General features: G+C 43.6%; 62 protein-coding genes (2 of these 62 cut by a window edge). 12 read left to right on the top strand and 50 right to left on the bottom strand.

Annotated elements, in window-relative coordinates:
• The 9 genes from ES017_RS10600 to ES017_RS10560 form a co-directional block, all read right to left on the bottom strand.
• Nucleotides 1-85 carry the beginning of an antibiotic biosynthesis monooxygenase family protein gene (locus ES017_RS10600; RefSeq protein ID WP_042534963.1) on the bottom strand. Its footprint begins 236 nt before the window's first position, so only the first 85 of its 321 coding nucleotides appear in the window; the start codon lies at nucleotides 83-85; its stop codon lies off the left edge, out of view.
• Between the two features lie 110 nt (nucleotides 86-195).
• The gene (locus ES017_RS10595) at nucleotides 196-813 is read right to left on the bottom strand and encodes a thymidine kinase (protein WP_042534961.1); all 618 of its coding nucleotides are present in this window, start codon (nucleotides 811-813) and stop codon (nucleotides 196-198) included.
• Between the two features lie 84 nt (nucleotides 814-897).
• A complete protein-coding gene (rpmE, locus tag ES017_RS10590; RefSeq protein ID WP_003397039.1) occupies nucleotides 898-1098 on the bottom strand; it encodes a 50S ribosomal protein L31 in 201 nt (66 codons plus the stop codon).
• Between the two features lie 110 nt (nucleotides 1099-1208).
• Entirely contained in the window at nucleotides 1209-2495 is a 1287-nt protein-coding gene (gene rho / locus ES017_RS10585; RefSeq protein WP_021094332.1) for a transcription termination factor Rho, read from the bottom strand.
• Between the two features lie 169 nt (nucleotides 2496-2664).
• Nucleotides 2665-3627: a class II fructose-bisphosphatase gene (glpX, locus tag ES017_RS10580; RefSeq protein ID WP_009360978.1), complete on the bottom strand. Its 963-nt coding sequence runs from the start codon at nucleotides 3625-3627 to the stop codon at nucleotides 2665-2667.
• Nucleotides 3628-3653: 26 nt separating this feature from the next.
• Nucleotides 3654-4940 (bottom strand): UDP-N-acetylglucosamine 1-carboxyvinyltransferase, encoded by a 1287-nt coding sequence (locus ES017_RS10575; protein WP_009360979.1) that lies wholly within the window; start codon nucleotides 4938-4940, stop codon nucleotides 3654-3656.
• Between the two features lie 57 nt (nucleotides 4941-4997).
• Nucleotides 4998-5645: a fructose-6-phosphate aldolase gene (gene fsa / locus ES017_RS10570; protein ID WP_009360980.1), complete on the bottom strand. Its 648-nt coding sequence runs from the start codon at nucleotides 5643-5645 to the stop codon at nucleotides 4998-5000.
• A gap of 83 nt (nucleotides 5646-5728) precedes the next feature.
• A complete protein-coding gene (locus ES017_RS10565) occupies nucleotides 5729-6589 on the bottom strand; it encodes a class II fructose-bisphosphate aldolase (RefSeq protein WP_021094333.1) in 861 nt (286 codons plus the stop codon).
• 204 nt (nucleotides 6590-6793) lie between these two features.
• On the bottom strand, nucleotides 6794-7153 hold the full coding sequence (locus ES017_RS10560; protein ID WP_009360982.1) for a response regulator: 360 nt from the start codon (nucleotides 7151-7153) through the stop codon (nucleotides 6794-6796).
• Nucleotides 7154-7324: 171 nt separating this feature from the next.
• Here ES017_RS10560 and ES017_RS10555 point away from each other — a divergent pair, with 171 nt between their 5' ends.
• Nucleotides 7325-7843: a DUF2529 domain-containing protein gene (locus ES017_RS10555; RefSeq protein ID WP_009360983.1), complete on the top strand. Its 519-nt coding sequence runs from the start codon at nucleotides 7325-7327 to the stop codon at nucleotides 7841-7843.
• A 27-nt stretch (nucleotides 7844-7870) separates the two neighbouring features.
• Here ES017_RS10555 and ES017_RS10550 read toward each other — a convergent pair whose 3' ends face one another.
• From ES017_RS10550 to ES017_RS10510, 9 genes are all read right to left on the bottom strand, one after another.
• Nucleotides 7871-9466, bottom strand: a complete 1596-nt coding sequence (locus ES017_RS10550; protein ID WP_019418644.1) for a CTP synthase — start codon at nucleotides 9464-9466, stop codon at nucleotides 7871-7873.
• A gap of 156 nt (nucleotides 9467-9622) precedes the next feature.
• Nucleotides 9623-10171, bottom strand: a complete 549-nt coding sequence (gene rpoE, locus ES017_RS10545; protein ID WP_171335054.1) for a DNA-directed RNA polymerase subunit delta — start codon at nucleotides 10169-10171, stop codon at nucleotides 9623-9625.
• Nucleotides 10172-10293: 122 nt separating this feature from the next.
• Nucleotides 10294-13548 (bottom strand): fused isobutyryl-CoA mutase/GTPase IcmF, encoded by a 3255-nt coding sequence (gene icmF, locus ES017_RS10540; RefSeq protein WP_171335053.1) that lies wholly within the window; start codon nucleotides 13546-13548, stop codon nucleotides 10294-10296.
• Nucleotides 13549-13568: 20 nt separating this feature from the next.
• Nucleotides 13569-14192: a TetR/AcrR family transcriptional regulator gene (locus ES017_RS10535; RefSeq protein WP_009360987.1), complete on the bottom strand. Its 624-nt coding sequence runs from the start codon at nucleotides 14190-14192 to the stop codon at nucleotides 13569-13571.
• A 10-nt stretch (nucleotides 14193-14202) separates the two neighbouring features.
• A complete protein-coding gene (locus tag ES017_RS10530; RefSeq protein WP_019418647.1) occupies nucleotides 14203-15342 on the bottom strand; it encodes an acyl-CoA dehydrogenase in 1140 nt (379 codons plus the stop codon).
• Nucleotides 15339-16490 (bottom strand): acyl-CoA dehydrogenase, encoded by a 1152-nt coding sequence (locus tag ES017_RS10525; RefSeq protein ID WP_171335052.1) that lies wholly within the window; start codon nucleotides 16488-16490, stop codon nucleotides 15339-15341. The genes ES017_RS10530 and ES017_RS10525 overlap by 4 nt, the downstream gene beginning before the upstream one ends.
• 13 nt (nucleotides 16491-16503) lie before the next feature.
• Nucleotides 16504-17349: a 3-hydroxybutyryl-CoA dehydrogenase gene (locus ES017_RS10520; protein ID WP_483296346.1), complete on the bottom strand. Its 846-nt coding sequence runs from the start codon at nucleotides 17347-17349 to the stop codon at nucleotides 16504-16506.
• 14 nt (nucleotides 17350-17363) lie between these two features.
• Nucleotides 17364-18545, bottom strand: coding sequence for an acetyl-CoA C-acetyltransferase (locus tag ES017_RS10515; protein ID WP_171335050.1), 1182 nt, complete (start codon nucleotides 18543-18545; stop codon nucleotides 17364-17366).
• A 166-nt stretch (nucleotides 18546-18711) separates the two neighbouring features.
• Complete coding sequence (locus tag ES017_RS10510; RefSeq protein ID WP_171335068.1) at nucleotides 18712-20850, bottom strand: (Fe-S)-binding protein; 2139 nt, start codon at nucleotides 20848-20850, stop codon at nucleotides 18712-18714.
• 87 nt (nucleotides 20851-20937) lie between these two features.
• On the opposite strand from ES017_RS10510, the gene cls reads away from it, so the two are divergent.
• On the top strand, nucleotides 20938-22116 hold the full coding sequence (gene cls, locus ES017_RS10505) for a cardiolipin synthase (protein WP_021094342.1): 1179 nt from the start codon (nucleotides 20938-20940) through the stop codon (nucleotides 22114-22116).
• Between the two features lie 32 nt (nucleotides 22117-22148).
• On the opposite strand, the gene argS is transcribed toward cls, so the two are convergent.
• The 5 genes from argS to speE form a co-directional block, all read right to left on the bottom strand.
• Nucleotides 22149-23819, bottom strand: coding sequence for an arginine--tRNA ligase (gene argS / locus ES017_RS10500; protein ID WP_021094343.1), 1671 nt, complete (start codon nucleotides 23817-23819; stop codon nucleotides 22149-22151).
• Nucleotides 23816-24253 (bottom strand): YwiB family protein, encoded by a 438-nt coding sequence (locus ES017_RS10495; protein ID WP_042894363.1) that lies wholly within the window; start codon nucleotides 24251-24253, stop codon nucleotides 23816-23818. The genes argS and ES017_RS10495 overlap by 4 nt, the downstream gene beginning before the upstream one ends.
• Before the next feature lie 89 nt (nucleotides 24254-24342).
• Entirely contained in the window at nucleotides 24343-24711 is a 369-nt protein-coding gene (locus ES017_RS10490; protein WP_009360996.1) for a hypothetical protein, read from the bottom strand.
• A gap of 113 nt (nucleotides 24712-24824) precedes the next feature.
• Entirely contained in the window at nucleotides 24825-25697 is an 873-nt protein-coding gene (speB, locus tag ES017_RS10485; RefSeq protein ID WP_019416437.1) for an agmatinase, read from the bottom strand.
• 12 nt (nucleotides 25698-25709) lie between these two features.
• On the bottom strand, nucleotides 25710-26537 hold the full coding sequence (gene speE, locus ES017_RS10480; protein ID WP_026011432.1) for a polyamine aminopropyltransferase: 828 nt from the start codon (nucleotides 26535-26537) through the stop codon (nucleotides 25710-25712).
• A 175-nt stretch (nucleotides 26538-26712) separates the two neighbouring features.
• Between speE and ES017_RS10475 the strand changes: the two genes are divergently transcribed.
• Nucleotides 26713-28764: a transglycosylase domain-containing protein gene (locus tag ES017_RS10475; RefSeq protein ID WP_171335049.1), complete on the top strand. Its 2052-nt coding sequence runs from the start codon at nucleotides 26713-26715 to the stop codon at nucleotides 28762-28764.
• A 138-nt stretch (nucleotides 28765-28902) separates the two neighbouring features.
• On the opposite strand, the gene ES017_RS10470 is transcribed toward ES017_RS10475, so the two are convergent.
• Together ES017_RS10470 and ES017_RS10465 are read right to left on the bottom strand one after the other, a co-directional pair.
• Nucleotides 28903-29409, bottom strand: coding sequence for a YwhD family protein (locus ES017_RS10470; protein ID WP_171335048.1), 507 nt, complete (start codon nucleotides 29407-29409; stop codon nucleotides 28903-28905).
• 17 nt (nucleotides 29410-29426) lie between these two features.
• Complete coding sequence (locus ES017_RS10465) at nucleotides 29427-30095, bottom strand: site-2 protease family protein (RefSeq protein WP_026011434.1); 669 nt, start codon at nucleotides 30093-30095, stop codon at nucleotides 29427-29429.
• A gap of 130 nt (nucleotides 30096-30225) precedes the next feature.
• Between ES017_RS10465 and ES017_RS10460 the strand changes: the two genes are divergently transcribed.
• Entirely contained in the window at nucleotides 30226-30414 is a 189-nt protein-coding gene (locus ES017_RS10460) for a 2-hydroxymuconate tautomerase (RefSeq protein WP_003397075.1), read from the top strand.
• Between the two features lie 10 nt (nucleotides 30415-30424).
• Here ES017_RS10460 and ES017_RS10455 read toward each other — a convergent pair whose 3' ends face one another.
• From ES017_RS10455 to ES017_RS10445, 3 genes are all read right to left on the bottom strand, one after another.
• Nucleotides 30425-30937, bottom strand: a complete 513-nt coding sequence (locus ES017_RS10455; RefSeq protein ID WP_009361001.1) for a YwgA family protein — start codon at nucleotides 30935-30937, stop codon at nucleotides 30425-30427.
• Nucleotides 30938-30949: 12 nt separating this feature from the next.
• Nucleotides 30950-32272 carry an HD domain-containing protein gene (locus ES017_RS10450; RefSeq protein ID WP_039938443.1) on the bottom strand — a complete coding sequence of 441 codons (1323 nt, stop codon included), beginning with the start codon at nucleotides 32270-32272 and terminating at the stop codon, nucleotides 30950-30952.
• Between the two features lie 124 nt (nucleotides 32273-32396).
• Nucleotides 32397-32621 (bottom strand): YuzB family protein, encoded by a 225-nt coding sequence (locus ES017_RS10445; protein WP_003397078.1) that lies wholly within the window; start codon nucleotides 32619-32621, stop codon nucleotides 32397-32399.
• A 145-nt stretch (nucleotides 32622-32766) separates the two neighbouring features.
• Between ES017_RS10445 and ES017_RS10440 the strand changes: the two genes are divergently transcribed.
• Nucleotides 32767-33438, top strand: coding sequence for an RsfA family transcriptional regulator (locus tag ES017_RS10440; protein WP_042534939.1), 672 nt, complete (start codon nucleotides 32767-32769; stop codon nucleotides 33436-33438).
• Between the two features lie 26 nt (nucleotides 33439-33464).
• Here the strand turns inward: ES017_RS10440 and lipL are convergent, their stop codons facing one another.
• Nucleotides 33465-34292: an octanoyl-[GcvH]:protein N-octanoyltransferase gene (gene lipL, locus ES017_RS10435; protein ID WP_368737191.1), complete on the bottom strand. Its 828-nt coding sequence runs from the start codon at nucleotides 34290-34292 to the stop codon at nucleotides 33465-33467.
• Entirely contained in the window at nucleotides 34289-35272 is a 984-nt protein-coding gene (gene pta, locus ES017_RS10430) for a phosphate acetyltransferase (RefSeq protein WP_171335046.1), read from the bottom strand. Before pta ends, lipL begins: the two co-directional genes overlap by 4 nt.
• A 195-nt stretch (nucleotides 35273-35467) precedes the next feature.
• Between pta and ES017_RS10425 the strand changes: the two genes are divergently transcribed.
• The 4 genes from ES017_RS10425 to gerQ all read left to right on the top strand — a co-directional run bounded on the left by ES017_RS10425 (nucleotide 35468) and on the right by gerQ (nucleotide 37848).
• Complete coding sequence (locus ES017_RS10425) at nucleotides 35468-36031, top strand: YqaA family protein (protein ID WP_042894349.1); 564 nt, start codon at nucleotides 35468-35470, stop codon at nucleotides 36029-36031.
• Between the two features lie 67 nt (nucleotides 36032-36098).
• Nucleotides 36099-36845 carry a hydrogen peroxide-dependent heme synthase gene (gene hemQ / locus ES017_RS10420; RefSeq protein WP_009361007.1) on the top strand — a complete coding sequence of 249 codons (747 nt, stop codon included), beginning with the start codon at nucleotides 36099-36101 and terminating at the stop codon, nucleotides 36843-36845.
• A 122-nt stretch (nucleotides 36846-36967) separates the two neighbouring features.
• Nucleotides 36968-37390 (top strand): cell wall hydrolase, encoded by a 423-nt coding sequence (locus tag ES017_RS10415; protein WP_021094357.1) that lies wholly within the window; start codon nucleotides 36968-36970, stop codon nucleotides 37388-37390.
• Between the two features lie 14 nt (nucleotides 37391-37404).
• The gene (gene gerQ, locus ES017_RS10410; protein ID WP_021094358.1) at nucleotides 37405-37848 is read left to right on the top strand and encodes a spore coat protein GerQ; all 444 of its coding nucleotides are present in this window, start codon (nucleotides 37405-37407) and stop codon (nucleotides 37846-37848) included.
• A 26-nt stretch (nucleotides 37849-37874) separates the two neighbouring features.
• Here gerQ and ES017_RS10405 read toward each other — a convergent pair whose 3' ends face one another.
• On the bottom strand, nucleotides 37875-38237 hold the full coding sequence (locus ES017_RS10405) for a DUF423 domain-containing protein (RefSeq protein WP_021094359.1): 363 nt from the start codon (nucleotides 38235-38237) through the stop codon (nucleotides 37875-37877).
• A 13-nt stretch (nucleotides 38238-38250) separates the two neighbouring features.
• Nucleotides 38251-38487 (bottom strand): YwdI family protein, encoded by a 237-nt coding sequence (locus ES017_RS10400; protein ID WP_021094360.1) that lies wholly within the window; start codon nucleotides 38485-38487, stop codon nucleotides 38251-38253.
• 98 nt (nucleotides 38488-38585) lie between these two features.
• Here ES017_RS10400 and ES017_RS10395 point away from each other — a divergent pair, with 98 nt between their 5' ends.
• The gene (locus ES017_RS10395) at nucleotides 38586-40202 is read left to right on the top strand and encodes a glycoside hydrolase family 13 protein (protein WP_171335045.1); all 1617 of its coding nucleotides are present in this window, start codon (nucleotides 38586-38588) and stop codon (nucleotides 40200-40202) included.
• Between the two features lie 17 nt (nucleotides 40203-40219).
• Here the strand turns inward: ES017_RS10395 and ES017_RS10390 are convergent, their stop codons facing one another.
• From ES017_RS10390 to ES017_RS10325, 15 genes are all read right to left on the bottom strand, one after another.
• On the bottom strand, nucleotides 40220-41215 hold the full coding sequence (locus ES017_RS10390) for a potassium channel family protein (protein WP_171335044.1): 996 nt from the start codon (nucleotides 41213-41215) through the stop codon (nucleotides 40220-40222).
• A complete protein-coding gene (locus ES017_RS15995) occupies nucleotides 41212-41418 on the bottom strand; it encodes a uracil-DNA glycosylase (protein WP_253263388.1) in 207 nt (68 codons plus the stop codon). Before ES017_RS15995 ends, ES017_RS10390 begins: the two co-directional genes overlap by 4 nt.
• Entirely contained in the window at nucleotides 41393-42067 is a 675-nt protein-coding gene (locus ES017_RS10385) for a uracil-DNA glycosylase (protein ID WP_171335067.1), read from the bottom strand. Before ES017_RS10385 ends, ES017_RS15995 begins: the two co-directional genes overlap by 26 nt.
• A gap of 58 nt (nucleotides 42068-42125) precedes the next feature.
• Nucleotides 42126-43508, bottom strand: coding sequence for a glycine--tRNA ligase (locus tag ES017_RS10380; protein WP_171335043.1), 1383 nt, complete (start codon nucleotides 43506-43508; stop codon nucleotides 42126-42128).
• Between the two features lie 353 nt (nucleotides 43509-43861).
• Nucleotides 43862-45391, bottom strand: coding sequence for an alkyl hydroperoxide reductase subunit F (gene ahpF / locus ES017_RS10375; RefSeq protein WP_171335042.1), 1530 nt, complete (start codon nucleotides 45389-45391; stop codon nucleotides 43862-43864).
• Nucleotides 45392-45405: 14 nt separating this feature from the next.
• Nucleotides 45406-45969 carry an alkyl hydroperoxide reductase subunit C gene (gene ahpC, locus ES017_RS10370; protein WP_009361017.1) on the bottom strand — a complete coding sequence of 188 codons (564 nt, stop codon included), beginning with the start codon at nucleotides 45967-45969 and terminating at the stop codon, nucleotides 45406-45408.
• A gap of 236 nt (nucleotides 45970-46205) precedes the next feature.
• Nucleotides 46206-46439: a hypothetical protein gene (locus ES017_RS10365; RefSeq protein ID WP_171335041.1), complete on the bottom strand. Its 234-nt coding sequence runs from the start codon at nucleotides 46437-46439 to the stop codon at nucleotides 46206-46208.
• A gap of 12 nt (nucleotides 46440-46451) precedes the next feature.
• A complete protein-coding gene (locus tag ES017_RS10360) occupies nucleotides 46452-47267 on the bottom strand; it encodes a glycosyltransferase family 2 protein (protein ID WP_171335040.1) in 816 nt (271 codons plus the stop codon).
• A 62-nt stretch (nucleotides 47268-47329) separates the two neighbouring features.
• Nucleotides 47330-48526, bottom strand: coding sequence for an MFS transporter (locus ES017_RS10355; protein ID WP_021094367.1), 1197 nt, complete (start codon nucleotides 48524-48526; stop codon nucleotides 47330-47332).
• A gap of 97 nt (nucleotides 48527-48623) precedes the next feature.
• Nucleotides 48624-49019: a cytidine deaminase gene (locus ES017_RS10350; RefSeq protein ID WP_019416459.1), complete on the bottom strand. Its 396-nt coding sequence runs from the start codon at nucleotides 49017-49019 to the stop codon at nucleotides 48624-48626.
• A gap of 25 nt (nucleotides 49020-49044) precedes the next feature.
• Entirely contained in the window at nucleotides 49045-49215 is a 171-nt protein-coding gene (locus tag ES017_RS10345; RefSeq protein ID WP_003397112.1) for a XapX domain-containing protein, read from the bottom strand.
• A gap of 15 nt (nucleotides 49216-49230) precedes the next feature.
• A complete protein-coding gene (gene deoC / locus ES017_RS10340; RefSeq protein ID WP_021094368.1) occupies nucleotides 49231-49899 on the bottom strand; it encodes a deoxyribose-phosphate aldolase in 669 nt (222 codons plus the stop codon).
• A gap of 17 nt (nucleotides 49900-49916) precedes the next feature.
• Entirely contained in the window at nucleotides 49917-51131 is a 1215-nt protein-coding gene (locus ES017_RS10335) for a NupC/NupG family nucleoside CNT transporter (protein ID WP_021094369.1), read from the bottom strand.
• Between the two features lie 174 nt (nucleotides 51132-51305).
• Nucleotides 51306-52247, bottom strand: a complete 942-nt coding sequence (locus tag ES017_RS10330) for a DNA-binding transcriptional repressor DeoR (RefSeq protein ID WP_021094370.1) — start codon at nucleotides 52245-52247, stop codon at nucleotides 51306-51308.
• Nucleotides 52248-52375: 128 nt separating this feature from the next.
• Nucleotides 52376-53341, bottom strand: a complete 966-nt coding sequence (locus ES017_RS10325; RefSeq protein WP_035063046.1) for an aminoimidazole riboside kinase — start codon at nucleotides 53339-53341, stop codon at nucleotides 52376-52378.
• 105 nt (nucleotides 53342-53446) lie between these two features.
• On the opposite strand from ES017_RS10325, the gene ES017_RS10320 reads away from it, so the two are divergent.
• Together ES017_RS10320 and ald are read left to right on the top strand one after the other, a co-directional pair.
• Complete coding sequence (locus ES017_RS10320; protein WP_171335039.1) at nucleotides 53447-54670, top strand: PucR family transcriptional regulator; 1224 nt, start codon at nucleotides 53447-53449, stop codon at nucleotides 54668-54670.
• 120 nt (nucleotides 54671-54790) lie between these two features.
• Nucleotides 54791-55921: an alanine dehydrogenase gene (gene ald / locus ES017_RS10315; protein ID WP_075039625.1), complete on the top strand. Its 1131-nt coding sequence runs from the start codon at nucleotides 54791-54793 to the stop codon at nucleotides 55919-55921.
• 37 nt (nucleotides 55922-55958) lie between these two features.
• Here ald and ES017_RS10310 read toward each other — a convergent pair whose 3' ends face one another.
• The 3 genes from ES017_RS10310 to ES017_RS10300 form a co-directional block, all read right to left on the bottom strand.
• Complete coding sequence (locus ES017_RS10310) at nucleotides 55959-56681, bottom strand: amino acid ABC transporter ATP-binding protein (RefSeq protein ID WP_042534910.1); 723 nt, start codon at nucleotides 56679-56681, stop codon at nucleotides 55959-55961.
• Nucleotides 56678-57331 (bottom strand): amino acid ABC transporter permease, encoded by a 654-nt coding sequence (locus ES017_RS10305; protein WP_042534908.1) that lies wholly within the window; start codon nucleotides 57329-57331, stop codon nucleotides 56678-56680. The genes ES017_RS10310 and ES017_RS10305 overlap by 4 nt, the downstream gene beginning before the upstream one ends.
• A 66-nt stretch (nucleotides 57332-57397) precedes the next feature.
• On the bottom strand, nucleotides 57398-57671 hold the end of the coding sequence (locus ES017_RS10300) for a basic amino acid ABC transporter substrate-binding protein (RefSeq protein ID WP_042534906.1). 527 nt of this gene lie beyond the right edge of the window; only the last 274 of its 801 coding nucleotides appear in the window; the start codon falls outside the window, past its right edge; it ends in the stop codon at nucleotides 57398-57400.

Genomic DNA, 57671 nt, shown 5'->3' with positions numbered 1-57671 from the left:
CTATTAAACCTTTGCCTGCAAATCGCTCGACAATCTTCTCACCATGTCCTTCTGCTACAATAATCGTCTTCATTTGAACAAACATTTCCTATTCCTCCTCTGTTTTGAATATATGTTATTATAAATGAAAATAATATTCATTTTCAACAAATAACTTTTTCTAGTTCATACAAATAAAAAGAGCCCTCGTTTTTTTCATGAGAGCTCTTTCATTTGTAATTGTTGTATTTTCGCCGGATGATCAGGCACTTCATGATGATGGCGGCATCGTGGTTCGTACGATTCGCTTGCTCCGATTAAAATGACGGGATCGTGGTAAGATGCTGGACGCCCATTAATGAGCCGCTGTGTGCGCGATGCAGGGGAACCGCAAACGGTGCAAACCGCCTGTAGCTTTGTCACCGATTCAGCAATCGCCATCAGCGTTGGAACAGGGCCGAACGGTTCGCCGCGAAAATCTTGATCTAAACCTGCTACGATGACGCGATATCCTTCATCGGCGAGCCGTTGAACAACATCAACGACATGTTCGTCAAAAAATTGCACTTCATCAATCGCGACAACGTCTGTATGCGTTGTCAAGTGCTTTCGAATGTCTGATGCACATGACACAGGAATAGCAATAACAGATGTTCCATTATGAGAAACGACTGCTTCTTCGCTATATCGATTATCGATCGCTGGCTTAAACACTTTCACTTCTTGTTTCGCAAACTGCGCGCGTCGTACGCGGCGGATCAGTTCTTCCGATTTTCCGGAAAACATGCTTCCGCAAATGACTTCTAGCCAGCCGGATTGCTTCATAACATACATCAGGGCGACCCCTTTCTTTCAAACTTTCACGAAAAAAACAGGCAAGTGAAAAAAGTTCGCTTGCCTGTTTTCATGACATACGGATTACTTAAGGCCGTATTTTTTGTTAAATTTATCAACACGTCCTGCAGCAGAAGCGAATTTTTGACGTCCTGTGTAGAATGGGTGGCACGCTGAGCAAATTTCTACGCGCACTTCGTCTTTCACAGAACCGCTCTCAAACTCGTTTCCACACGCGCATTTAACCATCACTTTTTTATAGTTTGGATGGATTCCTGCTTTCATCTTATTTCATCTCCTTCCGCCCTGAATCTTTTCGAAACAGAGTTTATATGCAATGAAAAACACACATGATAAAATTATAACAATCGTATCACTGTTTTGCAACTATCCATTTATAACCGTTTTAAATTTCCGGCTGTTTTCCACTCTTCATCTAACATCGCAAAAAATTCTTCGTTCGTTTTCGTTTGCTTTAATCGATGAATAAATCGCTCAATAAAGTCTGGGGTATCTGACATCGTTTTACGAATGGCCCACAATTTTTCTAAATGTTCTTTTGGAATTAATAACTCTTCTTTTCGCGTGCCAGAACGACGAATGTCGATAGCAGGGAAAATTCGTTTTTCCGCTAATGAACGATCGAGATGAAGCTCCATATTTCCTGTTCCTTTAAATTCTTCATAAATGACATCGTCCATGCGCGAACCTGTATCGACAAGAGCGGTAGCTAAAATCGTTAAGCTGCCCCCTTCTTCGATGTTTCGCGCCGCTCCAAAAAACCGTTTCGGACGGTGGAATGCGGCCGGGTCAATTCCTCCCGATAACGTACGTCCGCTTGGCGGAATGACTAAGTTGTATGCGCGCGCTAAACGTGTAATACTATCCATTAAAATGACGACATCACGCTTATGTTCAACGAGACGCATCGCACGTTCGAGCACAAGCTCTGCCACTTTAATATGGTTTTCCGGCACTTCATCAAACGTCGAGCTGACGACATCTGCCGATACAGAACGTTCAATATCCGTCACTTCTTCTGGGCGCTCATCAATAAGCAAAACGATAAGTTCAACATCTGGATGGTTCGTTGTAATGCTGTTGGCAATTTCTTTTAACAACATCGTTTTTCCCGCTTTCGGAGGCGCAACAATTAAACCGCGCTGACCGAATCCGATCGGAGCAATCAAATCAATGAGGCGAGTAGATAGCTTGTCCGGTGTTGTTTCTAGTTTCATTTGTCGGTTCGGATAAAGCGGTGTCAGCACCGGGAAGTGAACGCGTTCTTTCGCAATTTCTGGGTCTTCACCGTTTACTGCCTCGACGTGCAGTAAGCCGAAATACCGTTCATTTTCTTTTGGCGGGCGCACTTTTCCTGATACTTTATCACCGTTGCGCAAATCAAAGCGGCGAATTTGCGATGCGGAAATATAAATATCTTCCGAACTAGGGGAATAGTTAATTGGACGTAAAAAACCGAATCCTTCTGATTGAATAATTTCAAGCACGCCTTCCATGAAAAAGAGGCCGTCTTGTTCAGCGCGCGCTTTTAAAATGGCAAAAATCAATTCTTTCTTTGTCAGTTTACTGTAATACGAAACTTTGTATTGGCGAGCTAATTCATATAGCTCTTTAATCGTCATATTTTCTAGCGTTGCAATCGTTAAATCTCCTAACTCCATACTTACACCACTCTTTTATTTAATTTTCATGAATTGCTCTTTTGGATGGAAACAGCGAAGATGAAAAGATGATTACGAGAAGAAACGTAACATGATTATTTTACCCTTTTTTTATGTTGTCAATCAATAGAAAAAGAGCGAGAGCGCGAAAAGTTCGCGCATCTCGCGATTATTTGATGACGAGGTTCGGCTTTTTCCTTAAGCTATGGCGACCTTCAATGAAACGAACGGTACCTGATTTCGCGCGCATGACAACGGAATGCGTCTCGCCGTATGTCCCTTTAAATTGCACACCGCGCAACAATTCTCCGTCCGTTACACCCGTTGCGGCAAAAATGGCGTCGTCCCCTTTTACGAGATCTTCCATACGCAATACACGGTTTACATCTAACCCCATTTTTTTGCATCGCTCGAGTTCCGCATCGTTTTGCGGCAATAGCTTCCCTTGTATTTCCCCGCCGAGACATTTGAGCGCCACAGCGGCTAACACCCCTTCTGGAGCGCCTCCTGACCCAAATAAAATGTCTACCCCTGTATGGTCAAACGCTGTATTAATCGCTGCGGCAACATCGCCGTCATTAATGAGCTTAATGCGCGCTCCTGCTTCACGCAACTCCGCAATGATGCGCTCATGGCGCGGACGATTTAAAATGATCGCCACAACGTCTTCAATATCTTTATTTTTCGCTTTGGCAACAGCTTTTAAATTATCGATAATTGGAGCGTTAATGTCGATCATGCCGACCGCTTCTGGCCCAACCGCAATTTTGTCCATGTACATATCTGGCGCATGAAGCAAATTGCCGTGATCCGCCACAGCGACGACCGCTAACGCGTTCCATCCACCAGAAGCGACAATGTTCGTTCCTTCAAGCGGATCAACCGCCACATCAACGCGCGGACCGTACCCGTTGCCGAGCTTTTCCCCAATATATAGCATCGGTGCTTCGTCCATTTCCCCTTCACCGATGACGACCGTTCCTTTCATCGGAATCGTATCAAATACGTCGCGCATCGCAGACGTGGCCGCTTCGTCTGCTTCGTCTTTTTTCCCGCGCCCCATCCAGCGGGCTGCAGCTAATGCAGCCGCTTCTGTGACGCGGACAAGCTCCATTGATAAACTTCTTTCCATCGTTTCTCCCTCTCCCCTTTGGTGCATTATGTGTTCTTCAGTTGCTCGATTTCTTGTTCTGTCATTTGTTCGCGCCAAACGGTAGCGCCAAGGTTGACAAGTTTGTCAACTAAGTTGCTGTAGCCGCGATCAATATGTTCTAATCCTGTAATTTCTGTAACCCCTTCGGCCATTAATCCAGCGACGACAAGCGCGGCACCTGCACGCAAATCGGTTGCACGCACTTTCGCCCCTTGTAGTCGTGATGGACCCGTAATAATGGCTGAACGTCCTTCGACTTTCACATTGGCGTTCATGCGCCGCAATTCATCAATATGTTTAAATCGGGCGCTATAAATCGTATCTGTCACAATGCTCGTCCCAGACGCTTTCGTTAATAGTGAAGTGAATGGCTGTTGTAAATCGGTCGGAAAGCCGGGGTAAACGAGCGTTTTAATATCGACGGCACGAAGATGGTCTTTCGTCGCAATAAAAATTTGGTCATCACTCGTTTCAACAACGACACCCATTTCTCGCATTTTTGCAATGACTGCTTCTAAATGCTGCGGAATGACGTTGTCAATAATCATTTCTTTCCCCATGGCTGCACCGATAATCATATACGTTCCCGCTTCAATGCGATCCGGAATAATGGAATGGCGGCAACCGTGCAACTGTTCTACACCGTCAATGCGAATGACATCCGTTCCTGCCCCTTTAATACGCGCGCCCATGTTCGTCAACAACGTCGCAACGTCAATAATTTCCGGCTCTTTTGCCGCGTTTTCAATAATTGTTCTCCCTTTTGCTAGGACGGCAGCTAACATAATGTTGATCGTCGCCCCAACGCTGACAACGTCCAAATAAATGCGCGCTCCACGAAGCTCTTCCGCCCGTAAATAAATCGCTCCTTGCTCGTTAGTCACTTTCGCTCCAAGCGCCTCAAACCCTTTAATATGCTGATCGATCGGCCGCGGCCCTAAATGGCAGCCGCCCGGAAGACCGATGACCGCTTTTTTAAAACGTCCGAGCATCGCGCCCATCAAGTAATATGACGCGCGCAATTTTTTCACTTTTCCGTTCGGCAAAGGCATGGAAACGATATGCGACGGGTCAATGACGACTTCGTTTTCGTCAAAATGAAATGTACCGCCAATTTCTTCAATTAATTGTCCTAACACATGAACGTCTGAAATGTTCGGCAACCCTTCAATGACTACAGGTGAGTTTGCTAAAATAGCGGCTGGAATGAGCGCGACGGCGCTATTTTTCGCTCCACTAATGCGCACGGAGCCTTGAAGGAGGTCACCGCCAACAATTTTTAACTTTTCCATATGTGTCTCCCTTCTCGCAAAGCAAGTCCTAGAACGCGACGGAAAACTGCTAAATCATTATTTTTGGTTTGCTTTATTCCAGTCTGCTAAAAACTTTTCGATGCCTTGATCTGTAAGCGGATGTTTAAATAGTTGCATAAGCACATTGTAAGGCACTGTCGCAATGTGTGCACCTTTTAATGCTGCCTCTGTCACATGTTGTGGGTGACGAATAGATGCGGCGATAATTTCTGTATCAATGTCGTGAATGGCAAAAATGTTCGCAATCGTTTCAATTAACTCTAAGCCGTTATGGCCGATATCATCTAAACGACCTAAAAACGGCGATACGTATGTCGCACCAGCACGCGCCGCTAGCAATGCCTGATTCGCGCTAAAAATAAGTGTGACGTTTGTTTTAATTCCTTTTTCACTAAATACTTTTACCGCCTTTAACCCTTCTGGCGTCATCGGCACTTTAATTGTAATGTTTGGTGCGATTTTTGCTAATTCTTCCCCTTCTGCAATCATTCCTTCTGCATCGGTTGCGATTACCTCCGCACTAACGGAACCGGAAACGAGAGAAGTAATTTCACGAAGACGATCGTGGAACGATACGTTTTCTTTTGCGACGAGGCTTGGGTTTGTTGTTACCCCCGCTAAAATGCCTAGTTCATGGGCGTGGCGAATTTCATCAATATTTGCCGTGTCAATAAAAAATTTCATAATTTTCAACCTCCTAAACGCTTTCAAAAATGGAATGAAACAAAACCGCCCGCTTCAGCAAGGCTGAAACGGTGCGGCTTGTATTACAACGCTTTGCCGGAAGAACCGAATTCGCGCATTTTGCCGATGACTGTTTCTTTAATCGCATCGCGACCAGGGCCGAGGAATTTGCGCGGATCGTACACTTTTTCATCTTTCGCTAACACTTCGCGCACAACTTTTGTAAACGCCATTTGGTTTTCTGTATTGACGTTAATTTTAGATGTACCAAGCGAGATGGCACGTTGAATTTGTTCTGTTGGGATGCCTGTTCCGCCGTGTAAAACGAGCGGTACACCTGTACGATCGCGAATTTCTTCCATCTCTTTAAATCCTAATTTTGGCTCTCCTTTGTATGGACCGTGTACAGAACCGAGCGCTGGCGCTAAACAGTCAATGCCTGTGCGCTTGACAAGCTCTTCGCACTCATCTGGATTTGCATAAATAATTCCTTCCGCAACAACGTCATCTTCTTGTCCGCCGACTGTTCCTAACTCCGCTTCAACAGATACACCACGCGCATGAGCATACTCAACAACTTTTGTTGTAATTTCAACGTTCTCTTCAAACGGATGATGGGATGCATCGATCATGACTGATGTAAATCCAGCGTCAATCGCTGCTTTACATTTTTCAAAGCTTGAACCGTGGTCAAGGTGAATTGCGACAGGAACAGTAATGTTCATGTCTTCCATTAATCCTTTCACCATGTTCACAATCGTTTTGAAGCCGCCCATGTAGCGAGCTGCTCCTTCAGACACGCCAAGGATCACAGGAGATTTTTCTTCTTCCGCTGCTGCTAAAATGGCTTGTGTCCATTCTAAGTTGTTAATATTGAATTGACCGACTGCATACTTGCCTGCCAATGCTTGTTTAAGCATTTCCGTCATCGAAACTAAAGGCATCGCTAAATCCTCCTTAAATGTAGCCATTATTCACTATCCGAAAGCGCCTTTCACATGTACAATGACCAAAATACGACAAATTTATACAAGACGATATCGAATAGTATGTACATTATAAGAATAACAAACTTTGTTTCCATACATCAACATTATTCACCGAAACGAACGAAACTTTGTGAAAAAAGTTCAAAAAGCTGTCAACGGTTAACCAATATATTTTTTCACTGCATCACGCATATCGTCTATATCAAAAGGTTTCGCAAAATGGGTCAGCGCACCGAGCTTTTTCGTTTCATGAATCATATCGAGTTCGCCGTAAGCCGTCATCACGATGACTTTTACATGCTCATTCATTTCTTTCATCTTCTTTAAAATTTCTACCCCGTCCATGCCTGGAATTTTCATATCTAACAACACTAAATCCGGGGAGTGCTTCGCAAACAAATCGAGCGCTTGAACACCGTTTGCTGCTTGATACGTTTCATATCCTTCTTTTTGAAACACCTCGTTTAATAAAATGCGAATGCCGAATTGGTCGTCCACAATCAAAATCTTCCCCGCCATGATAAACACCTCTATTTTCTCTTTTTCATATGTAACATTCCTATTTTTATTATCGTATCATTATTTCAAAATTTTTACCATTTATCCTGCTTTATGTTCTAATTTTGATCATTTTTTTATTTTTTAATATAATGAGCAAAAAGCGAAAGTCGCATAAAAAGGAGATGGATTATGTTAAAAATATTATCGACGCAGCTTGCAGGTGTGTTTCAGCGAATAAGTGCGCAAGAAGAAGAGCAGTTTGAAGATGCTGCCCGTTTATTTGCCCAAGCGATCATTAGCGACGGCACCATTTTTGTTTACGGCATGGACGAAATGGAAGCTGTCGTCGCTGAAGCGCTGCACGGAGCTGAAAAATTGCCGAACGTTAAACCTCTAAACATGAACGAAGTAACGACCGCTGACCGCGTGCTCATCGTTTCGCGCTTTTGCACAGATGAAGAAGCGATTCGCATCGCAAAACAGCTTCACGAACAAAACATATGGACGATCGGTATGTCATCTATCGCAGAGAGTTCGAAACCGTCGCTCGTTGATTACGTCGATGTACATATTGATTTATGTTTGAAACAGCCGCTCGTCCCAACAGAAGATGGCTCACGGATCGGCTTCCCTTCCGCTGTCGTTGCTTTGTTCGCTTATCATAGTTTAGTGCTGATGACAAAAGAAATTGTTGCCGAATATGAATAAGAGGATGCCCATAGCGGACATCCTCTATTATTTTTCTAGCGATGCGCGAATAAATTCGCGGAACAGTGGCTGTGGACGCGTCGGACGAGATGTAAACTCCGGATGAAACTGCGCCGCAACAAACCACGGATGATCTTTCAATTCGATAATTTCTACAAGACGGCCATCTGGGCTTGTCCCTGAAAAAACAAAACCGTTTTCTTCCATCACCGTACGATATTCATTGTTAAATTCATAACGATGGCGATGGCGCTCATAAATGACTTCATCTTGATATGCTTCGTATGCTTTCGTTCCTTCAACGAGCTTGCACGGATATAAACCGAGACGAAGCGTTCCGCCTAAATCTTCGATATCTTTTTGCTCTGGCAATAAGTCGATAATCGGATGTGGCGTGTTTGGATCGATTTCTGCCGAATGGGCATCTTTTAACCCGACGACATGACGAGCAAACTCCACAGATGCTAATTGCATACCTAGACAAATGCCGAGGAATGGGATGCGTTGCTCACGCGCATAGCGAATAGCCTCAATTTTTCCTTCGATTCCACGATCGCCAAATCCGCCCGGAACGAGAATACCGTTTACTCCTTGAAGCAGCTGCGCCACATTGTCGCGATCGACATGCTCAGAGTTAATCCAACGAATGTCTATATCTGCATCAAACGCATATCCTGCATGACGTAATGCTTCCACGACAGAAATGTACGCATCTTGAAGCTCAACGTATTTTCCGACGAGCGCAATCGTTGTTTTATTTGATAAATTGCGCACTTTTTCAACGAGTGCGATCCATTCTGTCATATCCGCTTCGTTGCAGTTTAGTTTTAAATGCTCACAAACAATTTGGTCTAACTTTTGTTCTTGAAGCATGAGCGGTACAGCGTATAACGTATCGGCATCGCGCGCTTCAATGACCGCTTTCGGATCAATGTCACAGAACAAAGCAATTTTATCTTTCATATCTTGAGACATTGGCATTTCTGTGCGCACGACGATGACGTTTGGCTGAATGCCTAAGCTGCGCAATTCTTTGACGCTATGTTGCGTCGGTTTCGTCTTCATTTCACCTGCTGCTTTAATGTACGGCACGAGCGTACAATGAATATACATCACGTTGTCGCGACCGACGTCGCTTTTGATTTGACGAATAGCTTCCAAAAACGGAAGAGATTCAATGTCGCCAACTGTTCCACCGATTTCAGTAATGACGACATCGGCATTCGTTTCACGTCCTGCTCTGAATACGCGTTCTTTAATTTCGTTTGTAATGTGCGGAATAACTTGTACCGTTCCGCCTAAATAGTCGCCACGGCGTTCCTTTTTCAATACGGTCGAATAAATTTTTCCTGTTGTCACGTTGCTATATTTGTTTAAGTTAATATCAATAAAGCGCTCATAATGACCTAAATCTAAGTCTGTTTCCGCTCCGTCATCTGTGACAAACACTTCTCCGTGTTGATACGGACTCATCGTGCCTGGGTCAACGTTAATGTACGGATCAAATTTTTGAATCGTTACTTTCAAGCCACGATTTTTTAATAATCGACCGAGTGAAGCAGCCGTAATTCCTTTCCCAAGCGATGAAACGACGCCACCTGTTACAAAAATATATTTCGTCATTAAACCTTCCCCCTCAACTCATTTGGAATAGTTACAGTGTGTGCGAATTCGGGGAAAAATAAAAACGCTCCGCTTACAAATATGTAAGGGAGCGAACGTATCTCTATGAAAAGAGCCCAAACAGAATTCTACATATATCGATGTAAAAAGTCAAGGTTATAATTCCTCATCTTCTTCTAACTCTAATTCTTCATCGACGACGTCTAGCTCTTCATCAAGCGGGGCATCATCTAAATTGAGTTCTTCATCTAATAAATCATCGATTACTTCTTCATCTTCATCTAATACAAAATCATCGTCTAACAGCTCTTCATCGTCTAATAATTCTTCATCTAAATCGTCATATACTAATTCGTCTTCATCGATCATGTCATCAAAGTCATCAAAGTCATCCGCCACTTTTTTCTTCTTCTTCACGCGCTCGACAGGTACCGCTTCATCTTCTGTTTGATCGTATGGATACCATGCGCGCAAGCCCCAAGCTGTTTCCCCGATACAAATAAACCGTCCATCGACGTTTAAATCTGTATAAAACTGCGCCAATCGCGCGCTCACTTCGCTTTCAGATAATCCTTTAATCGCGACTAGCTGTTCGACCATCTCTTGAAAAGACACCGTTTGCTTTTTCTCACACAATAGCAAATACGCAAGTTCGACGAAAGACATCTCTCGCAATTGTTCTTGAGAGTATTGCTCCAAACTCACTTTCCGCACTCCCTTTCTCCAACGTATGAAAACAACAAAAATCCATACCATTCATTATAAACAAATTCATTTACTTTATGCTAGAGCGTTGCCCAAAAAAAATGTCGGGACATCCCCCGACATTACATATTGCGGCGATATTGTCCACCGACTTCATACAACGCCTTTGTAATTTGTCCTAAGCTAGCGACTTTGACTGTCTCCATCAGCTCAGCAAAAATGTTTCCGCCGCTTACCGCGACATGTTTTAACCGCGCAAGCGCTTCTTCCACTTCGTCTTTATGTTCTTCATGGAATTTGCGTAAGTTTTCGAGTTGAAGTTGTTTTTCTTCATATGATGCGCGCGCGAGCTGTAAGCTTTCGATTTCTTCTTCGACTGCTGCATTCGGGTTTAAATATGTGTTTACGCCAATGATCGGCATTTCCCCGCTATGTTTTTTCATTTCGTAATACATCGATTCATCTTGAATTTTGCCGCGCTGATATTGCATTTCCATCGCGCCAAGCACACCGCCACGCTCATCGAGACGCTCAAACTCTTTCAACACCGCTTCTTCAACTAAATCTGTTAATTCTTCGATAATGAATGAACCTTGTAGCGGGTTTTCGTTTTTCGTTAACCCATGTTCTTTTGTAATGATGAGCTGAATCGCCATCGCACGACGAACAGACTCCTCAGTCGGCGTGGTGATCGCCTCGTCGTAAGCGTTCGTATGAAGCGAGTTGCAGTTATCATGAAGCGCCATGAGCGCCTGTAATGTTGTACGAATGTCATTAAAATCAATTTCTTGGGCGTGAAGGGAACGTCCTGATGTTTGTACGTGATATTTCAACTTTTGGCTTCGTTCGTTCGCCCCATATTTCTCCCGCATCGCAACCGCCCAAATGCGCCGTGCTACCCGACCGATCACTGTATATTCTGGATCAAGACCGTTGCTGAAGAAAAACGATAAGTTTGGTGCAAAGTCATCAATATGCATGCCTCGGCTTAAATAGTATTCGACGTACGTAAAGCCGTTCGCCAGCGTAAATGCCAATTGTGTAATCGGGTTCGCTCCAGCTTCCGCAATATGATAGCCTGAGATGGAAACAGAATAATAGTTACGGACACGGTTGTCGATAAAATATTGTTGAATATCCCCCATCATACGTAAAGCAAATTCGGTTGAAAAAATGCACGTATTTTGCCCTTGGTCTTCTTTTAAAATATCCGCTTGGACCGTTCCACGCACCGTCTGCAACGTCTGTGCTTTCACTTGTTCGTATTCTTCTTGCGTCAGTTTTCGACCAAGCTCTGCTTCTTTCTTTTCGACTTGTTGATCGATCGCTGTATTCATAAACATCGCTAAAATGATCGGCGCAGGTCCATTAATCGTCATCGATACGGACGTGAGGGGATCGCACAAATCAAAACCTTTGTACAACTTTTTCATATCATCTAACGTACAAACACTTACACCGCTCTCGCCAATTTTTCCGAAAATGTCTGGACGTTCATTCGGATCTTCTCCATATAACGTCACGGAGTCGAATGCCGTACTTAAACGTTTCGCTGGGTCGTCTTTGCATAAGTAATGGAAGCGGCGATTCGTCCGCTCCGGCGTACCTTCTCCTGCAAATTGTCGCTTCGGATCTTCCTCTTGCCGTTTAAACGGGAAAACACCAGCCGTAAATGGAAATGCCCCCGGAACGTTTTCTTTATAAAGCCAGTGTAAAATTTCCCCATAATCTTTAAACTTCGGCAACGCTACTTTCGGAATGCTTAAACCTGCTAAACTTTTCGTCTTTAACGGTGTGACAATTTCTTTCTCGCGCACTTTTGTGACAAACTGTTCTGCGCTATATTTCTTTTTCACATCTTCCCATGAAGCTAATAACTTTCTTGACTCTGGTGTTAATTTTTCTTCATATGTTCGCTTAGCCTCTTGTAAAGCTGCCATGGCTTGTTCATCATGGCGTTCGTTCATCGTTTCAATGGCACCTTCAAGCTGAAATACGCGGCGAGCGATGTCACATTGCTCATTGACGCGTTGATGATATTGTCGAATCGTATCAGCAATTTCGCGCAAATAATGGCGCCGTTCGTTCGGAATGATCACATTTTGTTTTTCGACATGATCTACTTTTTGCAACGTCGTCGTCCAATTTGTTCCCATTCGTTCGTTAATTAAATCGATTAATGCGACAAAGAGCGTATTTGTTCCTGGGTCGTTAAATTGGCTTGCGATCGTGCCGAATACAGGCATTTCGCTCACATCGCGATCAAACAATTGATGGCTTCGTTGATATTGTTTTTGCACTTGGCGTTTCGCATCTTCTGAACCTTTGCGTTCAAATTTATTAATGACGATCAAATCGGCATAGTCGATCATATCGATTTTCTCAAGCTGCGATGGGGCGCCGAACTCGCTCGTCATCACATACATCGCAATATCACAAATATCTTTAATCGCTGCATCGCCTTGACCGATGCCGCTCGTTTCTACGATCACTAAATCAAAACCTGCCGCTTTGACGACTTCAATGGCATCTTGAATCGCAAGCGACAATTCTGAACGCGAACTGCGCGTCGCTAAACTGCGCATGTAGACGCGCGGCGAAGAAATGGCATTCATGCGAATACGGTCACCAAGCAATGCTCCGCCCGTTTTTTGTTTTGTCGGATCCACCGATAAAATCGCCACTTTTTTCTCAGGAATTTCATTTAAAAAGCGACGGACGAGCTCATCTGTGAGCGAGCTTTTGCCGGCTCCACCTGTTCCGGTAATCCCGATGACGGGAATGCGCTTGGCCATCGCTTTGACCCGTTGTAAAACCGCTTCTGCTGTCGCAGCTACTTCGCTATGGGCATTCACACGGTTTTCACACACAGTAATTAATCGCGCCACCGCTTGAACGTCTCCGTTTGCCAATCGTTCGACTTCATCTGTTATTTCTCTGACCGTTGGGAAATCGCATTCTTCCATCATGATGTTAATCATTCCTTGCAACCCGTAACGCCGCCCGTCTTCTGGTGAAAAAATACGAGCAATACCATACGCGTGCAATTCTTTTATTTCCCTTGGAATAATTACGCCGCCACCGCCACCGTAAATGCGAATATGCGAAGCGCCTCGCTGTTGCAATAAATCATACATATATTTAAAAAATTCCATATGTCCGCCTTGATACGAAGATACAGCGATCCCTTGTACGTCTTCTTGAATCGCAGCGTTCACAATTTCTTCTACTGAGCGATTATGGCCTAGATGAATGACCTCCGCTCCACTCGCTTGTAAAATGCGGCGCATAATGTTAATGGCCGCATCGTGTCCATCAAACAAACTCGATGCCGTCACAAAGCGAACGTGATGTTTTGGACGATAAATGTGCGCCATCTTTCTCCCATCCCCTTTCGCTACCGCTTCATAATGCCTTCAAGCAATAGCTTTGTTTGCCATTCAATATATTCATCGAGCGTATACATTTTTTTCAACGCCCAACGACGGAACCCCCACATTTGACCGAGAACGAAAATGTTATGTGCAAATAATTGAATTTCTTGTTCTGTAAGGGAAAATACCCCGTTATCGACACAGCGTCGCAAAATATGTTCAAACATCGCCACCATTTGCAATTCTTTATTTAACACGTACGGGAGCGATTCTTTGCCGAGCGACTTCGCTTCTTGATACATGACGAGCACTTCGTCTTGCAGCTCGTCAACAACGCGAAAATAGTAATCAATCGCTAATTTTAACCCGTCTAAATCCCCTTTTGTCGTATCGATTGCTTGCTCCATGCGATCGCGTACTTCATCGTAAATACGGTCGCATACTAAATAAAGAACGTCTTCCTTTTTGCGAATGTATTCGTATAACGTTCCGATGCTAAAGCCAGAAGCGCGGGCAATTTCGCGCGTCGTCGTTTGATGAAACCCTTTTTGTTTAAATAGCGAAATCGCCCCTTTAATCATTTGATTGCGCCTTTTTTTCACAAGCCGTTCGTCTTTCACAGACGCGGGCACTTCACGCTTCTTCATTACATCACTCCTATTTCGTTAACATTCTTGAAATAACGATGCGCTGAATTTCTTGCGTGCCTTCATAAATTTGCGTAATTTTTGCATCGCGCATAAAGCGTTCTACTGGATAATCTTTCGTATAGCCGTAACCACCGAAAATTTGTACCGCTTCAACGGTGACTTTCATCGCTGTATCCCCTGCAAACAATTTTGCCATCGCGGATTCTTTTCCGTACGGTAAGCCGTTTGATTCGAGCCATGCTGCTTGATATGTTAATAAACGTGCCGCTTCGATGGCCGTTGCCATATCCGCTAGTTTAAAAGCAATGCCTTGTTGTTCAGCAATTGGCTTGCCGAATTGAACGCGCCCTTTTGCATATTCAACCGCTGCATCTAACGCCCCTTGCGCGATGCCAACTGCCTGCGCCGCAATGCCATTTCGTCCGCCATCGAGCGTCATCATCGCAATTTTAAATCCGTCCCCTTCTTCCCCAAGTAAATTTTCTTTCGGAATGCGGCAATCTTCAAAAATAAGCTCCGTTGTCGGTGATGAACGAATGCCGAGCTTTTTCTCCTTTTTCCCGATCGAAAACCCAGGCGTTCCTTTTTCAACAATAAATGCGCTAATGCCGCGATGCTTTTTCTCTGGATCAGTGACCGCAAACACGACATAAATGTCCGCTTCTCCGCCGTTTGTAATCCATACTTTTGAGCCGTTTAGTACGTAATGGTCGCCATCGCGAACAGCACGCGTTTTCATTGCTGAAACGTCAGAACCTGCCCCTGGTTCAGACAAACCGTATGCTCCAAGCTTTTCACCTGTCGCTAATGCCCGTAAATACGTTTGTTTTTGTTGTTCTGTCCCAAATTTATAAATCGGCCAGCTCGCTAAAGAAATATGAGCGGATAGGGTTACTCCTGTCGAGGCACACACTTTGGAAAGCTCCTCAACAGCGATCACATATGCTAAATAGTCGCTGCCGATGCCACCGTATTGTTCTGGCCACGGAATACCCGTTAAACCGAGCTCCGCCATTTTGTTGAAAATGCTGCGATCAAATCGTTCTTCTTCATCGCGTTCCGCCGCTGTCGGTGCCACTTCATTTTTCGCGAAGTCGCGCACCATTTTTCGTATCATTTCATGTTCTTCACTTATTTGAAAATTCATTTTCCCATCCCCTTTAACAAATGTTTACTAATAACGAGCCGTTGAATTTCGCTCGTCCCTTCGTAAATTTCACATACTTTCGCATCGCGGAATAACCGTTCAACCGGATAGTCTTCTGTGTAGCCGTTCCCTCCGAAAATTTGTACCGCTTCGATGGCGTTTTCCATCGCTGTTTTCGATGCGAAAAGCTTCGCCATCGATGCTTCTTTTCCACATGGCATGCCGTTTGTGCGTAAAAACGCCGCATGGTAAACGAGCAGCTTTGCCGCTTCGACGTTCGTTGCCATATCGGCTAGTTTAAAGGCGATTCCTTGTTGTTCTGCAATCGGCTTACCGAATTGGATGCGCTCTTTTGCATAATTCGTCGCATGCTCAAGCGCGGCTTCCGCAATGCCAAGCGATTGTGCTGCAATTCCGATGCGCCCACTATCTAAATTAGCCATCGCAATTTTAAAGCCATCGCCTTCTTGACCGAGCAAGTTTTCAGCTGGCACGCGCATATCTTCAAACGACAGTTGTACTGTGCGCGATCCGTGAAGCCCCATTTTTTTCTCGTCTTTTCCGATAACAAGCCCAGGCGTCTGTTTTTCAACAATAAATGCGCTAACTCCTTTGCTTCCCTTTTCTTCTAGATTTGTGCGGGCAAACACGATGTACGTATCAGCTTCTCCACCGTTTGTAATAAATACTTTTGAGCCGTTTAATACGTAATGATCGCCATCGCGCACGGCTGTCGTTTTTAAGCTTGCCGCATCTGATCCCGAGCCCGGCTCTGTTAAGCAAAACGCCCCTAAATATTCTCCTCGCGCGAGTTTTGGCACGTACTTTTGCTTCTGTTCTTCCGTTCCAAAATATAAAATCGGATTTGTGCCGACCGACGTATGGACAGATAAAATGACCCCTACGACAGCGCTCACTTTTGAAATTTCATGAATGGCGATAATGTATGACGTAAAATCCATCCCTGCACCGCCATATTGTTCAGGAACGGTAATGCCCATTAACCCAAGCTCAGCCATTTTTTCGAGGATGGGGCGCGGAAACTCCCCCCGCTCCATCCGCTCGACAAACGGTGCAATTTCATTCGCCGCAAACTCGCGCACCATTTGACGCATCATTTGTTGTTCTTCTGTAAAATGGAAATTCATGGTGTCAACCCCTTTATTCGTACGTGTAAAATCCTCGCCCTGTTTTTCGTCCGAGCCAACCCGCTTTCACATATTTGCGTAAAAGCGGACACGGACGGTATTTATCGTCACCAAGTCCATCATGAAGCACTTCCATAATGTATAAACACGTATCTAACCCGATAAAATCCGCTAAAGTGAGCGGTCCCATCGGATGATTCATTCCGAGTTTCATCACTTCGTCGATTGCTTCTTTCGTCGCAACGCCTTCGTATAAACAATAAATCGCTTCGTTAATCATCGGCATTAATACTCGATTGGAAACAAACCCCGGGAAGTCGTTCACTTCAACAGGTACTTTTCCTAACGTTTTTGTCATTTGTTCAATCGCTTCATACACTTCATCACTTGTTGCGAGACCGCGAATAATTTCAACAAGCTTCATGATCGGTACCGGATTCATAAAATGCATGCCAATGACTTTTTCTGGTCGTTTCGTTGCTGCGGCAATTTCTGTAATCGGTAGTGAAGACGTATTTGTTGCTAAAATGGCATGCGGAGAGGTGATTTCGTCTAGTTGTGCGAATAGTGCCGTTTTCACATCCATATTTTCAACAACAGCTTCAATGACGACATCGACATCGCTGCCATCGCGCAAATTTGTCGAGGTGCGAATGCGGCTGATCGCTTCATCGCGTTGTTGTGCGCTTAATGTTCCTTTTTCAACGAATTTATTCATGCTTTTTGTAATATTGTTCAGCCCCCATTGTACGCGTTCCTCATTGACGTCGTTTAAAATGACGTCATATCCTGCCGTTGCGCACACTTGGGCAATCCCTGATCCCATTTGGCCTGCGCCTACAACCATCACTTTTTTCATCGTCCCATCCCCCATTAATGAACTTCAATCATGACTGCATCGCCTTGACCACCACCGCTACAAATGGCTGCAATGCCAAGACCGCCACCGCGACGCTTTAATTCGTAAATGAGCGTAATGGTAATGCGCGCTCCGCTTGCCCCGATCGGATGTCCGAGCGCAATGGCTCCACCGTTGACGTTCACTTTTTCTTCCGGCAAGTCGGCAATTTTCATGCTTGCTAAAGCGACCGCGGCAAACGCTTCGTTAATTTCAAATAAGTCGATATCATGTACTGTTTTTCCTGTTTTACGTAACAATTCATTGATGACGATACCCGGTGTTTTCGGAAAATCTTTCGCTTCAACCGCAACGGCTGTATGCGCGACAATCGTCGCAAGTGGGGTAAAACCTTCTTTTTGCGCCCTCTCTTCGCTCATTAATACGAGCGCGGCTGCCCCATCATTTACACCTGGCGCATTTCCTGCTGTAATCGTGCCCGTTGGATCAAACACGGGTGCAAGTTTCGCTAGTTTTTCAAGCGATGTATCTTTACGTGGTGATTCATCGACCGCTACTGTAATCGGCTCTCCTTTTCGTTGCGGAATCGTAACAGGGACAATTTCTTCTGCAAACTTGCCCTCCGCGATCGCCGCAATCGCTAATTGATGGCTTCGATACGCCCAGCGGTCTTGTTCTTCACGCGTAATGCCTAATTCTTTTGCCGTTTCGCTTCCGTAAATGCCCATATGCACGCCTGTAAAGCTGCATGTTAATCCGTCATACACCATTAAATCTTTCACTGTCGAATCGCCCATGCGCAACCCCCAACGCGCTTTTGGCAACATATATGGGGCATTGCTCATCGATTCCATTCCCCCAGCGACAATGACATCCGCATCACCGGCGCGAATGATTTGGTCGCCAAGCGTGACGCTGCGCATACCAGAGGCGCATACTTTATTGATTGTTTCTGTTTTCGTCTCCCATGGAATGCCTGCTTCTCTAGCCGCTTGCCGCGATGGAAGTTGCCCTTGTCCACCTTGCAATACGGTGCCAAATACGACTTCATCGACATGTTCTGCATTCACATGTGCGCGCACTAACGCTTCTTTGATCGCAATGCCTCCAAGTTGTGCTGCGCTCAATGCGCTTAAACTTCCTCCAAATTTCCCAAATGGCGTACGTACCCCGCTAACAATGACCGTTTTCCCCATGTTTCTCCCCCTTTTCGTCATAAGAAAGCCCTTTCAAAAATATTGAGCGAACGCTCGTTCAACAATGGACGGGCAAAGAAGGCGCACGAGAATCGTACACCTTCCTATTGCTTTCATTATACTGAAAATATCTTAAAAATAAAACTATTTATTTTTTTTAGAATTTTTAATGAACAGAGCCAAATACCGCTTTTTCCAACAGCTCCGCCACATCGTACGTGCCGACTTTTTCTTCTACTTCTTTCGCTTTCGTTCCATCTGATAACATCGTTAAACAGTACGGACAGCCAGAGCTGATGACTGTCGGATTCACTTCTAGCGCCTGTTCTGTGCGCGCTACGTTAATGCGCGTGCCCGTCGTTTCTTCCATCCACATTAATCCGCCGCCAGCCCCGCAACACATGCCTGTCTCACGATGACGTGCCATCTCCACGAGCTTCACACCCGGAATCGCTTTCAAAATTTGACGCGGTGCATCGTATACGTCGTTATATCTACCTAAATAACATGAATCGTGGAACGTCACGACTTCGTTGACTTCATATTTCGGAACGAGGCGACCTTCTTCCACAAGCTTTGCTAGTAATTCTGTATGGTGATATACTTCTGCTTCAAATCCGAAATCTGGATATTCATTTTTAAATGTGTTGTACGCATGTGGATCGATCGTCACAATTTTTTTCACGCCTGCTTTTTCAAATTCAGCAATGTTTGCGGTTGCCAGTTCTTGGAATAAAAATTCGTTTCCTAGACGACGCGGCGTATCGCCAGAGTTTTTCTCCTTGTTTCCTAAAATCGCAAATTTTACCCCCGCCTCATTTAATAGACGCGCAAAAGCTAACGCAATTTTTTGGCTTCGATTATCAAACGACCCCATCGAACCGACCCAGAATAAATATTCGAATTCTTCGCCTGCTTTTTGCATTTCTTTCACTGTCGGAATGCGTACATCTTCACGCAACTCGCGCCAGTTTTCTTTCTCTTTTCGGTTCAATCCCCACGGATTGCCTTGACGTTCGATATTTGTCATCGCCCGTTGTGCATCAGCATTTAATTTTCCTTCTGTTAATACGAGATAACGACGTAAGTCAATAATTTTATCAACATGTTCGTTCATGACCGGACATTGGTCTTCACAGTTGCGACACGTCGTACATGCCCAAATTTCTTCTTCTGTAATGACATCGCCAATTAAGTTCGGCATTTCGATCGTTGCGGCTTGTTCTTGCATCCCTTGCGCCATCAAAGCGAGCTGGTTTCCTTTTGTATTCGCAAACGCAAACGTCGGCACCCAAGGCGCCTTCGATGTAATGGCTGCGCCTTTTTCTGTTAAATGGTCGCGCAATTTTAAAATAAGATCCATTGGGGATAGCATTTTCCCTGTCCCTGTTGCTGGACACATGTTTGTACAGCGTCCACACTCTACACAGGCATATAAATCGATGAGTTGTGTTTGCTTAAAGTCTTCGATTTTCCCAACACCAAACGATTCTTGTGTTTCATCTTCAAAATTGATTTTCTCAAGCTTCGGTCTCGTTAATCGGCTAAAAAAGACGTTCACTGGTCCAGCGATTAAATGCGCATGTTTGGATTGCGGCACGTACACTAAAAACGTTAATAAAATAAGCAAATGCACCCACCAAGCGACAAAAAACAATACAGCAGCTCCTGTTTCTCCTACCCAACTAAACGCAAGTGCAATCGCAGAAGCGACAGGTTCGCTCCATGATGTTCCTTCGTTATGCCAAATGCGTCCCATACCGTTACCGAACAACACGGAAAGCATGAGTCCACCGATAAAAATAAGGACAAGCCCTGCTTTAAAATCGCGTTTTAAACGAACAAGCTTTTCGATGTAACGGCGATAAAACGCCCATAAAACAGCCACTAAAATAAGTAATGTTACAATTTCTTGAAAAAACGTAAACGCTGGATATAGCGGTCCGAGCGGCAAGTGCGCCCCTGGGACAAGCCCTTTAATGATGAAATCAATGGCGCCAAACTGTACGAGAATAAAGCCGTAAAAGAACATGACGTGGATAATGCCGCTTTTTTTGTCTTTTAACAGCTTTTTTTGCCCAAAGACGTTCACCCATATGTTTTGCAAACGCTCTTTTACTTTTCCGTCAAACTCCACTTTTTTCCCTAGTTTAATATAGGCGATGCGTGTTTTGACGAGATACACGAATAAATGAACGGCGTACGCTGTCACAAGTAAAAAAGCGATCCAGTTCAACCAAAGCACGATACCCTTCCCCCTTTGTTGTAAAAATAAAATAAATTTTCTGAACAAACTTACTTTCATTATATAATGAATGAGCATTCAGTCAATATTTTTTCTTATTTTTTATTTTCTTTTTGGGGACACTACAACAACGAAAGGAGTGAAGGCATGCGCTGGCTCGTGATTGTCATCATTTTATTGTTTCTTCTTTTGCTTGATTATAAATGGGGAGACAAAGTTGCAAAGAATGCTGCACGAAAAAAAATCGGCGTCGAGCGACAAAGCGATATGACGCTATTTACGACGGGTGAAACGCTGTTCGATGATTACTTTGCAGAGTTAGAACGAGCAAAACATCATATCCACATTTTATTTTATATCGTGCGCGATGATGAAATAGGAAAACGCTTTTTTTCTTTACTTGAACAAAAAGTAAATGAAGGGGTAGAAGTGCGTGTGCTCGTCGATTGGGTCGGAAGCTTCGGGCTACCGTCTTCCCTCCGACAAAAAAGCGGGCAATTCGCCTTTGCGAACCGTCCGACATTGCCGTTTTTTTTCTATAAGCTAAACGAGCGAAATCATCGCAAAATTACGGTCATTGACGGAAAAATCGGCTATTTAGGCGGATTTAACATCGGAAAAGAATATATCGGTCAAGATCCAAAGTTTGGCCATTGGCGCGACTATCATTTAAAAATAACGGGGGAAGGGGTGGCTGATTTACAACGGCAGTTCGCGGAAGATTGGAAAGAAGCGACAGGACAAACGTTTGGAGATGATGAACGATATTTCCCACCTCTCCAAAAAGGAACGGTGAAACATCGATTTGTTCCGACAGATGGGGCGTATTTGGAAGAGGAGTTTATTCAACTCATCAAACACGCAAAACGAGAAATCATCATCGGTACTCCGTATTTTATCCCAAGTAAAAAAATCATGGACGCTCTTTTTGAAGCGATAAAACGCGGCGTTCAACTGACGATTATCGCACCGATCCAAGCGGATCATCCGTTTGTAAAAGAAGCTTCATTCCCTTATTTTCGTCAGCTTCTTCATGCAGGCGCTCATATTTATCAGTTTTATAACGGGTTTTACCACACAAAAGTGATCGTCATTGATGATGACATATGTGATATCGGCACCGCAAATTTCGATCGCCGCAGCTTGTTTATTAATTACGAAATGAATTGTTATATATATGACAAACCGTTTATTCAACATGTAAAACAAACGATCGCTCGCGATATCGACACATCTACATTGTTGACAGCGGAATATTTTCGTAAGCAATCATGGCTTCATCGCTTCAAAGAAGCCGTTGCAACGATGTTGTCTCCATTACTATAAGAAGCCCTTCCCCGCCGAGAAGGGCTTTCGTATTACATTTTTTCTGGCGCATGTACTCCAACGAGCGCTAAAGCATTTTTTAACGTTACTTGCACCGCTTTCATGAGCGCTAGGCGGGCACGGCTTTTTTCAACGTTCGCTGCATCAAGTACTTTTTCCGCATTGTAAAAACTATGAAGTGCCGATGCGAGATCAAAAATGTAGTTCGTCATGCGATGCGGTGAACGTTTCACAGCTGCCTCTGCCACAGCGGAAGGAAACTCCCCTAGCTGTTTCAATAAGTCAATTTCTTTTTCTGCTAATTCGTATGTGAAAGATAGTTCACCATTATAAGATAGTCCTTGTTCTTCCCCTTGACGAAGCATGCTGCATACGCGTGCATGGGCATATTGCGCATAATATACAGGGTTTTCGTTCGATTGCGACACCGCTAGGTCCATGTCGAAATCTAAATGCGTATCCGATGAGCGCATCGCGAAGAAATAGCGTGTTGCGTCTAATCCGACTTCTTCCATTAAGTCGCGCAACGTCACCGCCTTTCCTGTTCGCTTGCTCATGCGCACTTTTTCGCCGTTTTGATATAAGCTAACGAGCTGAATAATTTCAACTTCTAATACATCCGGATCGTATCCGAGCGCAGCGATCGCCGCCTTCATGCGCGGAATGTAACCGTGATGATCCGCTCCCCAAATATTAATAATTTTTTCAAAGCCGCGCTCAAGCTTATCTTGATGGTATGCGATATCTGGTAATAAATATGTGTACGTTCCATCTTGCTTAATGAGCACGCGGTCTTTGTCGTCGCCGAATGTCGTCGAGCGGAACCATGTCGCGCCATCTTGTTCGTAAATATGACCTTTTTCACGTAACGTTTCAAGCGCTTTATCGATTTTTCCGTTATGATAAAGCGACGTCTCCGAATACCAAACGTCAAATGTGACGCGGAAGTCCGCTAAATCTTTTTTAATTTTATCCATTTCAAACGCTAATCCGTATTCCCGGAACTGTTGAAGCCGTTCTTGTTCATCGAGCGCGACAAATTTGTCGCCATGTTCTTCCGCTAGCTTTTTCCCTAATTCAATAATATCTTCACCGAAATATCCATCTTCCGGCATGTCTTTCTCGATTCCGAGCGCTTGAAAATAGCGTGCTTCTACCGATTTCGCTAAGTTGGCAATTTGATTGCCGGCATCGTTAATGTAATATTCACGCGTGACATCAAAGCCTGCTTTTTTCAAAATGTTGCATAATGAATCGCCAACCGCTGCTCCACGGGCATGTCCTAAATGTAAACTACCTGTCGGGTTTGCTGAAACAAACTCGACTTGCACTTTTTGACCTTGACCGACATTTGTTTCACCGTATGCGTCCCCTGCTTGTAAAATCGCAGGAACGAGCTCTGTTAAATAACGATTGTCCATGTAAAAATTAATAAATCCTGGTCCAGCAATATCTACTTTTTTAACGAATACCGCTTCACCGTTAAAATGACGAACGATGTCTTCCGCAATCATACGTGGCGCCTTTTTCGCCACGCGCGCTAATTGCATCGCGACATTTGTTGAATAGTCGCCGTGCGCTTTATCTTTCGGCGTCTCTAAAATGACGTTTGGAACGTCCGCTTCTGTCGCGACCCCTGAACGAATAACCGCTTCTTTTATTTCTTCTTTTAACTTTTTTTTCATTTGTTCAACAATATTCATTTCTTTGCCTCCTTAAACGAAATCGTCACCGCATGACGACCAACATGTTTCCCTGATAAGTGAAGTATGTAAGAAAAAAACAACTGCCCTTTTTTCGTTTTCTCGTTATACTGATACAATACTTGTTCTGTTTTTGTTTTCATTTCCCAGCGCGCCACTGGACTTTCGTACGTGCCGATCGTTTCCGACTGTTTACGAAACGTATGGCGCATCGAAATGGCCCCAGAGCGAAGCACGACAACTTCATCATTGGCGATTTTTACGACGTTTTTAATCGTTTCTCCTTCATGCGTCTCTTCAAACGTCACATACGTCGCATCTCCTTTTAAGTAGTATAAACCATTTGCCTCGATGACAACAATTTCTTTTCGCGCGCCATCACGAATTTCCGTCACTTGCTTTAGTTGTATCGGTATTCCGTTCACCTTCCCCACACCCTCGCTGTTGTTGTGCTGTAGTTAAGTATAGAAAAAGAGGGGAATACATGCAATAGGCGGCCTCTTTTTAGAGACCGCCTAACATATTATGCCTGCTTTAAGTTTTTTACTACATTCCATGCAAACGTTAGCACTGCCAACGTCACAAGAGTGCCTCCGAGCGCTGTAAGCGGAATGAACGCTTCGTTTCCAGAAACGACAAACGCTAAGCCGATCATCATCGCCGGTAAGCCGATGTTATGAAGCCAAAAGTGTGCTTTCGCTGTTTTTGTTTCCGCAATATGAGGGAATAAATGATATAAAATGCCAGCAAGCGTCAACGCCGTCCAACCGAGCAAGTTAATATGGACGTGGACAGGTGTAAATGTAAAAACGTGCGTCATCGACATATAAAGCCCTAAACAGACGCCAATTGCGAAATAAACAGCCGAAATTTTAATCAATCGAATACCCATTTTTCTCACCTCCTTTCAAACATTTCCATTATGTAAATGTTACTCTCAATGTATGACGTTGGCAATACTTTTATGAAAAAAAATCCCTGTCGCGCAGACAGGGATTTTCGTCTTTATTTCACCCAACCGAGAAGCATTTCGCGTACAAGCTTGCTTGCTGTGTTGGCTGTTTGTTCAGAGTGGTCATATACCGGCGCCACTTCGACTAAATCTGCTCCGACAACGCGCACATCGGAACGAGCGATCGCGTGAATCGCAGCTAATAGTTCTTTTGACGTAATGCCGCCAGCATCGACTGTTCCTGTTCCCGGCGCATGCGCTGGATCTAATACGTCAATGTCGATCGTAACATATACCGGACGACCTGCAAGCGTTGGAAGCACTTCTTTTAACGGTTCAAGCACGTCAAATTTCGCAATATACATCTCGTTTTGTTTCGCCCACTCAAATTCTTCTTTCATTCCTGAACGAATACCGAAAGAATATACGTTTTTCGGCCCAATGAGTTCCGCAATTTTACGAATTGGCGTAGAATGCGACAACGGCTCGCCTTCATAATGCTCGCGCAAATCTGTGTGAGCATCCATATGAATAATCGCTAAATCGGGATACTTTTTATATACCGCCTTCATCACCGGCCAAGACACTAAATGCTCTCCGCCAAGACCGAGCGGAAACTTTCCCGCTTCCAATATGCGATCGACAAACTGTTCAATCATATCTAAACTGCGTTGCGCGTTACCGAACGGTAAAGGAATGTCACCCGCATCAAAATATTTCACTTCATCGAGCTCACGGTCTAAATACGGGCTGTATTCCTCAAGCCCGATCGACACTTCACGAATGCGCGCCGGACCGAAGCGAGAGCCTGGGCGATAGCTAACTGTCCAGTCCATTGGCATCCCATAAATAACCGCTTGGCTTTCTTCAAAATTTGGATGGCTTTTAATAAATACGTTGCCAGAATACGCTTCATCAAATCGCATCGTTTTCTCCCCTTACTTCACTAAGTCTTCAACAAATTTCGGCAATACGAAGCACGCTTTATGAAGCTGTTTTGTATAGTATTTCGTTTCAATGTCGTGGAAGCGCTCTTCGCTTACTTCAAGCGGATCATATTTTTTCGAACCGAGTGTAAACGTCCACATGCCGCTCGGATACGTTGGAATGTTCGCGATATATAGACGTGTAATCGGGAAAATTTCGCGCACATCGCGTTGAACAGTGCGAATTAAATCCGCTTTAAACCACGGATTGTCTGTTTGCGCAACAAAAATGCCGTCGTCTTTTAACGCTTTCGCAATGCCTGCATAAAACCCTTTTGTAAATAGATTGACCGCTGGACCGACTGGCTCTGTCGAGTCAACCATAATGACGTCGTATTCGTTTTCGCTTTGCGCAATGTGCATAAAGCCGTCGTCCACTTTCACTTCAACACGGGGATCGTCTAATTGACCAGCGATTTCTGGCAAATATTTTTTCGAATACTCGATGACTTTTCCGTCAATTTCAACAAGCGTCGCTTTTTTCACGCTTGGATGCTTTAACACTTCGCGAATGACGCCGCCGTCTCCACCGCCAACGACAAGAACGTTTTCTGGATTCGGATGCGTAAATAGCGGAACGTGCGCAACCATTTCATGATAGACGAACTCATCTTTTTGCGTTGTCATCACCATTCCGTCTAAAATAAGCATGTTCCCGAATTCTTCTGTTTCCACCATATCGAGCTTTTGGAATTCCGTTTGCTCTGTATGTAAAGTGCGTTTAATTCGTGCTGTAATCCCAAAGTTGTCCGTCTGTTTTTCAGTAAACCAAAGTTCCATATTGAACACCCTTTCGTCAATAATGCACCGCTTATCATGCCCAAAAAATAAAATGCTAAACATGAAAAAGTATAGAGCAATCTAGCAAAATTTCAAGTAAAAATTGCTAGAAAACGTTTAAAAAAATAAAAATGTTTTCATACTAATTTTAAACGTAAAAAATGAGGTGATGGCTATGGAGACGATTGCCATCGAACGATGGAAACGAACGTTTAAATATATGCGGCTATTTCTTTGGCTCGCTTTTATTGGCAGCTTATTATGCACGCTTACGATCGCAGGTCTCATTATATTTGCCAAATGGAAAGGCCCTCCTCCTTTAGCCGTTCCGCAATCAACGATTTTTTATGCGGAAGACGGCACAAAAATTGGGGAAAACCATTACGGCGGAAAAAGATATTGGATTCATCTATCCGATATGTCGCAACACGCCATTGATGCAACGATTGCGATAGAAGACCGAAAATTTTTCGAGCATTACGGTTTCGACTTTAAGCGAATTGCCGGAGCGATCGTTGCGAATATGAAAGCGATGGGGAAAGTGCAAGGAGCAAGTACGATTACGCAACAATATGCGCGCAATTTATTTTTAAGCTACGAAAAAACGTGGTGGCGCAAAATACAAGAAGCGCTATATACCGTCCAGTTTGAAGCAAACTACGATAAAGAAGACATTTTAGAAGGATATTTAAACACGATTTACTACGGACATGGCGTATATGGAATTGAGGCAGCCGCAAATTTTTATTTCGGAAAATCCGCCCGTGAATTGACGGTGGCGGAAGCGGCGATGCTTGCTGGGATCCCGAAAGGACCGAGCTACTATTCCCCGCTTGTCGATATGGAGCGAGCAAAAAAGCGCCAACGCATCGTTTTGCAAGCGATGGTTGAGGCAAATGTTTTATCAAAAAAAGAAGCTAAACAAGCTGCGAACGAGCCGCTTCATTTCTCAAACGGCGAGCAAATGAAAACAAAAACGATTGCCCCATATTTTCAAGATGCAGTCAAACATATGTTGAAAACGGTGCTTGGATTCGATGAAGAAACGATTGAAATGGGCGGATTACGCGTATACACGACGCTCGATGTCGAGATGCAGTCGATCGCAGAGGCGAAAATAAAAGAAACGATTCATTCGCAGTCAAACATTCAAGTGGCGCTTGTCGCCATGGAGCCGAAAACAGGCGAAGTGAAAGCACTTGTCGGAGGGCGCGACTATGAAAAAAGCCCGTTTAATCGCGCGACACAGGCAGAACGTCAACCCGGCTCAACATTTAAACCGTTTTTATACTATGTGGCGCTCCAACATAGGTTTACACCATCGACGCTATTGCGGAGCGAGGCGACGACGTTTACGCTAGAAGACGGCTCGACGTATACACCGCGCAACTTTAACAACTACTACGCGAACGATACGATTACGCTTGCCCAAGCGATTGCTCTTTCCGATAACGTCTATGCTGTAAAAACACATTTGTTACTCGGACAAGAAAAGCTTGTTGACATCGCGAAACAACTTGGCATCACAAGCAAACTGAAACAAGTGCCGTCGCTCGCGCTCGGTACAGCGCCCGTTAAAGTCATTGATATGGCGCGCGCCTACAGCATTATCGCTAACGGCGGAAAAAAAGTCGAGCCGATATTTATAAAAAAAGTGACGAATTACGAAGGAAAAGTGCTATACGAACAACGGCGAAGCGATGAACAAATACTCGATCCAGCGCTTGCTTTTGTGACGACGCACTTAATGACCGGCATGTTTGATCCAACGTTAAATGACTATGCTTCTGTGACAGGGCAATCGATCATTCCGCGCATCACTCGCCCTTATGCTGGCAAATCAGGGACGACGAAAACAGACAGTTGGATGATCGGTTATACGCCGCAGCTCGTCACAACCGTTTGGACAGGATACGACCGCGACAAAACGATTGATCGCACCGATGAAAAACAATATGCGAAACATATTTGGGTCAATTTCATGGAAGATAGTTTACGTGGAAGAAAGGTCGCGACGTTCGAACCGCCGGAAGGGGTCATTGGTGTATATGTCGATCCTCATAGCGGGAAGCTTGCGACAACCGCTTGTCCGATAAAACGGTTAAGCTATTATGTCGTCGGCACCGAGCCAACCGACTACTGCAAAGACCATCCAGCTGAAAAGAAAAAGAAGAAGAAACAAAAAGAAAAAGATTCGTGGTTTAAACGACTGTTCGATTGGTTTTAAACATAAACGCCCAAGCTCATATGCTTGGGCGTTTATGTGTCCTAGTTTTATCATGTGTTACATTTGTACCTTTAGTTTACTCCTTTTCCCACTCAACGACAAGTATAGACCTATTTTCGTTCACAAAACCGTCACATTTTATCCATGATTTTGAAGCTGTCGTTTTAACTCCTCGCTCGAACGGTCCCACATGTCGCGGTTATGCTTTTGTAAAAATGAAGCTAATACTTCTTTTGACCGCTCATCCATATGGTCAACAATAATATGGCGCTTTAACGATTTGTCCATGCGATTGACGTGCTCAGGAAGCGATTTATACCCGCGGCGCACTTCGCGATCAACCGTCATTTCGCATGCTGTCACCCCCGCATAATACGCCCCTTCTTCCGCCTGATCGACCGTTACCCAGACGAGCCAATAAGACTTGCCGTTTGGCACTTCATCACGATTTGGTGTGAACTTAATGCCTTTCTCTACGACGCTGCGCGCATGCATCGCTCCCATATCAATGAACGCCTCGCCAGCTTCGACATCGATAATGACCGGCGAAACGTTTGCGAGACTGAGTACCCCTGTGCCGAACGTTCCGTGCACTTTCGGCTCTTTTTTAATAATATTAAACATCGGCTTTTTTTTCTCTTCCACAATCGTTCATCCTTTCATCATAAAATAAGCGTTGAAAATATACTTTGTAGCCATTGGGCAACAGCTGGAATGGCGACATGAAAAACCGGCTGAATCGTATATCGATCTAACGGCGTAAAAATAAGAATTAAAAAGATGAGTGCCCCGTAATTTTCAAATTGCGTCATTTTCGCACGCACATGCATCGGCGCCAAGTCTTCGACGATGCGATATCCATCAAGCGGTGGAAACGGCAATAAGTTAAAAACGAACAATAAAATATTCAGTCCGATATAAATTTCAAAAAACTGATACAATCCGTCACGAAACCATACCGGAATAAAATCAAATACACCGATGCGAATCATCGCATACCATAAAGCGAAGCCGATAGCCGCAAGCAACAAATTGCTGAGCGGACCGGCAACAGAAACGAGAATGCCCGCTAGACGCGGATGACGAAAATAACCGCGATTCACAGGTACCGGACGCGCCCAACCAAATCCGGCAATGAAAATAAGCAACGTTCCTAATATGTCTAAATGAGCAAGCGGCGACAACGTTAGTCTTCCTTGTTGTTTCGCCGTCGGGTCACCAAATTTATACGCCACGTATGCGTGCGCAAACTCATGAACAGAAAATGCAATCGCAAGCGCCAACACGACATACGGTATTTCTCGAATTGGATATGCTAAAAATTGGTCCACGTTCCTTCTCCTTTTCAAACTTTTTTCATTTTTTCATTATTATACACGAAAAACAGGCGGAAGCACTACTGACAACGGTCGATGCGTGATATAATAACGATTGTGAATAAAGGAGAAAGGGGCGATCACGATGCCATATGTAACAGTAAAAATGCTTGAAGGTCGCACAGAAGAACAAAAACGAGCACTCGTCGAAAAAGTAACAGAAGCCGTTGCGGAAACGACAGGTGCACCGAAAGAAAAAATCGTCGTTTTTATTGAAGAAATGTCTAAAAATCATTACGCCATTGGCGGAAAACGATTAAGCGACGAAAGCTGACAGGGGGCTGTCAGCTTTTTATGTACGCTTGTGTGCGTAACTGTTCGATGTAACGATACGCTTCTTCCATTTCTTCTTCCGTGTATCGTTGTTTGCTTTTTAATGTAAATACTTTTTCTTTCACTTCATCTTTACTTAAATCTTCAAAATAAAGAATAGTAGAAACAAGCTCTAAAAATCTCGCGCTTTGTTCATTTAAACTGCGCAAACAAACATCTAAATCAGGCATGTCCAAATTGTAATGCGTTAAAAATTGCTTGCCCGCTTCCGTCAACGCATAACGATATTGATAATATCCGCCTTTTTTCTCTCTCATTTCTTGCACAAACCCGACGTTACATAACTCTTCAATGCGCAATGTCAATTCTTCCGAATACGGGCCGTAAAAATGAAAATCAAATTTTTCGTAAAAAGGAAAGTTCATTTTTTTCGCAATGTAAATCATTTTTTGCAGCTTTTTTCGTCCAACAATCTCCCCGACTGCCGCTAACGCTTTCAACATTTTCGCATGTTCGAAAAGCAACGTCCCCATCTCCTATTCATATAAAAGTTGTTTTATTTTTTTCTTCACGTTTCGTTTTGTCGATAAGTCATCAAGAAAATCTTGTGGAAAATATAATTTATGATCGGTGCGACGTTTGCCTGAAATCGCATCAACGATCGTCGATTCCCGCGACAATTCGCGTAACTCCCCGCTTGGCATTAACAAATAAATGGGAAGCCTTTCTTCTTCTTCCCCCGGACGATAAAAGTCGTACGGAAGATCGGATGAGGAGTCAACGACTAAATAATAATCCGGATCAATGCCCGCTTTTTTAAACAACGTCGTCAGTTCCATCAACTTTTTCATTTCTTCATTCGTCGGTTGAAATTCGACGTATTTAAATAAATTACGATTCATAAAACGACGGCATAAATCGCTTAAAATCGCATCTCGTTCATCTTGCCATTGTTGAAAATAATATAATGTAACCGCCTCATCTAATTTTAAGTAGTCTTCTAGTTGCACGTGTCCATGAAAAAGAGATTGGAAATGAACAGGAGGTGTTTGAAATGTATAGCCTGTCAAATATAAATGTTTCGCACGATGCAAAATTTTCGTCAAAATCACTTCTGCACTGCGCGTCACGGGATGGAAATACACCTGCCAATACATTTGGTACCGGCTCATAATGTAATCTTCTACTGCGTGCATGCCGCTTCGTTTAATGACGACTTGCTCCTCGCGTGGACGCATCACGCGCAAAATGCGTTCCATATCAAAATGCCCATAGCTGACGCCTGTATAATATGCATCGCGCAATAAATAGTCCATGCGATCCGCATCAATTTGGCTTGAAATGAGACTAACAACGAGCTTATTTTCATACGTCTTCGCAATGACTTCTGCAACCTTTTTCGGAAAGTCTAACGATACACGACGAAGCACCGCGTTGACTTCTGTATCGCCTAAAATAATCGCTCGTGTAAATTGTTCATGATCAAGATGAAACACTTTTTCAAACGAATGCGAAAACGGTCCATGTCCTAAATCATGCAAAAGCGCGGCACATAAACAAAGCAGCCGCTCGTTTTCATCCCAATCCGCACGACCAGCGAACACATCGTCAACGATGCGACGCACGATCTCATATACGCCAAGCGAATGGTTAAAACGACTATGTTCTGCACCGTGAAACGTCAAATACGTCGTACCGAGCTGTTTAATGCGACGCAACCGTTGAAATTCTTTTGTACCAATTAAATCCCAAATGACTTTATCACGCACATGCACATACCGGTGCACCGGATCTTTGAACACTTTCTCTTCGCTCAATTTTTCGTTGGGATACAATCGTTCTCCCTCTCTTCCGTTCATAACATAGCTTTATTATAGAGCGTTCTTTTAAAAAAACAAAGACTTCCTTCAATGACATGCACTAAAATCAAACAAAAAAGGCATTCCTTTCTCATAGAATGCCCCTTGATCGGTGACAGCCACCTTATTTTTTCAACTTCGCAGCAATTTTTTCGATTAACTCGTCTTCCGTCATCGCTGATACGGGTCGATTGTTGACGAACGCAAACACTTTTTTTCGACCTGGACCGCAATACGATTGGCAGCCAATTTCGATTGTTGCGTTCGGATCTAATTTTTTTAACCTTGGCAACAACGTTTTTAAATTCGTTGCTTGACAGTCGTCACAGACGCGAAATTCATTTTGCATACCGTCCTCACTCCTTTTCGCTAACGAGTATTCTAACGCGTATACGCGAACAATGCAAGCTGCATCTATTTCCTTTGAAAAATAGTATATATTTCTCGTTTTTTGGTGATTATGAAAGTAAAAGAATGCGAAAGGGGTTTTTTTCATGACAAAAAAACGACAAGATGCTTGGACTGAAGAAGAAGATTTATTGTTAGCTGAAACGGTGTTGCGCCACGTGCGCGAAGGGAGCACGCAATTAAATGCGTTTGAAGAAGTAGGCGATAAATTGAATCGTACGTCAGCGGCATGCGGGTTCCGCTGGAATGCGGTCGTTCGCCAACAATATGAAGAATCGTTACAAATGGCGAAAAAGTTCCGAAAACAACGGCAGCGTGCCCTTGGAAATAAACACGCATTGCGAAAGCGGCCGCTTTATACACCACCTGTTCCTTCGCTTGAAGAGTTAGGAATGGAACCGTTAGAAGTGCAAACAAATGAATATGAACATGTCGAAACAAACCATTTAACGCTTGACCATGTTATTGCTTTTTTACACTCTTTAAAACAATCGTATATCGGACAAGAAACAGCGCTAGTGGAAAATAAACAACTGAAGATTGAGCTCGAACAACTACAACAACAATATAAACAACTAGAACAACAATTTACAAAACTTCAAAAAGAAAATGAAGAATTACGCGAGGATTACGGAACGATGGCACGCATCATTAACCGTGCAAGACAAATGGAAATTTCAGAGGATGAGTTTAAACCACCTATTTTCAAAATGGATCGCAACGGAAATTTAGAAAAAATCGAAAAGATTGCCGAGTAAAAAAGCTGTCGCATCGGACAGCTTTTTTATTTCGGCAACATCGTCTCGTTTCGCTCAATCATACGTTGAAAATACATGTTATATCGCTCCCATTCTTTTGGGGTGAGCGATGATGGCTCGAGCCTACTTCCAAGCGATTGGAGCGCTTCGTATAGGCGAATGATAAGCGTAGAAACTGTCATTTCTTTGCCGAGTAATTCACTAAGCGACGCCATCGTATGTGGAACGATCGTCGGATACGTAAACTTCGTTTGTTCTCCCGCAAGCGCGCGCTCATAAAACTGACGAATAAACTCCGCTCGTGCCGCGCCGCTTCCGTTTGCGCATATATACACTTGCACAGCGACACCGCCTCGAATGCGGCGCTGTGAAATGCCCGCAAACTTTTTTCCATCAATGCTTAAGTCAAAACTTCCTGGACAATACGAGCCAATAACTTCCCCCGCTTGCACGTGCGCTTCTGGCAACATGCGCGCAATGAGCGCGGCCATTGCCTCATACCCACGATCAATGTCAATTCCTTTTTTTGTATCAGGAAAAATAAGTGAAACGTTTAAAACCCCTTCATCTAATACAACCGCCAACCCACCAGAGTTGCGAACGATCGTACGCCAACCGTGCTCATGTAAGTAGGCGAGTCCTTTTTCAATGTACGGCAATTTCGTATCTTGAATACCAAGCACAACGGTCTGATGATGCACCCATAAGCGAACGATCGGATGCGATTGACCGTTTCCAACCGATTCGCAAAGCGCATCATCAAACGCAAATGACTGCTTCGCATCAAACGATGGCCCGAGGGTTGTGTGGTCAATTATTCGCCACGTTTGTTGTCGCAACAATTCGCTCATTATTCCATCGCCGCAAGCGCCTGCGCTGCTGTGATGAGTGATAGCTTGTACACATCTTCGGCGTTACATCCGCGTGATAAATCGTTCACCGGTTGATTTAGTCCTTGTAAAATTGGACCGACCGCTTCAAAATTGCCGAGACGTTGTGCAATTTTATATCCGATATTTCCCGCTTCTAAACTTGGGAAAATAAAGACATTCGCATCGCCTTGAATGACAGAGTCTGGCGCTTTCTTTTTCGCCACAGACGGAACGAATGCGGCATCAAATTGAAACTCGCCATCGAGCGTTAACTCTGGTGCCATTTCTTTTGCGATGCGCACCGCTTCAATCACTTTTTCTGTTTCTGGCGATTTCGCCGATCCTTTCGTAGAGAAGCTAAGCATCGCTACACGTGGCTCAATATCAAACATTTTCGCTGTTTGTGCGCTCTCAATAGTGATTTCCGCTAAATCTTGGCTATCTGGAGCGATGTTAATGGCGCAATCAGCAAATACGTATTTCTCATCGCCGCGCACCATAATGAACACGCCAGACGTTTTGCGAATACCTGGCTTTGTTTTAATAATTTGTAACGCAGGGCGAACTGTATCCGCTGTCGAATGCGCGGCACCGCTCACAAGCCCGTGCGCTTTCCCCATATACACAAGCATCGTACCGAAGTAATTTTCATCAAGTAAAATGTTGCGCGCATCTTCTTCCGTCACTTTTCCTTTGCGACGTTCAATAAACGCGGCAACCATTTCCTCCATTCCTTCGTACGTACGTGGATCGATAATTTCTACTTTCCCAAGCGTCAAACCAAGCTCTTTCGCTTTTTGGACGACAGCTTCTTGCTCGCCGATGACAATCGGATGCAATACATTTTCTGCCGCTAGACGTCCGACCGCTGTCAAAATACGTTCATCTAGTCCTTCCGGAAACACGATCGTTACATTTTTTCCTGCCACCTTTTGTTTTAAGGCTGCAAATAAATCACTCACGAAATGTTCCTCCTTAGTTTAAAAAAATTCGTCTATCTATTAGAATACTCTTATTGAGACGAAAAGCAATGAATTACACCATAAACGAAAATAGTCTTTTTTTTATAACAATTCTGTTTTTTATCTTGAGTGATATATAGCCTAAAAAGTGATATATTTGTTAAGGAACATGTACAAATAAAGGAGCGTTATTATATGTCACAATGGATTCATCATATTGAACAATGGTTGCTTGAATTTGGCGTCATCGGTCTCGTTATCGTTTCTTTTACAGAATCTTCATTTTTTCCGATTCCGCCTGATGTGTTATTAATTCCGTTAAGCATTGCCCAACCAGAGAAAGCGTTATGGTTTGCCTTTTTAACAACGGTCGCTTCTGTATTCGGTGCGCTGCTTGGATGGTACATTGGGAAAAAATTCGGCAGACCGATTTTGCGTTATTTTATCTCTGATGAAAAAATGGATAAGGTAGAACAATATTTTCAACAATACGGGGCAATAGCGATCGTCATCGCTGGGTTTACCCCTATTCCGTATAAAGTGTTCACTATTTTCTCCGGCATTTCTAACGTCAACATTCGCATGTTGCTTTTTTGGTCGTTCATCGGTCGTGGGGCGCGCTTTTTCGCAGAAGGGCTTATTATTTTCACTTTAGGCGCTCAAGCGAAAACATTTATTGAACAACATTTTACAACGATCACGATCGTTGGTGGCATTGTCATTATCATTGCTTTTCTTATTTACAAACGGTTCAAATAGTGCGTTTGGCATAAACGAAACACATATGATACAATTTCGGTAGTACATAACAAAAGGAGTGTTGGACATGAGCGAAGCAGCACAAACGTTAGACGGTTGGTATTGTCTGCATGATTTCCGCACGGTTGATTGGGCGGCTTGGAAAACGCTCACAAATGAAGAGCGCCAAGAAGCAATACAAGAGTTTTTCACATTAGTGGAAAAATGGGAAAAAACAGAAGCGGCAAATGAAGGCAGCCATGCGATTTACACCATTATGGGGCAAAAAGCAGATTTGATGTTCATGCTTTTACGTCCAACGATGGAAGAGCTTCATGAAATTGAAACGGCAATCAATAAAACAAAGCTCGCTGAATATCTCGTACCTGCTTATTCATACGTCTCTGTCGTTGAATTAAGCAACTACTTGCCAGCAGAAGCAGGCGACCCGTACGAAAATCCAGAAGTGCGTCGCCGTTTATATCCGATCTTACCGAAAACAAACCATGTTTGCTTTTATCCGATGGACAAGCGCCGTCAAGGAAACGACAACTGGTACATGCTTCCGATGGAAGAGCGTCGCAATTTAATGCGCGCACACGGCATGACGGGAAGAAAATATGCTGGAAAAGTCGTACAAATCATTACTGGTTCGGTCGGCTTCGATGACTATGAATGGGGCGTGACGCTCTTTTCAAATGATGTACTTCAGTTTAAAAAACTTGTGTACGAAATGCGTTTCGACGAAGTGAGCGCGCGATTCGGTGAATTCGGCTCTTTCTTCGTCGGCAACATTTTACCGAAAGAAAAAATGGAACAATTTTTACATGTGTAGGCCTCCGATTGGGAGGTCTTTTTTTATCATCTCTTTCATACATATAACAATGACGACTTTCCTCACATTTTCGTATGTCTCATCATAGGCTAATAGCGATTTTTATAAAGTGAGGTGAAGGGATGGCTGTTGTTGCGTATACAGAAGAAGATGTCAAATTGCTTGCCCGTCTTATGCGCGCAGAGGCAGAGGAAGACGGACAGCTCGGTATGTTGATGGTTGGGAATGTTGGAGTGAACCGCGTGCGCGCAAACTGTTTAGACTTTGAAGGGCTTCGTACCATTCGCCAAATGGTATTTCAAAGCCCTGGAGGATTTGAAGCAGTACAAAAAGGGTATTTTTATCAACGGGCGCGTGAACAAGACATACGTCTCGCCCGCCGCGTCATCCGCGGAGAACGTTTTCACCCGGCAACGAATTCGCTTTGGTTTTTCCGGCCAGATGGCAGTTGCCCACCGCAATGGTTTAATCAATGGAATGCCGGACGTTTTAAGGCACATTGTTTTTATGCACCGACGAGTTCTAATTGTCCACGCGTATATTAAAAGGAGGAGTTTCAATGAGTGATGAACGTCAACAAATGCCATATTATTCGTATCCGTACTACTATCCATACCAAATGCCGACATATCCGTTTGGCTTGCCTACACCAACATTTACACCACAAACAGGGGCGATGCAAACGCCGACAACGGCCAGTCAGCCGCTTCCTGGCATGCTTCCGATCGAAGAATCGTACATTGAAAACATTTTGCGCTTAAACAAAGGGAAAATTGCGACCGTTTATATGACGTTTGAAAACAATCGTGAATGGAACGCGAAAATTTTCCGCGGTGTCATTGAAGCAGCTGGTCGCGATCATCTCATTTTAAGCGATCCGCAAACAGGAATGCGTTATTTATTGCCAATGATTTATCTCGACTATGTGACATTCGATGAAGAAATTAATTATGAATACCCATTTGCATCTGGTGTCGGATTAAGCACATATGCTCCACGTTAAAAACGAGGCGTCCACAGCGCCTCGTTTTACATTTGTTTTATCGCGACATATGTTAAAAATAGCCACGCAACGATGAACGATACGCCTCCAAACGGCGTAATCGCCCCGAGTATTTTTATTTGCGTTAAGCTTAGTACGTATAAACTACCTGAAAATAAAACGATTCCCGCAAGCATAAACCAACCAGCAGGCGTCACTTGGGGCCATTTTGTTGCCAGCAGCGCAACGAGAAACAAACCGATCGTATGGAACATTTGATATTGAACAGCTTTTTGCCACGTGTCTATATATCGCTCTGGAATTCTTCCTTCCAACACATGCGCCCCGAACGCCCCTAGCGCCACACATAATGCTGCACTAATTGAAGCGATAATTGTAAATAGTTTCATGTTGTTCCCCCTCCTAAAAATCAAGTAATGACGGTCCGTTCGCATCGGCACCGATGTCTAATCGTTCGGTTGTTGCCGGTTGCGACAAAGTCACTTCCTGTTTGTTTGGTGATGGTTGTTGCAAAATAATGTCGCACAACGCGCGAACAGCATATATATGTTCACGCACCGCTTGCGGTGATGATGCTTGTTTTGCTTTTGCGATTTCTTCTTCTATTTTTGCGAATACATTTGTCACCGATATGTCCAAAACGTTTTCACTCCCTACTTCTTTTTCCTTTACAACAATGGTATCTTATACATAGCAACTTTTCAAATTGAAAACGCTTAAAAAAGGAGTGACAACAAATGAAACGGACATGGTGGAAAGAAGCCGTCGTATATCAAGTATATTGGCGCAGCTTTTTTGACTCAAACGGCGATGGATACGGTGATTTAGAAGGGCTCATTCAAAAGCTCGATTACATTCGCGACTTAGGGGTGGATGTCATTTGGCTCAATCCGTGCTATGAGTCGCCTGATAAAGATAACGGATACGACATTTCTGATTACTATCGCATCATGGACAAAGCAGGGGATATGGGAACGTTTGAACGCTTGTTGAACGAGGTGCATAAACGCGGAATGAAATTAATTATGGACCTTGTCGTGAACCATACATCCGATCAACATCCTTGGTTTCTTGAATCTCGTTCATCAAAAGACAATCCGAAACGAGATTGGTACATATGGCGCGACAAACCGAATAACTGGCGCTCGTACTTTACTCCATCCGCATGGGAATATGATGAAAAAACAGGACAGTATTATTTCCATTCGTTTGCGGTAGAACAGCCAGATTTGAACTGGGAAAACGAAGAAGTTCGTGAAGAAATTTATAAAATGATGCGTTTTTGGTTAGATAAAGGGATCGACGGGTTCCGTTTAGACGCCATTGCCTTACTCGCAAAGCCTGACGGATTCCCAGATGCCGAAAATCCGTATGACATTCGTTACTTAACAAACAATCCAGGCGTGCATGATTATTTAAAAGAAATGAATGAAAAAGTATTAAAACATTATGATATTTTCACCGTCGGAGAAGTCGCTTTCGTATCGCCGGAGGAAGGATTAAAATATGTCGGGGAAGACCGAAATGAACTACATACTTTGTTCCACTTTGAGGTGTGCGACGAAATGCCGACATGGGACCCGATTCGTTTTAAACAAATTCAAAAACGTTGGTACGAAGGATTGTGGGGCAAAGGGTGGAACTCGCAGTTTTTAAACAATCACGACCATACGCGACAAGTGACGCGCTACGGAAACGATAAACAGTTTCGCGTCGAATCAGCAAAATTGCTCGCTACGCTCGTGCATACGTTGCCTGGAACACCGTACATTTATCAAGGTGAAGAAATTGGCATGACTGGCGTCAAGTTCGACACGATCGACGAATATAACGACATTGCGATGAAAAATAAATATGCAGAAGAAGTCGCAAAAGGTCGCGATCCGAAAGAAGTGCTTGAAAGCTTGCAGCTACTGAGCCGAGATAACTCGCGTACGCCAATACAGTGGGACGATAGCGAACATGCAGGATTTACAACAGGAACTCCTTGGCTAAAAGTGAATCCGAACTATAAAGAAATCAATGTAAAACAAGCGTTAGCGGATCCGAACTCTGTATATTATTACTATAAAAAGCTCATTCAACTGCGCAAGCAACATCCAGTCATGGTGTACGGAACGTTCCGCGATTTTTCGGAAAATGATCCGTACATTTACGCTTACACGCGTGAGCTTGATGGCGTCCGCTGGCTCATCGTCTTAAACCATTGCGACAACGACAACGTATATGAGCTGCCAGAAGAGCTTGCCGCGGCTCACCGCCATCTTTTGCTCGGCAATTATACAGATGTAAAAGAAGAAGGCACAACGCTTCATATGCGTCCGCACGAAGCAAGAATTTATGCATTACAATAAGCAGCCGATTTGGCTGCTTATTTTTGATTTACCGCCTGTTCAAACGACTCTAACGCTCGTTTTTCACCAAATACGATCAGGACATCGCCAACGAAAAACCGCTCCTCTGGCGATGGATTGCCAATTACATTGTTTTGACGTTGAATCGCAATAATCGTCACATGAAAGCGTGTGCGCACCGCTTGATCGCGGACAGATGTCCCAACAAATGAAGAATGCGGCTCAATTGTCACTTCTTCAATCGCGTATTGCTCTACATGGCCGTGAAAAATCGTATCGACATAATCGACACTGACAGGCTTTAACATCGTCATCGCCATGCGTCGACCGCTCAAAAATGATGGGTTAATGACTTTATCAGCACCTGCACGACGCAACTTTTCTTCCGACTCCGGTCGCTCGGCGCGCGCGACAATTTGAATGTCGCGATTTAGCCCTTTTGCTGTGAGGGAGATAAAGACGTTATCGGCATCAGAAGGCAGTGCCGCAACTAATCCTGCAGCTCGTTCAATGCCTGCGGCAATCAACACGTCATCTTCTGTCGCATCCCCTGCGACGTACGGAATCGGATCGTTCATTTCTTCTAGCCAATCTGTATTCCGTTCAATGACAACGACAGCTGTCCCGTTTTTGACAAGCTCGCGCACGACTTGCTCTCCGACGCGTCCGAACCCACATACAATAATATGATTTTTCATCGCTTCAATTTTCTTTTTCATTTTTCGCCTCCGCACCGTTTTTGAAAATTCCCCTTCCATCATCATCGACACGACTGCCCCCGTCGCATATGTCACGATGCCAATACCAATCGGGATAATGATAAGGGCAAACAGTTTTCCATAAAACGTTTGTGGCACTGTATCGCCATAGCCAACCGTTAAAATCGTAACAACTGTCAACCAAAGTGAATCAAAAAACGTTAATTGTTCCGAAAACATAAATCCGATCGTTCCTGCGATAATGGCGACAATCATCGCGATGACGGAAACGACGATCGAGCGCGATGAACTCATCCGTTTCTCCCCTTATGTTCTTTTTGTACAAACTTCATGCAAGGCACACCAGATGATTGCTTGACGACAATAGACGGCAACATCGCGCTTTTAAAACCGAATGCCCGACAACCACGCGGCATTTGCGCTTCCCATGTCACATAAAAATGCTTGCATGCATAACAATTTACTCTCTCATTATATGTTTTCGATTTGCCAGTCAATTGGCTCTCTCCCTGTCTGTTGTAAAAAAGTATTCGTTTTTGAAAAAGGGCGGCTTCCGAAAAAGCCTCGTGCTGCAGAAAATGGACTCGGATGCGGCGCTTCAATGATATAATGATGCTCATTTGTGATGATCTCTTTTTTCGCTTGCGCATGACGCCCCCATAAAATGAAGACAACAGGTTCACGCTTTTCATTCACAAGTTCAATGACGCGATCGGTAAAATGTTCCCACCCCTTTCCTTTATGCGAATTCGCCTCTCCACGTCGTACTGTCAATACTGTATTTAAAAGCAATACACCTTGCTTTGCCCATTTTAATAAGTAGCCGTTGTTTGGAATATAGCACCCTAGGTCATCTTGTAACTCTTTAAAAATGTTTAATAACGATGGAGGCAAAGCGACGCCCGGTTTGACGGAAAAACTTAATCCGTGCGCTTGATTTGGCCCATGGTACGGGTCTTGTCCTAAAATGACGACTTTTACATTCGCATACGGGGTGTAATGAAGAGCGTTGAAAATGTCGTGCATATCAGGATAAATCGTTTTCGTTCGATATTCTTCTTTTAAAAATTGACGCAATTTCACATAATACGGTTTTTGAAACTCCTCTTGTAATAAAGGAGCCCAATCGTTTTTCAATATGCTCATCATCGCACTCCTTTCTAATGCAAAGGCTACCCTACTTTATAGGATAGCCTGTTTTTGCTTAAAACTGAATTTTTTCTTCTAAGAAGCTGTTTAATTCCGCAATTGGAATGCGCGTTTGTTCCATCGTATCGCGGTCGCGCACGGTAACCATGCCGTCCTGTTCTGAATCAAAATCATACGTAATACAGAACGGTGTTCCAATTTCATCTTGACGACGATATCGTTTTCCGATCGAACCGGACTCGTCGTAATCGACCATAAAGTGTTGTGAAAGTTGTTCAAAGATCGCACGCGCACCTTCTGATAACTTTTTCGATAGTGGCAATACAGCCGCTTTATATGGCGCTAATGCTGGGTGAAGGTGCATCACTGTGCGCGTCGTACCGTCTGCCAGTTGCTCTTCTTCATACGCATCGATCAAAAATGCGAGCGTGACGCGATCTGCCCCAAGTGAAGGCTCAATGCAGTATGGAATGAAACGTTCGTTCGTTTCTTGATCAAGGTAGTGGAAGTCTTCACCTGAATATTCCATATGGCGACGTAAATCGTAATCGGTACGCGATGCAATGCCCCATAGCTCGCCCCAACCGAACGGGAATTTATATTCAATATCTGTTGTGGCGTTGCTGTAGTGGGATAATTCGTCTTCCGAATGATCGCGCAAACGAATGTTTTCACGCTTCATACCAAGCGATAAAAGCCATTGCTCACAATATTGTTTCCAATAATCAAACCACTGTAATTCCTCGCCCGGCTTACAGAAAAACTCAAGCTCCATTTGTTCAAATTCACGTGTGCGGAACGTAAAGTTTCCTGGTGTAATTTCGTTTCGGAAGCTTTTTCCGATTTGCGCAATACCGAACGGCAATTTTTTGCGCATCGTTCGTTGTACGTTTTTAAAGTTTACAAAAATGCCTTGTGCTGTTTCAGGGCGAAGGTAAATTTCGTTTGCGCTCGACTCGGTCACACCTTGGAACGTTTTAAACATTAAGTTAAATTGACGAATGTTTGTGAAGTCGCGACTGCCGCAATCTGGACAAGCAATGTCGTGCTCTTGAATGAGCTGCTCCATTTTTTCAAAAGGAAGCCCGTCGACAACCATTTCAATCCCTTTCGCTTCCAACGCGCTTTCAATTAACTTATCCGCCCGATGACGCGCTTTACATTGTTTACAGTCAATCATCGGATCGTTGAAGTTTCCTAAATGACCAGATGCTTCCCACGTGCGTGGGTTCATTAAAATGGCCGCATCTAACCCGACGTTGTACGGCGATTGTTGAACGAACTTTTTCCACCATGCACGCTTAATGTTGTTTTTTAATTCTGTCCCTAACGGACCGTAATCCCACGTATTCGCTAATCCTCCATAAATTTCTGAACCTGGAAAAACAAAGCCGCGATGCTTCGCGTGTGCTACAATTTGATCCATCGTTACTGACATCGTCCATCCTCCTTAATAATAAAATGTAAACAAAAAACGCTCTCATCCTTAGGCCTTTCGCCTAGGGACGAGAGCGTAACTCCCGCGGTTCCACCCTAGTTGATGCATAACGCATCCACTTTTGCGTGAAGCAACTCCAGACTGCCGTTTCGCTAAGCGTCTTTACTAGGCTTCCACCACCCCTAGCTCGCTATAAAAGAACTCCCTTAGCTACTATCCATCTTTCATCGTTGCACCTGTATTTCATTTGGTTGATATTGTATCAAACCGCAATACGACAGTCAAGGGGAGAAGCAAAACCCGCTTTACATAAGCAGTAAAGCGGGTCAAAGTGAGTTAAGGGGTTGATCATATTAATTTCGAATTAAATAGTCAAACGCTCCTAAAGAAGCTGTTGCGCCTGAGCCCATGGAAATGATAATCTGTTTATATGCGCTATCTGTACAATCGCCAGCAGCGAAGACGCCAGGGACGTTTGTCGCTCCGCGCTTATCGACGATAATTTCACCGAAGCGATTGCGTTCTACCGTCCCTTCTAACCATTCAGTATTCGGTACAAGTCCGATTTGCACGAATACACCTTGAAGTTCAATATGGTGCTCTTCGCCTGTTGCGCGATCAATATATGTGATACCATTCACTTTATCTGTGCCAGTAATTTCTTTCGTTTGCGCGTTTTTGATCACAGTAACGTTCGGTAAGCTGTATAAACGATCTTGCAATACAGCATCCGCTTTTAATTCTGGCGCAAATTCAAGCACCGTCACATGCTTAGCAATTCCGGCCAAGTCAATTGCCGCCTCAACACCAGAGTTTCCACCGCCGATGACTGCGACATGTTTTCCTTCAAATAGAGGGCCGTCGCAATGTGGGCAGTAAGCGACGCCTTTATTTTTAAACTCTGCTTCGCCTGGGACACCGAGATTGCGCCAACGTGCGCCTGTGGCGATAATGACCGCTTTGCTTTTTAAAATCGCACCATTCTCAAGCTCTACTTCAATAAGGTCTTTCTTTTCTAGCCGTTTTGCACGCTGCAAGTTCATAATATCAACATTGTAATGTTTCACATGTTCCTCAAGGCTCGCAGCAAGCTTCGGACCTTCTGTATATTTCACGCTAATAAAGTTTTCAATGCCTAACGTATCTAAAATTTGACCGCCGAAGCGTTCAGCAACAATTCCTGTGCGAATGCCTTTACGCGCTGCATAAATGGCAGCTGTTGCACCAGCAGGTCCTCCACCGATGACGAGCACATCAAACGGATCTTTGTTCCCAAAAGTAGAAGCATCCGGCGTGCTTCCTAACTTCGCAAGAATTTCCTCGAGCGACATGCGACCGCTTGCGAACGGTTCGCCGTTTAAAAAGACGGTTGGTACAGCCATGACATCTTTTTGCTCGACTTCTTCTTTAAATGCAGCCCCGTCAATCATCGTATGTGAAACGTTCGGATTCAATACGCTCATGACGTTTAACGCTTGAACGACATCTGGGCAGTTATGGCACGTCAAGCTGACGTATGTTTCAAAACGATACGTCCCTTTTAAATTTTTAATTTGTTCAATGACCGCTTGATCGACTTTCGGCGGTCTTCCGCTCACTTGAAGCAATGCAAGCACGAGAGAAGTAAATTCATGTCCTAAAGGCACGCCCGCAAATACAACGCCTGTTTCTTCCCCAACGCGATTGACGCTAAAACTTGGTGTTCTTTCTAGCGTTGTTTTTTCTACTTTGATCTTCGATGACATCGTCGCAAGTTCATCGACTAAAGCAAGCATATCGCGGGAAACTTCATCGTCTCCCGCGCTCACTTTTAACACAATGTCATTTTCCATCAATTGTAGATATTGGGCGAGCTGTGCTTTAATTTCAGCATCCAATATCATTGACGTAAGCCTCCTTAAATTTTACCTACAAGGTCAAGGCTTGGCTTTAATGTTTTTCCACCTTCTTGCCATTTTGCTGGGCACACTTCGCCAGGATTGTTGCGCACGTATTGTGCTGCTTTAATTTTGTTTACGATTGTGCTTGCATCACGGCCGATGCCATCAGCGTTAATTTCAACAGCTTGAATAACACCGTCTGGATCGATAATGAACGTACCGCGTTGTGCAAGGCCTGTCTCTTCATCAAGCACTTCGAACATGCGTGATAATTTTTGAGAAGGGTCACCGATCATCACATATTCGATTTTGCTGATCGCTGGTGAATGGTCGTGCCATGCTTTATGCGTGAAATGTGTATCTGTTGAAACGGAGTACACTTCTACACCAAGCTCTTTTAATTTTGGATATTCGTTTTGTAAATCTTCTAATTCTGTTGGGCACACGAACGTAAAGTCAGCTGGATAGAAGCAAACGACGCTCCATTTCCCTTTGAAGTTTTCTTCTGTTACCTCGATGAAATCGCCGTTATGGAATGCCATCGCTTTAAATGGTTGTACTTGTTTTCCTACTAGTGGCATTGTTAATCATCCTCCTGCATCATTTTTTTGCATGTTAGTAGTATGCTCCAGCCATACGAAAAATATGACTGAAAGCGAAAATAAATTATAACAATTATAATTCGATATAAATTATCATATAGGAATGTTTATTTGTCAAGTAAAAACTGCGCAACTGCTTTAGTTTTTCGACACGTTTTCTTTTTATTCCTTTTTCATAAACAAAAAAACAGAGCCTTCGCAAAGACTCTGCTTTCTCATATAACAAAAGCAACGGAGAGTAAAACACACACATTACATAGTAGCGCAACGACAAATAGCCATGTTTGTTTTCCTTTTTTCTTTACCATATATTCCGCAAATACGGTCGTTCCAAAAGCGAAGCAAACAAAGGACAAAAACGAGCCGACGTGTCCATGAAATACGTGACGAGTAAGAAGCGGTGAAAACAAAAGCAAAAGAAATAATTGCTGAATGCTCCACCAATACATTTCAACTCTCCCCTAACAATGAATAAGATGAGCAAGACGGGAACGAAACGGTTCACCGTTCCATATGACTTCGCTCGTTGCTTGTCGCTTTTTTACTTCCGGTTCTGACAAAAGAAGCCAAAAGTTTTTTGTCGGTAAATCCCCGAGCTGATGTTTCTCACTTAATCGATTTAAATACATTTGTCTCGTTTCATTCATTTGCTTTGATAAATGATCGCCTTCATTTGAAAAAGCATAGAGGACGCTCGCTGTCGCTACACGTTTCACACGAAACTCGTTTGCCACGCGCAAAAAGAAATCCCAGTCCCAATAGTTATGAACGTACGGATCAAAATATTCAATTGTATCATGAATTGTACGCCGATACATGCTCCCTGAAGGAACATACGTCGAAAATGAACGCATCGCTTGTAAATCGAACTCATATGCAAATAAAAAGCGATCGGTCGGGATGCGCACTCCACTTTCAATACGATAATGAAAAATTTCTACGTCCGAATATACAAAATCGGCATCGTTCATATTAGCGATCATTCGCTCAATATGGCATGGCAATAGTAAATCGTCATCATCACAAAGCATAATAAAATCTTCTGTGGCAGCGCGCACACCGATATTACGAGCCTCGACATGACCAACATTTTCACGCAATTCAATGAGTTCAATAGAAAGCTCAGGATACGCATCGACAGCAGCTTGCACAGATGGGCCACCATCATTAACAATAATGACTTGCGTTGGTTTATACGTTTGTTTGCTTAACGACTCTAACAATTCTGCTAATGGAAGTAATCGGTTATATGTCGCGATAACTACGGAAACACCCAAAAGAAAATCCCCTTTCGAAAAAAGAAGCTACAATGATACCATTATAGCTTCTTTTCGTATGATTATGCGAGTTCTTGTTGTTTCGTTTCTTTGCCAAGGAAAAGAACAGCGAGCGCCCCAATGAAAATGGCGATACAAAAAATCGCAAAAATCATCGTGATTGATACTTTTTGTGCGACGAGATAGCCGACGAGAAGCGGCCCTAAAATGCCTCCAATGCGTCCGAATGAAGCAGCCATGCCTGCTCCCGTCGCGCGAATGGCAGTTGGATATTGCTCTGGTGTATAGGCATAAAGCGCTCCCCATGCCCCAAGGTTGAAAAACGATAACAATGCCCCAAACGTCATTAACGCCGCAGCTGAGTCAGCATTTCCGAAGAAATAAGCGCTTAATGCGGTACCAGTTAAATAAATGATCAGTACTGCTTTTCGACCGATGCGTTCAATTAACCATGCGACGCTAAAATAACCTGGTAATTGCGCTAACGTCATGATGAGCACGTATTCAAAACTTTTAATTAAACTAAATCCTTTCATAACCATGACGCTCGGTAGCCATAAAAACATGCCGTAGTATGAAAAAACAACTGAAAACCATAAAATCCAAAGCATTGTCGTTTGTTTTGCGTACGGTTTTGCCCAAACGTCTGTGATATTTTTCCAAACGGAACGGCGCTCCGTTTTTGTCGCCATAAACTTTTTCGAATCTGGTAAGTTGATGCGCAAATAAATCGCATATAACGCTGGTAATGCTCCTAAAATAAGCGCCATTTGCCATCCATACGCTGGAATAACGAAAAATGAAATGAGGGCTGCTAGTAACCAACCGCCTGCCCAAAAGCTTTCCAATAAAACGACGACTTTGCCACGTTCATGTGCAGCAACGCTTTCCGATACGAGCGTTGACGCAACAGGCAGTTCGCCACCAAGTCCCATACCGATAAAAAAACGTAAAATTAAAAAGACCGTTAACGTTGTCGCAAGCGCTGATAGTCCGCTACCAATCGAAAATAATAAAAGCGTAATGATGAAAACTTGTTTTCGCCCAATGCGGTCAGCTAACAATCCAAAAACGAGCGCACCGACGGCCATGCCGATCGAATTGATACTTCCGATCCAACCCATTTGCTCGGCCGTTAAATTCCATTCCTTTTGCAGTGCGGCAATAATAAACGAAAGCATCCCTACATCCATCGCATCAAACAACCAGCCAAGTCCGGCAATCCAAAGCAATTTGTTTCTTGATACGTCTTTACTCATGTCATCCCTCCGTTGTCAGCTGTCAAATGTCTTCCTCATGATTATATTTCCTTTTTTGTTATGTATCAATGCAAAAAGCGTCGGGAAAAACCGACGCTCATCGCAAGTCTTCTTTTGAAAACGCTCCAGGAAGAAGTTCTTTTACTGTTGTTTCTTGCATATCGCCTTTCATATTCGCTAAAATGACAGGCATATTTGGATCACATAATTCAACAATGACTTGACGGCATGCCCCACATGGCGGAACTGGTCGCTCCGTATCCGCAACAACGGCTAACATCGCATACTCATGATCGCCTTCGGAGTACGCCTTAAATAAAGCTGTACGCTCAGCGCAGTTGCATAAACCGTATGATGCGTTTTCGATGTTGCAGCCACCGTACACTTTTCCATCTTTCGTTAATAGTGCTGCTCCAACTTTAAACTTGGAATACGGAACGTACGCCCGCTCTCTCGCTTGTTTTGCCGCTTCAATTAACTGTTGTTTATTCATTGTTGATCATCCCTTCTTGGGCTGTTTAGTTAAAAAACGTCTTCATTAACCAATCGGCAACGACGCCACCTAAATATACGCCAAATACCCCCATCATTCCTGCCAATACAGGTGGAGCTGGCAATGGCAAACGTAAAAACTTAAACAAAATCCCGACAACAAGCCCAGCAAGTAAGCTAAGTAATACTTCTTTCATAGGTCAATGCCTCCATTAGTATGCTTCGTTTGAAGTCGTTCCTTCCATAATTGCTGGTCCAGAACTTGTACCGATGCGGTTTGCGCCTGCGTCAATCATCGCTTTTGCGTCCGCTGCGCTGCGCACGCCGCCAGATGCTTTTACGCCAACGTCTGGACCAACTGTTTTGCGCATTAATGCGACGTCTTCTACTGTTGCCCCACCGCTTGCGAATCCTGTTGATGTTTTAACGAAATCTGCACCAGCACGAACGGCAATTTCGCATGCACGCACTTTTTCTTCATCTGTCAACAACGCTGTTTCAATAATCACTTTTGTTAAAGCTTTTCCTTTGGCTGCATCAACAACGGCGCGAATGTCGCGCTCTACAAGCTCATCATCGACGTCTTTTAACGCACCAATATTGATGACCATATCGACTTCTTGCGCACCATTTTCAATTGCTTGTTTTGTTTCAAACGCTTTGACTTCTGGTGTTGTCGCTCCTAACGGGAATCCGATGACTGTACACACTTTTACTTTCGTTCCTTGTAAACGTTCAGCAACGAATTTCACCCATGTCGGATTGACACATACAGATGCAAATTCATATTTTTTCGCTTCTTCCACTAATTTTTCAATTTGTGCTTTCGTTGTTTCTGGTTTTAATAGCGTATGATCAATCATGCTAGCAATGTTCATCATTCATTCCTCCTTGTTTTTTAAATAAACATACCCGCAATGGACGCGCTTAACAATGAAGCAAGCATACCAGCAAGGACAGCTTTTAAGCCCATGCGCGCAATGTCGCTGCGACGATTTGGCGCTAAGCTTCCTAATCCACCGAGTAAAATACCCATCGAAGAAATATTAGCAAATCCACATAGCGCAAAGCTAACGATCGCTACCGTTTTTGCAGATAAATCTGGAATTTGTGGCGCAAATGATGAATACGCAACAAATTCGTTTAAAATTAATTTTTGTCCGATAAATCCACCAGCTGTCACCGCTTCAGACCACGGTACACCGATCGCAAACGCAATAGGTGCAAAGAGGAATCCTAAAATGTTTTGAAGTGTTAAACCTTCATAATTAAACAAACTGCCGATGCCGCTAAGCAATCCATTAATTAACGCAATAAGAGCGATAAACGCTAACAACATCGCACCGATATTTAACGCTAACTTCAAGCCGTCGCTCGCTCCGCGTGCAGCTGCGTCAATGACGTTTGTTGATTCTTCGTCTTTTTCCATCTCAAAATGCTCATCTTCTTTAATCGGCTCTGTTTCTGGCACAATCATTTTCGCCATGACTAAGCCTGCTGGCGCTGCCATGAAACTTGCCGCAAGTAAATATTCAAGCGGAACACCTAAAAGCGAGTAACCAACGAGCACAGAACCAGCAACAGATGCCAATCCACCCGTCATAACTGCAAACAATTCCGATTGTGTCATTTTAGACAAATACGGACGAATAACAAGAGGCGCTTCCGTTTGACCGACGAAAATGTTTGCCGCGGCTGACATGGACTCCGCTTTGCTCGTTCCGAGCAATTTCGCAAGCGGCCCACCAATCATTTTAATGACCCATTGCATCACACCAATATAGTAAAGAACAGAAATTAACGCGGAGAAGAAAATGACGACCGGCAACACTTGGAACGCAAACACAAATCCAATTCCTTTTGCCGCAAACATACCGCCAAACAAAAAGTTAATTCCTTCGTTCGCATAGTTAATAATGCTTGTGACACCATTTGTCAACCACTGCAATGCCGCTTTCCCTGCTTCCCATTTTAAAACGATAAACGCGAAAGCGACTTGAATCGCGAGACCACCTAAAATCGTTCGCGGATTAATCGCTTTGCGATTGTTTGAAGAAAGAAAAGCGATCCCAAGAACAACGACGATACCGACAAGTCCCCAAACGATATTCATGTTGAACACTCCTATAAGTTGAATTTTGATTACGTAATCAATATAACAGGAAAACGAACATATGTAAACGTTAACATGAACAAATGTCAAAGAAAATTCATGGTTTCGCTAAATGTTTCTTCCTTTTTGCATAAATAAAAGGGGGCTTTTTTCTTTTCCCCCATTTGTCTTTTTTTATTCTTTTTCTAACAAACATTCGGCAGTGAATTGATCCGTCACTAATACGTTCGCATATTTTCCTTTTAACGCGCCGTATATGCCAGCGACTTTATGAATGCCTCCTGCAATGACAATCGAATATTCTTTCTTTTTGAGATCTTCTAACTCGATGCCGAGCGTACGCGCATTTAACTCTTCGCTACATAGCTTTCCATTTTGATCAAAAAAGCGTGAACAAATGTCACCAGCAGCTTTTGAATAAATCGTTTGCAAATCTTCTTCTGTAAAATAACCAAGCTGGAACAATAGCGACTCTGATTTAATTGGTCCAATCGTAAATACAGCAATATTCGCTTGCCGACCGAGATCAAGAATTTTGCGAATGTGGCGGTCCGCCTCCATCGCCTGCTTAACAACGACATGATCCACGATTGCAGGTAGCGGCAAATGGTGCACCGTTGCATTGAAGGCGCTTCCAAACAAGTGTAAAATATCTGACGCAAACGTATTCGTTTCTGATAAACTAACGCCACCTTTTAATTGCACAACTTTCACGTCTTTGACATGTTTATGCTTTAGCTGTAATGCAACGTGATACAACGTTGTTCCCCACGTCACACCGATCACATCGCCGTCTTTGACGATCGAGCGTAAATATTCCGCGGCTTCTTTTCCTACATATTTTTTAATAATGCCATCTTGATGTTCAGGGACCGATACAACAATTGCTTTTTTTAGGTTGAACTTTTGTTCAAGCTGTTTCGCCAACTGTTGAATATCTTCGGCTGGATCGTTAATTTTAATTTCTACAATTCCTTCTTCTTTTGCTTGCTGTAGTAGGCGCGACACCGTCGGACGCGATACGCCAAGCTTTTTTGCAATGTCGTTTTGATTGTAGTCTAACAAATAATACAACTTTGCTGCTTCAACAACTTTTTTTAGCTTATCTTGCTCCATCGCTTCATCACCTTTTATTTATGAATGAAAAAGGAGCAACCTTCCATATTTGAAGGAATACTCCCTTTTCTTTCATCATACGAAAAAAACTGAACATTTGACAAGAAAAAGTTTTAACATAATTTCTATTATTTCGACCAACCTTCGCGTAAAATACGTTCGACTTCATCGCGTGTTGGCAACGCTGTCATTGCCCCTTTCGTCGATGCAGCTAACGCGCCAGAAACGCTCGCAAAGCGCGCCATTTGTTCAATTTCCGCAAGGGATAACGAATCGATTGTTCCTTCTCTTTCATGTAAGCAATACAGCATGCCAGAAACGAAAGCATCACCGGCTCCTGTCGTATCAACCGCCTCTACTTTAAGCGCTGGCGTAAATACGGATCCTTCTTTCGTAAACGTATAACTACCATTTTCCCCTAGCGTGACGACAATGAGAGGAATATTGTATGGGGCGAGGGCATCGATACCTTTTGGAATATCTTTCTCTCCCGTAATAAACGTCAATTCCTCTTCAGAAATTTTAAGTACATCTGCCTCTTGTAACATTGACATAATCATTTCGCGAGCTTGCTGTTCACTTTCCCACAAACCGAGGCGCAAATTTGGATCATATGAAACGATCATGCCATTTTCTTTCGCTAGCATAACAGCTCGCTTTGTAGCGCTTCGTGCTGGTTCACTAATCAGTGAAATCGAGCCAAAATGAAGAATGCGATGAGTGCGAAATAACGACTCATCAATTTCTTCTTCGCATAAAAAGCGATCAGCGCTCGGGTTAATGTAAAAATCAAAGCTTCGCTCTCCATTTTCCGCTAACGTCACAAAAACGACACCTGTGCGAACATCATCACTAAATTGAAGGAAAGATGTATTTACTCCGTATGCCTCAAGCGTTTCTTTTAGAAAAACGCCTAGCACATCGCGACCAACTTTCCCTAAAAACGTCGATGGAACACCAAGGCGTGCGACACCAACCGCAACATTTGCCGGCGCTCCCCCCGGACTTTTTTGATACGACCGATTTGTTGCATCAAGTGGAATAAAATCAATTAACGCTTCACCAAGACTAATAATTCCTTGTTTCATCGTCATTCCCTCCCACTCCATCGTAATATGTACAATGATACAAATGCAATGCACAATATAAAACGTGCTACAATAATCGTAAAAAACAACGTAAGAAACGGAGTGGATGTCATGAATCCTTTTGCCACTCACTTTGAAAGTTTAGAGGAGTTTGCAGATCGTGTGAGCGAGTTATTACAATGTCCGATTACGATTGAAGATGCAAATCATCGCTTAATTGCTTATAGTGGACATGAGCATTACACCGATCCGGCTCGCACGGCGACAATCATCCATCGTCGCGTGCCAGAGCGGGTCATTCATAGTTTATGGCGTGAAGGGGTAATTCCAAAACTTTTGCAGAGCGAAGAGCCTGTTCGTGTCGCAGAAATTTCAGAAGTAGGACTCGGCAACCGCATCGCCATTTCGATTTGGAAAAATAAAGAGGTGCTCGGGTTTATTTGGGCAATTGAAATGAATGAGCCGTGGACAGAGCAGCAGTTTCATTTGTTAAAACAAGCAGCGAAAGCAGCGAAAAATTTGTTGTCACAACTACAAATTCGCAAACATAAAAAAGAAGAGCGCATTCAAGAGTTTTTTTGGAAGCTATTAACGGGACACGTTTCTTCTCCTCATGACATCGTTGAACAATGCCATCAATTAAACGTGCATGTATATCCTTTTTTTTCTGTTGGCATTTTTCAATTTCAACAACAGATTCAAACGCAAGTGGAGCGGCAAATTGATTATTTATTAAAGACGACACAACAACTCGCTATTCCGCTTTATACGATCGACCATCAGCGGCTCATCGTGCTCGTCGCTCCAAGCTCGAACGTCTACGGGGAAGCGCACATTGAGCGATTTTTCCGCTCGTTTATGACGCAAATGAAAGAGCGATTTCGCGTCGACATTATGATGGGGGCGTTCGGAAATGTGTATGAGTGCTACACAAAAATTGCAAAAAGTTATAAAGAAGCACAAACAGTGTTAAAAATGAAACGCGCCTTTCCTCATCAACTTGCGAATATTCAAAGCTATCAACATCTTGGCATGTATCAATTTTTTGATTTGCTTTTTGAACAAAAACGACATGGGGATTTCCACAACGTCGCGCTTGAAAAGCTGAAACAATACGATGCCCAACATCATACCAACTTAGTCGAGACGATTGAAACGTATCTTGACTGTGACAGCAACGTCAATGAAACGGCGAAAACGCTCAATATTCATCCGAATACACTCGCTTACCGTCTGAAGCGAATAAGTGAAATTGGAAACATTGACTTAAGCAATATGAGCGAAAAAGTAAAACTATATATCGATATGAAATTAGACAAATATCGGACAACATAGCTTTTGTGGAAATCCACAAAAGCTTGTTTTTTCTTTCTCTTTTCTAAACAAACAACAAATGATAAAAAACATTTATACTGTAGATAATAATGAAAGACAACATGAAAGGGGAAACAGCACATGATTATTGGTGTTCCAAAAGAAATTAAAAATAATGAAAATCGTGTAGCGATTACACCAGCTGGCGTTATGTCGTTCGTCAGCAATGGACATACTGTATTAATTGAGAAAAATGCAGGAATTGGAAGCGGTTTCACAGATGAAGCTTACGTTCAGGCAGGCGCACAAATCGTTGAACGTGCCGCAGATGTATGGGCGCAAGCGGATATGGTGATGAAAGTAAAAGAGCCGCTACCAAGCGAGTATGAATACTTCCGTCCGGGATTAGTATTGTTCACATACTTACACCTCGCTGCTGAACCAGAATTAGCGCGTGCGCTAAAAGAAAAAGGTGTCATCGCCATCGCTTATGAAACGGTACAAGTTGGTCGTACGTTACCGCTTTTGACACCGATGAGCGAAGTAGCAGGACGCATGGCAGCACAAATTGGTGCTCAATTTCTTGAAAAAACAAAAGGCGGAAAAGGTATTCTTCTTTCCGGTGTCCCAGGCGTTAGCCGCGGAAAAGTAACGATCATTGGCGGCGGTGTCGTCGGAACGAACGCAGCAAAAGTAGCGATCGGCTTAGGTGCAAACGTCACGATTATCGACTTAAGCGCAGAACGTTTACGTGAACTTGACGATATTTTCGGAAGCCAAATTAATACGCTTATGTCTAACCCAATGAACATCGCACAAGCTGTTGCCGAGTCTGACCTTGTGATCGGTGCGGTATTAATTCCAGGAGCAAAAGCGCCAAAACTAGTGACAGAAGAAATGGTGAAAGCGATGCAATCAGGTTCGGTCATCGTTGACGTAGCGATCGACCAAGGCGGTATTGTTGAAACGAGCGACCATGTGACAACGCACGACAACCCAACATATGTGAAACACGGCGTCGTTCACTACGCAGTAGCGAACATGCCTGGAGCTGTGCCGCGCACATCAACACTTGCGCTCACAAACGTCACAATGCCATACGCACTACAAATTGCAAATAAAGGCGTACACAAAGCGGTCGCAGACAACCCTGCATTACGCCTTGGTGTAAACGTCGCAAACGGAGAAATCACATACGAAGCTGTCGCACGCGACCTCGGTTACGACTACGTTCCTGTCGAAGTGGCATTAGAGAAACAATTATTAGCATAAAAACGAAAGGTGTCCTGACACACGGGACACCTTTTTCTTATAACACTTTGGATAAAAATGACTTCGTTCGCTCATGTTGTGGTGCATCAAAAATTTGTTGTGGCGTTCCTTCCTCCACGATCACTCCACCGTCCATAAAGAGAACACGATCCCCGACTTCACGCGCAAATCCCATTTCATGCGTCACGACGACCATCGTCATTCCTTCTTTTGCTAGTTGTTTCATGACGGCAAGCACTTCCCCTACCATTTCTGGATCGAGCGCAGATGTTGGCTCATCAAATAACATCACTTTTGGCTCCATCGCAAGCGCACGAGCAATAGCAACACGCTGTGCCTGTCCACCAGATAATGAATCCGGATATACGTGTGCCTTATCTTGTAAGCCGACTTTCGCAAGCAGTTGCATCGCTTTTTCTGTCGCTTTTTCTTTCGACCATTTGCGCACTTTCATCGGGGCGAGTGTAATATTATTAAGCACCGTCATATGCGGAAATAAATTAAATCGTTGAAACACCATGCCAACTTCTTCACGCACTTTATTTAAATCCGTTTTCGGATCTTTTAAATGAAATCCGTCAACGACGATATCCCCCTCATCAAAATCTTCAAGCAAGTTTAAACAACGTAAAAATGTCGACTTTCCTGAACCAGAAGGGCCGATAACGACAACCACTTCTTTTTCATGAATGTGCACATCAATTCCTTTTAACACTTGTAGCGATCCGAACGATTTTTTTAAATTTGTCACTTGAATCATGCGTCATACCTTCTTTCTAACCGATGTAGCAACTTGCTTAACGAGAGGGTAAGCACTAAGTAAATGAGCGCAACAGTTAAGTACGGTTCCCAAACGCGATAATATTGACCTTGCATCGCTCGTCCCCAATACATGAGTTCAGGCGCTGCAATAATTGCTGCAAGAGAAGAATCTTTAATGAGAACGATAAATTCATTGCCAAGCGGCGGAATCATTCGTTTAATGGCTTGTGGCAAAATGATGTAACGCATCGCTTGTACGTGCGTCATTCCAAGCGAACGAGCCGCTTCCATTTGACCGCGATCAATGGACTGGATGCCAGCACGGAAAATTTCCGCAATATACGCAGCTGCGTTTAAAGATAAAGAAATGGCGCCAGACACGAGCGGGTTCGGTTGAGCGGTAAAAATCGGCATCACGCCAAAATGAATAAGTAAAATTTGTACGAACAATGGCGTGCCACGGAAAAAATGGACGTACCAATCAAAAGGAAGACGAATGAGGCGGTTTTGAACCATTTTTCCGAGCCCAATGGCTAAACCGAGAATCGTCCCGAAAAAGATACCGACTAACGATAAGCCGATCGTCCAGAGCACCCCTTTCAAAAAAAACGGTGCATATTCAACAATGATATTGAAACGAAAATCCATCATCAATCACCTTTCCCTTTGTAAAAATTGCGTAACCTTAGCAGTTACGCAATTTTTACATCAACGTTATTGCTGTTGTTGTAATGATTCCATATTCGGTTCTGTACCAAACCATTTTTTATAAATTTCTGTGTACGTGCCATTTTCGATGACTTTTTTCAACGCTTCGTCTACTTTTTGTTTTAAATCGCTTCCTTTCGGGAACATAAAGCCGTAAAATTCAGATTCAAAATGTTCTGGATCCTCAAATGCTACAATTTTAGCATCTGGATTATTTTTTACGTATTCGTTCGCCACGGCATTATCTGTGACAACGGCTTCCACACCGCCGTTTAATAAG

It is taken from the genome of Anoxybacillus sp. EFIL, assembly GCF_013096955.1.
In the GTDB taxonomy this organism is placed as follows: Bacteria; Bacillota; Bacilli; order Bacillales; family Anoxybacillaceae; genus Anoxybacillus; species Anoxybacillus ayderensis.
Note: the sequence above shows the minus strand (reverse complement) of the source record. Positions and strands in the feature narration are given on the sequence as shown.

What these genes read in the sequence shown, in the direction of transcription:
- ES017_RS10595 (WP_042534961.1), bottom strand. Translation starts at nt 813, where the DNA reads ATGTATGTTATGAAGCAATCCGGCTGGCTAGAAGTCATTTGCGGAAGC.
- rpmE (WP_003397039.1), bottom strand. Translation starts at nt 1,098, where the DNA reads ATGAAAGCAGGAATCCATCCAAACTATAAAAAAGTGATGGTTAAATGC.
- rho (WP_021094332.1), bottom strand. Translation starts at nt 2,495, where the DNA reads ATGGAGTTAGGAGATTTAACGATTGCAACGCTAGAAAATATGACGATT.
- glpX (WP_009360978.1), bottom strand. Translation starts at nt 3,627, where the DNA reads ATGGAAAGAAGTTTATCAATGGAGCTTGTCCGCGTCACAGAAGCGGCT.
- ES017_RS10575 (WP_009360979.1), bottom strand. Translation starts at nt 4,940, where the DNA reads ATGGAAAAGTTAAAAATTGTTGGCGGTGACCTCCTTCAAGGCTCCGTG.
- fsa (WP_009360980.1), bottom strand. Translation starts at nt 5,645, where the DNA reads ATGAAATTTTTTATTGACACGGCAAATATTGATGAAATTCGCCACGCC.
- ES017_RS10565 (WP_021094333.1), bottom strand. Translation starts at nt 6,589, where the DNA reads ATGCCTTTAGTTTCGATGACGGAAATGCTTAAACAAGCATTGGCAGGC.
- ES017_RS10560 (WP_009360982.1), bottom strand. Translation starts at nt 7,153, where the DNA reads ATGGCGGGGAAGATTTTGATTGTGGACGACCAATTCGGCATTCGCATT.
- ES017_RS10555 (WP_009360983.1), top strand. Translation starts at nt 7,325, where the DNA reads ATGTTAAAAATATTATCGACGCAGCTTGCAGGTGTGTTTCAGCGAATA.
- ES017_RS10550 (WP_019418644.1), bottom strand. Translation starts at nt 9,466, where the DNA reads ATGACGAAATATATTTTTGTAACAGGTGGCGTCGTTTCATCGCTTGGG.
- icmF (WP_171335053.1), bottom strand. Translation starts at nt 13,548, where the DNA reads ATGGCGCACATTTATCGTCCAAAACATCACGTTCGCTTTGTGACGGCA.
- ES017_RS10535 (WP_009360987.1), bottom strand. Translation starts at nt 14,192, where the DNA reads ATGAAGAAGCGTGAAGTGCCCGCGTCTGTGAAAGACGAACGGCTTGTG.
- ES017_RS10530 (WP_019418647.1), bottom strand. Translation starts at nt 15,342, where the DNA reads ATGAATTTTCAAATAAGTGAAGAACATGAAATGATACGAAAAATGGTG.
- ES017_RS10525 (WP_171335052.1), bottom strand. Translation starts at nt 16,490, where the DNA reads ATGAATTTCCATTTTACAGAAGAACAACAAATGATGCGTCAAATGGTG.
- ES017_RS10520 (WP_483296346.1), bottom strand. Translation starts at nt 17,349, where the DNA reads ATGAAAAAAGTGATGGTTGTAGGCGCAGGCCAAATGGGATCAGGGATT.
- ES017_RS10515 (WP_171335050.1), bottom strand. Translation starts at nt 18,545, where the DNA reads ATGGGGAAAACGGTCATTGTTAGCGGGGTACGTACGCCATTTGGGAAA.
- ES017_RS10510 (WP_171335068.1), bottom strand. Translation starts at nt 20,850, where the DNA reads ATGAAAGTAAGTTTGTTCAGAAAATTTATTTTATTTTTACAACAAAGG.
- cls (WP_021094342.1), top strand. Translation starts at nt 20,938, where the DNA reads ATGCGCTGGCTCGTGATTGTCATCATTTTATTGTTTCTTCTTTTGCTT.
- argS (WP_021094343.1), bottom strand. Translation starts at nt 23,819, where the DNA reads ATGAATATTGTTGAACAAATGAAAAAAAAGTTAAAAGAAGAAATAAAA.
- ES017_RS10490 (WP_009360996.1), bottom strand. Translation starts at nt 24,711, where the DNA reads ATGGGTATTCGATTGATTAAAATTTCGGCTGTTTATTTCGCAATTGGC.
- speB (WP_019416437.1), bottom strand. Translation starts at nt 25,697, where the DNA reads ATGCGATTTGATGAAGCGTATTCTGGCAACGTATTTATTAAAAGCCAT.
- speE (WP_026011432.1), bottom strand. Translation starts at nt 26,537, where the DNA reads ATGGAACTTTGGTTTACTGAAAAACAGACGGACAACTTTGGGATTACA.
- ES017_RS10475 (WP_171335049.1), top strand. Translation starts at nt 26,713, where the DNA reads ATGGAGACGATTGCCATCGAACGATGGAAACGAACGTTTAAATATATG.
- ES017_RS10460 (WP_003397075.1), top strand. Translation starts at nt 30,226, where the DNA reads ATGCCATATGTAACAGTAAAAATGCTTGAAGGTCGCACAGAAGAACAA.
- ES017_RS10450 (WP_039938443.1), bottom strand. Translation starts at nt 32,272, where the DNA reads ATGAACGGAAGAGAGGGAGAACGATTGTATCCCAACGAAAAATTGAGC.
- ES017_RS10445 (WP_003397078.1), bottom strand. Translation starts at nt 32,621, where the DNA reads ATGCAAAATGAATTTCGCGTCTGTGACGACTGTCAAGCAACGAATTTA.
- ES017_RS10440 (WP_042534939.1), top strand. Translation starts at nt 32,767, where the DNA reads ATGACAAAAAAACGACAAGATGCTTGGACTGAAGAAGAAGATTTATTG.
- ES017_RS10425 (WP_042894349.1), top strand. Translation starts at nt 35,468, where the DNA reads ATGTCACAATGGATTCATCATATTGAACAATGGTTGCTTGAATTTGGC.
- hemQ (WP_009361007.1), top strand. Translation starts at nt 36,099, where the DNA reads ATGAGCGAAGCAGCACAAACGTTAGACGGTTGGTATTGTCTGCATGAT.
- ES017_RS10415 (WP_021094357.1), top strand. Translation starts at nt 36,968, where the DNA reads ATGGCTGTTGTTGCGTATACAGAAGAAGATGTCAAATTGCTTGCCCGT.
- gerQ (WP_021094358.1), top strand. Translation starts at nt 37,405, where the DNA reads ATGAGTGATGAACGTCAACAAATGCCATATTATTCGTATCCGTACTAC.
- ES017_RS10405 (WP_021094359.1), bottom strand. Translation starts at nt 38,237, where the DNA reads ATGAAACTATTTACAATTATCGCTTCAATTAGTGCAGCATTATGTGTG.
- ES017_RS10395 (WP_171335045.1), top strand. Translation starts at nt 38,586, where the DNA reads ATGAAACGGACATGGTGGAAAGAAGCCGTCGTATATCAAGTATATTGG.
- ES017_RS10390 (WP_171335044.1), bottom strand. Translation starts at nt 41,215, where the DNA reads ATGAGTTCATCGCGCTCGATCGTCGTTTCCGTCATCGCGATGATTGTC.
- ES017_RS10385 (WP_171335067.1), bottom strand. Translation starts at nt 42,067, where the DNA reads ATGAGCATATTGAAAAACGATTGGGCTCCTTTATTACAAGAGGAGTTT.
- ES017_RS10380 (WP_171335043.1), bottom strand. Translation starts at nt 43,508, where the DNA reads ATGTCAGTAACGATGGATCAAATTGTAGCACACGCGAAGCATCGCGGC.
- ahpF (WP_171335042.1), bottom strand. Translation starts at nt 45,391, where the DNA reads ATGATATTGGATGCTGAAATTAAAGCACAGCTCGCCCAATATCTACAA.
- ahpC (WP_009361017.1), bottom strand. Translation starts at nt 45,969, where the DNA reads ATGCCACTAGTAGGAAAACAAGTACAACCATTTAAAGCGATGGCATTC.
- ES017_RS10365 (WP_171335041.1), bottom strand. Translation starts at nt 46,439, where the DNA reads ATGTATTGGTGGAGCATTCAGCAATTATTTCTTTTGCTTTTGTTTTCA.
- ES017_RS10355 (WP_021094367.1), bottom strand. Translation starts at nt 48,526, where the DNA reads ATGAGTAAAGACGTATCAAGAAACAAATTGCTTTGGATTGCCGGACTT.
- ES017_RS10350 (WP_019416459.1), bottom strand. Translation starts at nt 49,019, where the DNA reads ATGAATAAACAACAGTTAATTGAAGCGGCAAAACAAGCGAGAGAGCGG.
- ES017_RS10345 (WP_003397112.1), bottom strand. Translation starts at nt 49,215, where the DNA reads ATGAAAGAAGTATTACTTAGCTTACTTGCTGGGCTTGTTGTCGGGATT.
- deoC (WP_021094368.1), bottom strand. Translation starts at nt 49,899, where the DNA reads ATGATGAACATTGCTAGCATGATTGATCATACGCTATTAAAACCAGAA.
- ES017_RS10335 (WP_021094369.1), bottom strand. Translation starts at nt 51,131, where the DNA reads ATGAATATCGTTTGGGGACTTGTCGGTATCGTCGTTGTTCTTGGGATC.
- ES017_RS10330 (WP_021094370.1), bottom strand. Translation starts at nt 52,247, where the DNA reads ATGGAGCAAGATAAGCTAAAAAAAGTTGTTGAAGCAGCAAAGTTGTAT.
- ES017_RS10325 (WP_035063046.1), bottom strand. Translation starts at nt 53,341, where the DNA reads ATGACGATGAAACAAGGAATTATTAGTCTTGGTGAAGCGTTAATTGAT.
- ES017_RS10320 (WP_171335039.1), top strand. Translation starts at nt 53,447, where the DNA reads ATGAATCCTTTTGCCACTCACTTTGAAAGTTTAGAGGAGTTTGCAGAT.
- ald (WP_075039625.1), top strand. Translation starts at nt 54,791, where the DNA reads ATGATTATTGGTGTTCCAAAAGAAATTAAAAATAATGAAAATCGTGTA.
- ES017_RS10310 (WP_042534910.1), bottom strand. Translation starts at nt 56,681, where the DNA reads ATGATTCAAGTGACAAATTTAAAAAAATCGTTCGGATCGCTACAAGTG.
- ES017_RS10305 (WP_042534908.1), bottom strand. Translation starts at nt 57,331, where the DNA reads ATGGATTTTCGTTTCAATATCATTGTTGAATATGCACCGTTTTTTTTG.